This is a genomic window from Geobacter sp., from assembly GCA_009684525.1.
Classification (GTDB): Bacteria; Desulfobacterota; Desulfuromonadia; order Geobacterales; family DSM-12255; genus Geoanaerobacter.
In genome coordinates this window covers 1-57671 of record WKKR01000001.1, presented here as the reverse complement: position 1 = coordinate 57671, position 57671 = coordinate 1, and the positions used below count along the sequence as shown (strand labels likewise).

Annotated in this window: 48 protein-coding genes and 1 tRNA gene; 18 read left to right on the top strand and 31 right to left on the bottom strand. The window is 54.8% G+C overall.

Translation table 11 applies throughout. The annotated features are described in order from the left end of the window. Nucleotides 1-17: 17 nt before the first annotated feature. From tsaE to GJT30_00215, 7 genes are all read right to left on the bottom strand, one after another. Nucleotides 18-488 (bottom strand): tRNA (adenosine(37)-N6)-threonylcarbamoyltransferase complex ATPase subunit type 1 TsaE, encoded by a 471-nt coding sequence (gene tsaE, locus GJT30_00245; protein MSM38049.1) that lies wholly within the window; start codon nucleotides 486-488, stop codon nucleotides 18-20. After that, complete coding sequence (locus tag GJT30_00240; protein ID MSM38048.1) at nucleotides 485-946, bottom strand: CBS domain-containing protein; 462 nt, start codon at nucleotides 944-946, stop codon at nucleotides 485-487. The genes tsaE and GJT30_00240 overlap by 4 nt, the downstream gene beginning before the upstream one ends. Before the next feature lie 39 nt (nucleotides 947-985). Then, nucleotides 986-2554: an NAD(P)H-hydrate dehydratase gene (locus tag GJT30_00235; GenBank protein MSM38047.1), complete on the bottom strand. Its 1569-nt coding sequence runs from the start codon at nucleotides 2552-2554 to the stop codon at nucleotides 986-988. Between the two features lie 19 nt (nucleotides 2555-2573). Beyond that, a complete protein-coding gene (gene prsR / locus GJT30_00230; GenBank protein ID MSM38046.1) occupies nucleotides 2574-3941 on the bottom strand; it encodes a PEP-CTERM-box response regulator transcription factor in 1368 nt (455 codons plus the stop codon). A gap of 106 nt (nucleotides 3942-4047) precedes the next feature. After that, nucleotides 4048-6105 (bottom strand): PEP-CTERM system histidine kinase PrsK, encoded by a 2058-nt coding sequence (gene prsK, locus GJT30_00225; GenBank protein MSM38045.1) that lies wholly within the window; start codon nucleotides 6103-6105, stop codon nucleotides 4048-4050. Between the two features lie 36 nt (nucleotides 6106-6141). Then, a complete protein-coding gene (locus GJT30_00220; protein ID MSM38044.1) occupies nucleotides 6142-7164 on the bottom strand; it encodes an NAD-dependent epimerase/dehydratase family protein in 1023 nt (340 codons plus the stop codon). Nucleotides 7165-7215: 51 nt separating this feature from the next. Next, nucleotides 7216-8499, bottom strand: a complete 1284-nt coding sequence (locus GJT30_00215; GenBank protein MSM38043.1) for a nucleotide sugar dehydrogenase — start codon at nucleotides 8497-8499, stop codon at nucleotides 7216-7218. 517 nt (nucleotides 8500-9016) lie between these two features. Between GJT30_00215 and GJT30_00210 the strand changes: the two genes are divergently transcribed. Both GJT30_00210 and pta read left to right on the top strand, forming a co-directional pair. After that, complete coding sequence (locus GJT30_00210) at nucleotides 9017-11128, top strand: bacteriohemerythrin (protein MSM38042.1); 2112 nt, start codon at nucleotides 9017-9019, stop codon at nucleotides 11126-11128. A gap of 206 nt (nucleotides 11129-11334) precedes the next feature. After that, a complete protein-coding gene (pta, locus tag GJT30_00205) occupies nucleotides 11335-12336 on the top strand; it encodes a phosphate acetyltransferase (GenBank protein ID MSM38041.1) in 1002 nt (333 codons plus the stop codon). A gap of 106 nt (nucleotides 12337-12442) precedes the next feature. On the opposite strand, the gene GJT30_00200 is transcribed toward pta, so the two are convergent. After that, complete coding sequence (locus tag GJT30_00200; GenBank protein ID MSM38040.1) at nucleotides 12443-13711, bottom strand: acetate/propionate family kinase; 1269 nt, start codon at nucleotides 13709-13711, stop codon at nucleotides 12443-12445. Between the two features lie 259 nt (nucleotides 13712-13970). Here GJT30_00200 and GJT30_00195 point away from each other — a divergent pair, with 259 nt between their 5' ends. Then, nucleotides 13971-14141: a 4Fe-4S dicluster domain-containing protein gene (locus tag GJT30_00195; protein MSM38039.1), complete on the top strand. Its 171-nt coding sequence runs from the start codon at nucleotides 13971-13973 to the stop codon at nucleotides 14139-14141. Nucleotides 14142-14222: 81 nt separating this feature from the next. Here the strand turns inward: GJT30_00195 and GJT30_00190 are convergent, their stop codons facing one another. Both GJT30_00190 and hpt read right to left on the bottom strand, forming a co-directional pair. Continuing rightward, nucleotides 14223-15857, bottom strand: a complete 1635-nt coding sequence (locus GJT30_00190) for a DUF3426 domain-containing protein (protein MSM38038.1) — start codon at nucleotides 15855-15857, stop codon at nucleotides 14223-14225. Further along, nucleotides 15838-16386: a hypoxanthine phosphoribosyltransferase gene (hpt, locus tag GJT30_00185; protein MSM38037.1), complete on the bottom strand. Its 549-nt coding sequence runs from the start codon at nucleotides 16384-16386 to the stop codon at nucleotides 15838-15840. The genes GJT30_00190 and hpt overlap by 20 nt, the downstream gene beginning before the upstream one ends. A 157-nt stretch (nucleotides 16387-16543) precedes the next feature. On the opposite strand from hpt, the gene GJT30_00180 reads away from it, so the two are divergent. Then, on the top strand, nucleotides 16544-17224 hold the full coding sequence (locus tag GJT30_00180; protein ID MSM38036.1) for a DUF1573 domain-containing protein: 681 nt from the start codon (nucleotides 16544-16546) through the stop codon (nucleotides 17222-17224). Nucleotides 17225-17229: 5 nt separating this feature from the next. Here GJT30_00180 and GJT30_00175 read toward each other — a convergent pair whose 3' ends face one another. Then, on the bottom strand, nucleotides 17230-18081 hold the full coding sequence (locus GJT30_00175; protein ID MSM38035.1) for an MBL fold metallo-hydrolase: 852 nt from the start codon (nucleotides 18079-18081) through the stop codon (nucleotides 17230-17232). A gap of 152 nt (nucleotides 18082-18233) precedes the next feature. Here GJT30_00175 and GJT30_00170 point away from each other — a divergent pair. After that, nucleotides 18234-18310 (top strand) — tRNA-Arg (locus GJT30_00170). Between the two features lie 80 nt (nucleotides 18311-18390). On the opposite strand, the gene GJT30_00165 is transcribed toward GJT30_00170, so the two are convergent. From GJT30_00165 to GJT30_00150, 4 genes are all read right to left on the bottom strand, one after another. Beyond that, a complete protein-coding gene (locus GJT30_00165) occupies nucleotides 18391-18684 on the bottom strand; it encodes a cytochrome C (protein ID MSM38034.1) in 294 nt (97 codons plus the stop codon). A 248-nt stretch (nucleotides 18685-18932) separates the two neighbouring features. After that, complete coding sequence (locus tag GJT30_00160; protein ID MSM38033.1) at nucleotides 18933-19508, bottom strand: methylated-DNA--[protein]-cysteine S-methyltransferase; 576 nt, start codon at nucleotides 19506-19508, stop codon at nucleotides 18933-18935. Then, nucleotides 19505-21082: a murein biosynthesis integral membrane protein MurJ gene (gene murJ, locus GJT30_00155; protein MSM38032.1), complete on the bottom strand. Its 1578-nt coding sequence runs from the start codon at nucleotides 21080-21082 to the stop codon at nucleotides 19505-19507. Before murJ ends, GJT30_00160 begins: the two co-directional genes overlap by 4 nt. Before the next feature lie 72 nt (nucleotides 21083-21154). Continuing rightward, nucleotides 21155-23029 (bottom strand): DUF255 domain-containing protein, encoded by a 1875-nt coding sequence (locus GJT30_00150; GenBank protein ID MSM38031.1) that lies wholly within the window; start codon nucleotides 23027-23029, stop codon nucleotides 21155-21157. Nucleotides 23030-23188: 159 nt separating this feature from the next. Here GJT30_00150 and GJT30_00145 point away from each other — a divergent pair, with 159 nt between their 5' ends. Together GJT30_00145 and GJT30_00140 are read left to right on the top strand one after the other, a co-directional pair. Next, entirely contained in the window at nucleotides 23189-23455 is a 267-nt protein-coding gene (locus GJT30_00145) for a hypothetical protein (protein MSM38030.1), read from the top strand. A gap of 25 nt (nucleotides 23456-23480) precedes the next feature. Next, a complete protein-coding gene (locus GJT30_00140; protein MSM38029.1) occupies nucleotides 23481-24158 on the top strand; it encodes a DUF3047 domain-containing protein in 678 nt (225 codons plus the stop codon). Between the two features lie 43 nt (nucleotides 24159-24201). Here GJT30_00140 and GJT30_00135 read toward each other — a convergent pair whose 3' ends face one another. Then, on the bottom strand, nucleotides 24202-24549 hold the full coding sequence (locus tag GJT30_00135; protein MSM38028.1) for a YtxH domain-containing protein: 348 nt from the start codon (nucleotides 24547-24549) through the stop codon (nucleotides 24202-24204). 151 nt (nucleotides 24550-24700) lie between these two features. Here GJT30_00135 and GJT30_00130 point away from each other — a divergent pair, with 151 nt between their 5' ends. Next, a complete protein-coding gene (locus tag GJT30_00130) occupies nucleotides 24701-25825 on the top strand; it encodes a SidA/IucD/PvdA family monooxygenase (protein ID MSM38027.1) in 1125 nt (374 codons plus the stop codon). 8 nt (nucleotides 25826-25833) lie between these two features. Here the strand turns inward: GJT30_00130 and GJT30_00125 are convergent, their stop codons facing one another. Further along, nucleotides 25834-26631, bottom strand: coding sequence for a tetratricopeptide repeat protein (locus tag GJT30_00125; protein MSM38026.1), 798 nt, complete (start codon nucleotides 26629-26631; stop codon nucleotides 25834-25836). A 211-nt stretch (nucleotides 26632-26842) separates the two neighbouring features. On the opposite strand from GJT30_00125, the gene ptsP reads away from it, so the two are divergent. From ptsP to GJT30_00080, 9 genes are all read left to right on the top strand, one after another. Beyond that, nucleotides 26843-29197, top strand: coding sequence for a phosphoenolpyruvate--protein phosphotransferase (ptsP, locus tag GJT30_00120; protein MSM38025.1), 2355 nt, complete (start codon nucleotides 26843-26845; stop codon nucleotides 29195-29197). Between the two features lie 263 nt (nucleotides 29198-29460). Then, the gene (locus tag GJT30_00115) at nucleotides 29461-32946 is read left to right on the top strand and encodes a PAS domain S-box protein (GenBank protein MSM38024.1); all 3486 of its coding nucleotides are present in this window, start codon (nucleotides 29461-29463) and stop codon (nucleotides 32944-32946) included. Continuing rightward, on the top strand, nucleotides 32943-33764 hold the full coding sequence (locus tag GJT30_00110) for a response regulator (protein ID MSM38023.1): 822 nt from the start codon (nucleotides 32943-32945) through the stop codon (nucleotides 33762-33764). The genes GJT30_00115 and GJT30_00110 overlap by 4 nt, the downstream gene beginning before the upstream one ends. Beyond that, the gene (locus GJT30_00105; GenBank protein MSM38022.1) at nucleotides 33761-34720 is read left to right on the top strand and encodes a response regulator; all 960 of its coding nucleotides are present in this window, start codon (nucleotides 33761-33763) and stop codon (nucleotides 34718-34720) included. Before GJT30_00110 ends, GJT30_00105 begins: the two co-directional genes overlap by 4 nt. Before the next feature lie 10 nt (nucleotides 34721-34730). Next, nucleotides 34731-36068, top strand: a complete 1338-nt coding sequence (locus GJT30_00100; protein MSM38021.1) for an HD domain-containing protein — start codon at nucleotides 34731-34733, stop codon at nucleotides 36066-36068. Beyond that, nucleotides 36061-36717 carry a GTPase gene (locus GJT30_00095; protein ID MSM38020.1) on the top strand — a complete coding sequence of 219 codons (657 nt, stop codon included), beginning with the start codon at nucleotides 36061-36063 and terminating at the stop codon, nucleotides 36715-36717. Before GJT30_00100 ends, GJT30_00095 begins: the two co-directional genes overlap by 8 nt. A gap of 38 nt (nucleotides 36718-36755) precedes the next feature. Continuing rightward, nucleotides 36756-38042: a histidine kinase gene (locus GJT30_00090; GenBank protein ID MSM38019.1), complete on the top strand. Its 1287-nt coding sequence runs from the start codon at nucleotides 36756-36758 to the stop codon at nucleotides 38040-38042. A 5-nt stretch (nucleotides 38043-38047) separates the two neighbouring features. Continuing rightward, nucleotides 38048-40489, top strand: a complete 2442-nt coding sequence (locus GJT30_00085) for a response regulator (GenBank protein ID MSM38018.1) — start codon at nucleotides 38048-38050, stop codon at nucleotides 40487-40489. After that, on the top strand, nucleotides 40486-41055 hold the full coding sequence (locus GJT30_00080; GenBank protein ID MSM38017.1) for a response regulator: 570 nt from the start codon (nucleotides 40486-40488) through the stop codon (nucleotides 41053-41055). Before GJT30_00085 ends, GJT30_00080 begins: the two co-directional genes overlap by 4 nt. A 95-nt stretch (nucleotides 41056-41150) precedes the next feature. Here the strand turns inward: GJT30_00080 and GJT30_00075 are convergent, their stop codons facing one another. Continuing rightward, on the bottom strand, nucleotides 41151-42431 hold the full coding sequence (locus GJT30_00075) for a ketose-bisphosphate aldolase (GenBank protein MSM38016.1): 1281 nt from the start codon (nucleotides 42429-42431) through the stop codon (nucleotides 41151-41153). Between the two features lie 155 nt (nucleotides 42432-42586). Next, on the bottom strand, nucleotides 42587-44374 hold the full coding sequence (locus tag GJT30_00070; GenBank protein MSM38015.1) for an outer membrane beta-barrel domain-containing protein: 1788 nt from the start codon (nucleotides 44372-44374) through the stop codon (nucleotides 42587-42589). On the opposite strand from GJT30_00070, the gene mnmH reads away from it, so the two are divergent. Further along, nucleotides 44265-45293: a tRNA 2-selenouridine(34) synthase MnmH gene (gene mnmH, locus GJT30_00065; GenBank protein ID MSM38014.1), complete on the top strand. Its 1029-nt coding sequence runs from the start codon at nucleotides 44265-44267 to the stop codon at nucleotides 45291-45293. The genes GJT30_00070 and mnmH overlap by 110 nt on opposite strands. Before the next feature lie 30 nt (nucleotides 45294-45323). Here the strand turns inward: mnmH and GJT30_00060 are convergent, their stop codons facing one another. The 12 genes from GJT30_00060 to GJT30_00005 form a co-directional block, all read right to left on the bottom strand. Beyond that, nucleotides 45324-45923, bottom strand: coding sequence for a DUF479 domain-containing protein (locus GJT30_00060; GenBank protein ID MSM38013.1), 600 nt, complete (start codon nucleotides 45921-45923; stop codon nucleotides 45324-45326). Nucleotides 45924-45935: 12 nt separating this feature from the next. Beyond that, nucleotides 45936-46376, bottom strand: a complete 441-nt coding sequence (locus GJT30_00055; GenBank protein ID MSM38012.1) for a hypothetical protein — start codon at nucleotides 46374-46376, stop codon at nucleotides 45936-45938. Nucleotides 46377-46472: 96 nt separating this feature from the next. Then, on the bottom strand, nucleotides 46473-47366 hold the full coding sequence (locus GJT30_00050; protein MSM38011.1) for a DUF2156 domain-containing protein: 894 nt from the start codon (nucleotides 47364-47366) through the stop codon (nucleotides 46473-46475). A gap of 32 nt (nucleotides 47367-47398) precedes the next feature. Next, entirely contained in the window at nucleotides 47399-47848 is a 450-nt protein-coding gene (locus GJT30_00045; protein MSM38010.1) for a DUF4149 domain-containing protein, read from the bottom strand. Continuing rightward, nucleotides 47845-48720 (bottom strand): NAD(+) diphosphatase, encoded by an 876-nt coding sequence (nudC, locus tag GJT30_00040; protein ID MSM38009.1) that lies wholly within the window; start codon nucleotides 48718-48720, stop codon nucleotides 47845-47847. Before nudC ends, GJT30_00045 begins: the two co-directional genes overlap by 4 nt. A gap of 254 nt (nucleotides 48721-48974) precedes the next feature. After that, a complete protein-coding gene (locus GJT30_00035; protein MSM38008.1) occupies nucleotides 48975-49475 on the bottom strand; it encodes a chemotaxis protein CheW in 501 nt (166 codons plus the stop codon). Between the two features lie 183 nt (nucleotides 49476-49658). Further along, a complete protein-coding gene (locus tag GJT30_00030; GenBank protein ID MSM38007.1) occupies nucleotides 49659-51290 on the bottom strand; it encodes a HAMP domain-containing protein in 1632 nt (543 codons plus the stop codon). Nucleotides 51291-51459: 169 nt separating this feature from the next. Then, nucleotides 51460-52095 carry a response regulator gene (locus GJT30_00025; GenBank protein ID MSM38006.1) on the bottom strand — a complete coding sequence of 212 codons (636 nt, stop codon included), beginning with the start codon at nucleotides 52093-52095 and terminating at the stop codon, nucleotides 51460-51462. Continuing rightward, nucleotides 52073-52759, bottom strand: a complete 687-nt coding sequence (locus tag GJT30_00020) for a hypothetical protein (GenBank protein MSM38005.1) — start codon at nucleotides 52757-52759, stop codon at nucleotides 52073-52075. Before GJT30_00020 ends, GJT30_00025 begins: the two co-directional genes overlap by 23 nt. 601 nt (nucleotides 52760-53360) lie before the next feature. Next, nucleotides 53361-55007: a HAMP domain-containing protein gene (locus GJT30_00015; GenBank protein MSM38004.1), complete on the bottom strand. Its 1647-nt coding sequence runs from the start codon at nucleotides 55005-55007 to the stop codon at nucleotides 53361-53363. Nucleotides 55008-55376: 369 nt separating this feature from the next. Then, a complete protein-coding gene (locus GJT30_00010; protein MSM38003.1) occupies nucleotides 55377-57023 on the bottom strand; it encodes a HAMP domain-containing protein in 1647 nt (548 codons plus the stop codon). A gap of 371 nt (nucleotides 57024-57394) precedes the next feature. Continuing rightward, nucleotides 57395-57671, bottom strand: a 277-nt coding sequence (locus GJT30_00005) for a methyl-accepting chemotaxis protein (protein ID MSM38002.1), incomplete at its 5' end; no start/stop codon positions are given.

Sequence of the window (57671 nt, the reverse complement as noted above, 5' to 3'; positions counted from 1 at the left end):
GCAGGTCAAACAATTTTCTATTGGCAAACAGCGAGCAGATCCCGCATGAGCATTTCGGCTCTCACACCGGCAGCAGAAAAGACCAGTCTGCGCCTGTCGTCGCCGCTATGGAAAAAGCTGATAGAAAGGTGTTCAGAAGGCAGAATATCTCCCAAACGCTCGGCCCATTCCACCAGACAGACGCCGTCGCCGCTGAAATACTCGGCAAAACCGAGGTCATCCACCTGCTCTGCACCGGAAAGACGATAGAGATCGAAGTGATAGAGGTGGATACGTCCGGTATAGATATTGAGAAGGGTATAGGTAGGACTTGTTACGGGATCATCGTCCGTTACACCGAGACCTGCGGCAACCCCCTTGACAAAATGGGTCTTGCCCGCACCCAGATCGCCGATGAGCGCGATGAAATCCCCAGCTACTAGCATTTGCCCCAAAGCTGCACCGAGTGCGTGCGTATCCTCGGCGCTCAGCGTTACCAGTTCCGTCACACTTCACCCTCTGCAATCATGGTTCTGATCAGGTCAATGCGTGCAACGATCCCGATGAGCTTGCCATTTTCGACAACCGGCACGGCATTGTAGCGGTTTGCACTCATGATATCGGCAATGGTGCTGATCGGCATTCCCGGGCCGGCAGTCTCCACCTTGGCAGTGAAAATGTCAGCAACGGTTTTGCCGGTCATCTTCTTCAGTTGCTCTTCCAGCTTTCGCTCGCTCTCCAGATAAAAGACCCCGTCGAACAGGGAGATAACCGTGGGGATATGGAGATTGCGGTCCTGCTCGATCAGATCGGTTTCGGTAACCATCCCGACCAGTTTCCCTTCTCCATCCACAACCGGCAGACTGCTGATGCGGTGCTGTACGAACAATTCTGCCAGCTCCTTGATTGTTGTCTCCCTGGTTACCGTGATAACCTGGCTGGTCATGATATCGGCTGCTGTCAACATGAGCATCTCCCCTCGGCACGTGTGCCATGCCGTTTTCGTTTAAATGGCGTAACTTGAAACGACTTGCTGCAAATCCTTAAATGCATAAGGAATCTTCTCCACAACATCCATGGCGATAATCCCAACTTCCCCCTTTTCGCGTGCCACAAGATCTCCTGCATGACCATGGATAAAAACACCGAGCTGGCATGCAATGAACGGCTCATAGCGCTGCCCCAGCAGAGAGGCGATAAGTCCGGTGAGGACATCCCCCATCCCCCCGGATGCCATGCCCGGATTGCCGCTGCCATTGATGGAGACTCTGCCGTCGGGCGCAGCAATGACGGTGCGCGCCCCTTTGAGCACCACCATCACATGAAAGCGCCTGGCGCAGGCCACTGCGCTGGCAATTCTGTCCGTCTCCACCTCTGCAACCGTGACCCCGGTCAGGCGTGCCATCTCCCCCGGATGAGGCGTGATCACGACCAACTGCGAGGAGGTACCCAGGAGAACCGATGTGTCGGATGAGATGCAGTTCAACCCGTCGGCATCGATGACAAGGGGGAGAGTGACGGACTGCACCAGTTGGTGGACCAGCAGCGTCGTATCCGTGCACCAGGAGAGCCCCGGACCGAGAGCCACGACATCTTTACCCTGCGAAGCCGCAATGATCGCCTCTGCAGCATCCCCGCCCAGATAACCCCTGCCATGATCAACAAGGGGGAGCGTCATGGCCTCGGTGGTTTTCACCTCCAGAATGGCATTGAGACTTCCCGGTATCCCCAGAGTCACCAACCCCGAACCGCTCCTTACCGCACTTGCCGCTGTCATGGCCGCAGCACCGGTATGCCCGGTGGAACCGGCAATGATGAGGCAGTGACCAAAGGTCCCCTTGTGGGAATCGCGTTTCCGAGGCCTTACCAAGTCTTTGGCATGGTGCAGATCGACGAACTCGAAACCCGGTGCCCGTGCCGTAATCTCGACAGGGATGCCGATATCAACAACCCGAATCTCGCCGGCATACTCTGCGCCAGGATAGAGGATATGCCCCAACTTTGCGCAGGCAAAGGTCACGGTCACATCTGCGCAAACCGCTTTGCCGAGAATTTTTCCGGAAGTACCATGAATTCCAGACGGGATGTCCACTGCCACAACCGGTACCTGCGCAGCGTTCATCGCTTCAATGGCCCTCAGGTAAACCCCGGTCACCGGTTGCTTTAGGCCGGTGCCAAAGAGTGCATCAATGAGCACTCCATACCCGGACCAATCGCCCGGATGGCTGTTGAAAGATTCCTCGTCGGAACAGAACGAAACCGTAACTGAGGCCGGTAGTCGCTGCAGGTTTATTGCTGCATCGCCGCCAATATCTTCTTTTTGGGCGAGAACCATGACATCGATCTGCCAGCCATGCCCATGCAACAGCCGGGCAATTACATACCCATCACCGCCGTTATTCCCCTTACCGGCAACTACGAGAGCCTTTCGCGACGCATGTGCGGCAAACAGGGCCATAACCGTTTCAGCGCAGTGCTGACCGGCTCGCTCCATGAGATCCACTCCCGGAATGTCAAAGGAATGGATCGCTTCAGCATCGATTTGCTGCATCACTTCAGCCGAGACCACCTTCATGTCAGATACGTCTCCATACTCATGTCGGCAAGTTGTACTTCTTGATCAGATCATAGAGGGTCGGCCGGCTGACCCCCAGCTCTTCTGCTGCCTTGGCTATATGGCCGCCATTGGATGAAAGCGCACATCTGATCATCTCGATCTCCAGTCGCTCACGGGCTGCACGCAGGGTCTGAGCTTCGTTATCCCCACCACATGGCAAGCCTGGCAGTGCGGAAAAACCCAGATCATCAGGTTCGATGAGCAGGGCAGCCGCCATCAGGACAGCACGTTGAACCTTGTTTTCAAGTTCACGCACATTGCCCGGCCACGGATAGCGCCGGAGCGCTTCCAATGCCCCAGGAGAAAACCCTCTGACCTTCTTTCGGAATTCATCGCTGAAACGGCGCAAGAAAAGTGTCGCCAGCAGGATGATGTCTTCTCCCCTGCTACGCAGGGGAGGCATGGAAATCGTCACCACACTGATGCGGTAGTAGAGATCCTCGCGAAACTGGCCATCAGCCATGGCTTTCGTAATGTCGATATTGGTTGCTGCGATTATACGGGCATCAACCGCAATATCTTCCCGACCGCCCACCCGTTGAATAAGCTTTTCCTGCAGGAATCTGAGGAGTTTCACCTGTAGCGAGACGGGAAGCTCGCCGATTTCATCAAGGAAAAGGGTCCCTTTATGGGCAAATTCCACTTTTCCCTGCACCTTGGCAAGCGCACCGGTAAACGCACCCTTTTCATGTCCGAACAGTTCAGCCTCCAGCATGGTGTCAGGGATTGCCCCACAATTAATTGGTATGAAGGGAGCATCCTTACGCAGACTGGCAGAATGAATTGCACGAGCCACCAGCTCCTTCCCGGTCCCACTCTCGCCTGAGATCAAAACAGCCACATCCGATGCTGCAACTTTGCGGATTGTGGCAAAAACGTGCTGCATCTCCGGGCACTGGCCGATAATGCCGGCATATTCTCCCACACGCCCTTTGAGCTCTCCTTGAAGCCGCTTATTTTCTGCTTCCAGCATCTGGAGATAACAGGCCCGGTTGATAATGACACGCAATTCATCCAGGTTGACTGGCTTCTGGATGAAGTCATAGGCCCCCATGTCAACGGCCCGCAATGCATTGACCCGCTCTTCGTTGCCACTGATGACGATAACCTTTACAAATGGATCAATATTGAGCATCTCCGCAAGACAGCGGAACCCTTCCTCTGAGGTTTCGACCTGGGGTGGCAGTCCCAGGTCGAGTGTAACGACCATGGGACGGTGCTTCGCAAAGAGCGACAGGGCTTCACCGGCATCGGCAGCAAGGAGGATCTGGTAATCCTTGCCAAGCCCCCACTTGAGCTGCTTCCTGATTTCATCATTGTCGTCAACAATCAGCAGTTTTTCCATATCACGTCCTGACCATGTCCAAGGGTATCGATAACAATGTGTATGAATATTCGCCCAACTATCGGGATATGTGCTCAAGCATCCATACGTTGAAATGCCTGGGATGCTACGACTGGATCTCTCGCGTTGGAATCCATACGGTAAAAACAGAACCGCTGCCCAGCTCGCTTTCGACCTCTATCCTGCCATGATGCGCCTCAACAATCTGGCGGGAATGATAGAGTCCGATGCCCAACCCCTTGCTCTTGGTTGTCTTAAATGGAGAATAGAGATGTTCCCGAATGAATCCTGCTGTCATACCGCAGCCACTGTCCGCAACTTTGATGAACGCATGTTCATCCCCACCGACTTCCACGGAAACAGGTCCATTTCCTTCTGTAGCATCAAGTGCATTGATGACAAGGTTCTCAATGACTTTGGCAAATTCCAGCGGGTCAATACATGCCTCAACGTTGATGCCACTAACTGTTATACCACCGCTCTTGAGCGAGGCAACCGTCTCCTTTACCAGTTCAAGCAAGTTTTCACGGCGGACGTGCAGTTCGTGACGATCCGGGACCTCTTTCAACTTTGCTATAAGGGATTTCATCCTGGTGACCGTATTGGTGAGAGCCTCCAGAAGATCCTTTTGAAATTCAGGTTCGCCAATATAGTCGTGAGCGTTGGCGGTGAGCAGGGAAAGACTGTAGACGAGGTTCTTCAGATCATGCATGATGAAAGTCGTCACCTTCCCCACCGCCTCCATCTCTCTTACCTCAGCAAGTTGTTCGGAAAGCTGCGCACTGGTCAATGCAACTGCGGCCTGGCGGGCCAGCGTTTTCATCAGGTCGTAATCTTCGTAGGTGTAATCCTCGTCGGCGATCAAGGGGCGCATCAAGGCTATGAACCCTATCATCTCCAGTCCCGAAAATACCGGGATAACAAAAGTTATTCGTGACTCCGCAAACAGGGAGCGGTTGGCATCCAGAACCTCTGCCTCAAAATAGGCGGCATTGAACACCCATTGCCGTTCGATCATATAGCGAACCAATGGATTGCCCGATGAGAGCGTTACCTGAGTAGGATCAGCCTGGTAACTGCTCTTGTTGTAATAGATATCCTGTTCGCCGGAATAGAGAAACAGGAGTGCCCCACCCATGCCAAAGGTATCACAGAAGCGGGAGAGAATTGCCTTTTCCAGATCTTCCCTGTTTCTCACTGCAGCCAGTTGACTGGTAAATTCCAACCACTGTTGTCGGTAATCGAATTTGTTCTCAAAAAAGTTTTTGTTGATGAAAACCTTGATTTTGCGTTTCATCTGCTCGGAAAGCAGCAAGGCAACAAGAAAGACACAGCCAAGAAAGAGAACCGACAGGAAAACAACCTGTTGTGAAGCCTCGCCAAAATGCTGCAGCCCCTCGCCCAAGAGGCCGAGTACAATCAGGTAACCGCCGATAATGGCCAGCACCAGCGATCTGAAGGCGAATTCCTTGGAAATCGTGATCCGTACTGCATTCGACCGTTTGAGGAATGAATAGCCGAACAACCCTGCAGCCACCAGGAGAGCCAATGACCGCAGGGGGGTGAGATTCATGTTTATGGAACGATAGAGAAGCCCCTGGCTGTAATAAAACACAAAGAGACTCAGGATGCTTCCGGCCCCCATGAGTGTAAGTTTGAGATTCCACTGATCCGGACGAAGCGCCGAACGAAATGTCGTCTCCAGATTGACCAGCGCCACAATGAAATACACGAACAGGGCTATATAGAAGATAAACCCGGTATTACCGAGAAAGAGCATCTGTTCAGTCGAAAAGTCCGGAGAATAAAACAGATTTTCCGGTGCAGCCGCGAAGACCGTTACAAGGAAGAGAGGAGAGAAACAGAGCAATACTTTGGCAATACGGGGAAACGTTTTCCAGGAATACTGCCGACCAAAGGTCAGACTGAACAACAGGAAAACCGGGGCAAGCAGAGCTTCGCAGAGGAGAGCCGCCCGTTTCCAGATCAACAGATCCGCAGAATGGGAAATGGCAAGAGTGTCAAAGGCTTCGAGAAGTGCACAAAGGATAAGGAGTGCACCCAGCACTATCGTCGCGAGGCTACGCTCCCGCCTGCTCAAGACAAAAACGGAGACCGCGACCACTAAAACAGTTGCCGACCAGGAGAGAATTGTCTGGATCATACCCTCATTAATATCGACGGGAACTCGTAACCTTCCTCACACGCCATAATAGCTGCGATACCAGGCAACGAAACGCCGGATCCCTTCGTCAATCGGTGTAGCAGGCCTGAATCCAACATCAGTGGCAAGAGCTTCCACATCTGCAAACGTTGCTGGTACGTCACCCGGTTGCAGAGGAAGAAAGTTTTTCTCGGCCTTCTTGCCGAGACACTCCTCAAGAAGGTTTATGAACTGGAGCAGTTCAACCGGATTGTTGTTTCCGATATTGTAAATGCGGTATGGTGCAAAGCTCGTCCCCGGATCGGGTCGTTCGCCACTCCACGCTCCATTGGGCTGAGGCAGGTGAAACATGACCCGGAACACCCCCTCGACGATATCATCGACGAAGGTGAAATCACGCTGCATCCGACCGTTATTGAACACATCAATCGGCTTATCCGCGAGAATCGCCCGGGTAAAGAGGAAGAGCGCCATGTCGGGACGCCCCCACGGACCATACACCGTAAAGAATCGCAGCCCGGTCGTTGGCAGCCCATAGAGTGCGGAATAGGTATGGGCCATCAGTTCGTTGGCCTTTTTCGTGGCGGCATAGAGCGATACAGGGTGATCGACATTATGATGCACCGAGAAAGGCATCAGGGTATTCGCCCCATAGACCGAACTGGAGGAGGCGTAGACCAGATGCCTGACCTGATTGTGCCGGCATCCCTCCAGAATGTTCATGAACCCCTGAATATTACTGTCGATATATGCATGGGGGTTCACCAACGAGTAGCGAACACCTGCCTGGGCTGCAAGGTTCACGACGATCTCGAACCGTTCTTCGGCAAAGAGACCAGCAATCGCCGCACGATCAGCCAGTTCTCCCTTGACAAACCTGAAACCGTCGCGCGCCTCCAACATTTTCAGACGACTCAACTTCAGGTTGACATCATAATAGTCGTTGAGATTGTCCAGCCCGACAACGGTATGCCCTGCATCAAGAAGTCTGTTCGCCAGATGGAACCCGATAAATCCGGCAGCACCGGTGACCAGAATCTTGTTTGCTGTTTCACCCATTGTTGTTTCGCCTTTCAATGCAGATTTGTATTATGTTGTTACGGATACACCTCACAACCGCCAAACACGAAATCCTGCCGCTGACATGGCATCCCGGTCATAGATCCCCTTGACATCGACCAGTACGGGATTATCAACGGCAAGCACTCTGAAATCTTCGATCCCCCAGGAACAGTAGAGTGCATGGGATACCGCCACCACAAAGGCAGCAGCAGGTTGCAACTCCTCAAGCGAACAGAGTGACACGCCATATTCGTGACGAGCTTCATCACTGTCCGCTAAGGGATCGTGGACCTGCACCGCAATGCCATAATCCTCAAGCTCCCGAATGATATCGATGACCTTTGAGTTACGGAGATCCGGGCAATTCTCCTTGAAAGTCAGGCCCAGCACCGTTACTCTGCTCCCCAGAATATTGTGCCGCGCATGAATCATCTCCTTCACGGTCCGCTGGGCAATGAATTTCCCCATACTGTCGTTGATCCGGCGACCTGCCAGGATCACTTGGGGAATATAACCGATTCGTTCAGCCTTATGGGTGAGATAATAGGGATCAACCCCGATGCAGTGACCACCGACCAGACCCGGTTTGAACTTGAGGAAGTTCCACTTGGTTCCGGCAGCTTCAAGCACATCGCTGGTGTCTATCCCCATCCGATCGAAGATGAGTGCCAACTCGTTCATGAGAGCAATATTGAGGTCCCGCTGGGTATTTTCAATGACCTTTGCAGCCTCTGCCACCTTGACGCTGGAAGCCCTATGCACCCCTGCGGTAACGACCGATTCGTAAACAGCCGCAACAATTTCAAGGGCCTCGGCATCGCAACCGGAAACCACTTTCTTTATCCGGGTGAAGGTATGCTCTTTGTCCCCGGGGTTTATCCTTTCCGGACTGTAGCCCACCTTGAAATCCGCACCGAATTTGAGCCCGGAAACCCGTTCGAGAATCGGCACACACTCTTCCTCGGTCACCCCCGGATAGACCGTCGATTCATAGACGACGATGTCACCCGGTTTCAGGGCACGACCGACGGATTCCGATGCCCGAAACATGAGTGTGAGATCAGGCTGGTTGGCATCGTTGACCGGTGTCGGAACAGCAACAATATGGAAATCTGCCTTCTTCAGATCATCAATGCTGTCCGTAAAAAGGATGTCCGCCTCTTGCAATTCAGCGCATTCCACCTCCCCGGTCCGGTCAAACCCCTCACGCAACTCCCTGATGCGCACGGAATTGATATCAAATCCCACAGTCGTGCGCGACTTGCCGAATGCAACGGCAACCGGTAATCCCACATAACCGAGACCCACCACAGAAACACACCTGTTGAACACATTGCCTCCACGAACCACGTGATCAGCCCCAGAAAGCCTTTTGAAGCCCCAAGGTACTATACAGAAATGTATGCAATTTGCAACCGTAGGGGCTTGCTCCCTTCGAGCTGATTGCAATTCCAGATGCCTTCCACACAAGTACCGAAATAACGGTGTAGACCTGCAGATGGCGTCATTCCCTTTGCAATTTATCTTTAAAATCTGCTCAGGCTGACACGATGACCTGCCGATATGGCTCTACATAGCGGACAATCAACCAGGATGAAGAGTCAGGGTGCCGTCCCGGACATGTAGAAGCAAGGATTCTACGGCCTCAGCACTCCATTCTGGTGAAGTATAATTTTTCTCAGGATTTCGGCTCGTTATGCACATCTATCGCCGCCATTCATCCGAAGTAACTGTAAATTCAATTACTTCAACAATGACCCGCTAAAGGTCTCCGGGAATTTCCCGATTACTAATCATAAATACCAGTTACATACATTTCATAATACATCCCGGATAAGGAGCATCACCCATGGCAATCAAGAGTTACAGACACTGGCCGGTCAGATTGAAGATCATGACAATCCCGGTACTCAGCTTCATCGTCATACTTTTCGGAGTCGAACTGTTCATCCTGCCGTTCGTGGAACAGCAACTCATGGAGCAACGGCGCAATGCGGTAAAACAATCGGTTGAGGTCGCTTATGGCATTTTAGAAGATCGAGCCAAACTGGCGAAAGATGGCAAGATTACCCTTGAAGATGCACAGAATCAGACGATCGAAACAATAAGGACCCTGCGCTACAATGGTAAGGAGTATTTCTGGATCAATGATCTAGGCAAGCCGGTCCCTAAAATGATCATGCACCCCACGGTACCGACTCTTGACGGCAAAGTGCTCGACGACACCAAATTCAACAAGGCCACAAGCTTGCAGGAAGGCTTAGACGGCCCTGTCAGGAAACTTGACAACAAAAACCTGTTTGTTTCTTTCAATGAATCAGTCGGAAAATCAGGTCAAGGCTTGGTAACTTATGAGTGGCCAAAACCAAAATCTGGAGGGGGTGTAACATCTGAACTCTATACAAAACTCTCGTATGTAAAAAAATACGAGCCGTGGGGATGGGTTATTGGTAGTGGAGTTTATGTCGATGACGTGCAGAAGGATGCCGCTCAACTTCGACTCCCAGTGTATGCTGCTGCCCTTCTCTTCTCCTGCCTGATTCTCATTCTTGCCTACACCGTTGGGAGTGGCATCAGACGCGCATTCAAGGAAATCATTGAGCGTCTGGTCGAAATGTCCAGTGGCGACACGGATCTTACCCAACGACTGGAAGTCACACGTGAAGATGAATCCGGCGAAATGATAAAGTCTTTCAATCTATTCCTGGATAATCTACAGAAAATTATCTCCATGGTCATGCAGAATGCCACCCAAGTTGCCCACGCAGCAGTCGACATGAAGATCCGATCCCATGAAATGGCTCAAGGGTCCGAACGGGTCGCCATGGACGCCCTTACCGTTGCAACTGCGAGTGAAGAAATGTCAGCGACATCCAATGACATCGCCAGCAGTTGTGTCAGGGCTGTTGAATCGTCACAGCAGACATCCGGCCTGGCGCAGGATGGTTCAGGGGTCGTAAACAATACTATCGCCGTCATGGACCGCATTGCCGAACAGGTGCGTGCGTCAGCAGCTACCGTTGGTCTCCTGGGAGAAAAATCGAACCAAATTGGGACGATTGTCGGCACGATCCAGGATATTGCCGATCAGACCAACCTGCTGGCACTGAACGCAGCCATCGAGGCGGCACGGGCCGGCGAACAGGGACGCGGCTTTGCCGTGGTTGCCGACGAGGTTAGGGCCTTGGCCGAGCGAACCACAAAGGCAACCCGCGAGATCAGCGACATGATTAAGTCGATCCAGAGTGAGACCAACGGTGCGGTTGAGGCGATGAACCAGGGAGTAAAAGAAGTCCACGACGGCACGTCAGAGGCTGCAAAATCCGGCGCAGCATTGCAGCAGATCCTCTCGCAGGTTGATGAAGTCACTCAGCAGATCAACCAGATAGCAACTGCTGCAGAAGAGCAGACCGCCACGACCGGTGAGATCAGTTCAAACATCAGCAGGATTACCGATTCGGCCAAGACCTCCTCGATATATGCACAGGATACGGCCAAAGCCGCCGAAGACCTGAACCAACTGGCAGAGGCTCTCATCAGCGCTGTTGACAGATTCCGGACTATTGTTAAGTGGAATGATCGGATGAGCATCAACGTGAGACAGTTCGACGATCAGCACAAGCAGCTTGTCGCCATGATTCAGAAACTGAATGAAGCCATGAAAAATGGTGAAGGAAACAAAGTCATCAGCGATATCCTCAACGGACTGGTTGCCTATGCCGAATCGCACCTGACGCAGGAGGAAAGGTTCCTTCAACAGCAGAATTACCCGGAATATGTGGCACACAAGCAGATCCATGACGACCTGCGGAAGAAACTGGGCGAACTGATCCATGAATATGAACAAGGCCGTGCCGTACCTGCTGCCATCATGTCGTTCCTGAGCGACTGGCTGGTGACCCATATCATGAAAGTTGACAAGAAATACGGCGAGTTTTGCCAGAAGAAAGGGGTCAAATAACAGGACGTTCCCTTACGACAATTTCCAATATCAGCTTAAGGGCCGCTTCATGCGGCCCTTTTCATTCCCTATCCGTATACCTCAATCCCCACGCTGGACATTTTTTTCATGAGAATCTAGGGGATCATTTTCTATTGACCCCCACCCGGACTGTACGCTATAAATGCCAAAATTTTGTTTTATATTTCTCTGGAGGTGAAACGAGTATGTCGCTTGTCGAACAAATCAAGGCAAAAGCGAAAAGTAACCTGAAAACCGTCGTACTGCCCGAGAGCTATGACGAGCGTATGTTGTTCGCAGCCCAGCAGGTTATGGAACAGGGTTTGGCAAGGGTTGTGATCCTCGGCAATCTTGACGAAGTCAAAAGTGCCGCGGCCGCAAAGGGAGTAAACCTGTCCGGCGTTGAGATTATCGACCCCATGACCGCACCTAAACTGCCCGCGTACATAGACGATCTAGTTGAGCTACGCAAAAGCAAGGGGTTGACGCGGGAAGACGCAGAAAAGCTCCTGACGGCCAAGGACAATCTCTATTTTGCCGGCATGATGGTCAGAAAAGGGGATGCTGATGGTGAAGTTGCCGGTGCAACCGGCACTACTGGAGACGTATTACGGGCGGCTTTCCAGACAGTAGGCACAGCACCGGGCATCAAAACTGTCTCTTCTTTTTTCCTGATGATAACCAAGACCCCCTCGTTTGGAGAAAACGGTATCCTTCTCTTTGCCGACTGTGCAGTCAATCCCAATCCCGATGCCCAGGCACTTGGTGAAATCGCAGTCGCAACAGCACGCAATTGCAAATCATTTCTGGATGTGCCGGGACGCGTTGCCATGCTCTCATTCTCTACCAAAGGAAGCGCTTCCCACCCAGATGCCGATAAGGTTTTAAAGGCACTGGAGATAGCAAAGGGTATTGACCCCTCTCTGCAGATCGACGGTGAACTTCAGGCGGACGCGGCACTGCTCCCCAAGGTAGGCGAGAAGAAAGCCCCTGGCAGTGCCGTAGCAGGCAAAGCTAACGTCCTCATTTTCCCGGATCTCGATGCAGGCAACATCGCTTACAAATTGGTGGAGCGCGTTGCTGGTGCAGAAGCTCTGGGACCCATCATCCAAGGTCTGGCAAAGCCGGTCAATGATCTTTCCCGCGGCTGCTCGGTTGAAGATATCGTCAACGTCGTGGCAATTACGGCAGTTCAATCCCAGGGATAACCAGCCAAAACCACCTGGACGCAAAAAGGCCGATGGGAAGCTCCCATCGGCCTTTTTGTATCCTATAAAAAATTGCCGCCCAGAGAGGCAACTCGACTCAAACTGGCTATTTTCTCACAAAATCCTTACTGGCAAATGAATATGTGAAATTCATGTGGTCGGTGTAGGTACCTGCAAGGATAGCAGCCACATCCTCGGTAAAGACCAGTTCCTCATCAGTGGGGATAACAAAGACCTTGATCGGTGAGTCGTCCGTGGTGATAAGACTCTCCCGCTTACGCGTCATTGCACCCTTGTTCCGCTCCTTGTCCAGGCAGATCCCAAGGTGTTCAAGCCCCTCTATGGCTCGTTCGCGGATTGGCCATCCCATCTCTCCAACCCCGGCGGTAAATACGACCGCATCAAGTCTGCCAACAGCCGCCATGTACGAACCAATATATTTTTTGAGTCGGTACGCCTCGATATCCAAAGCAATCCTGCAGAGACGGTCGCCATTGTTGGCATGTTCGATCACATCCCGTCGATCTGTGAAGCGCCCGCCGGTAACCCCAAGGACACCGCTTTTCTTATTGAGAATACTGTCGATCTCTTTCGCCGACAGATTTTCCTTCTGCATCATGAATGCCGGGATCGCAGGGTCGATGTCCCCGCACCGAGTCCCCATGACGGCACCTTCGAGTGGTGTAAGCCCCATGCTCGTGTCCACCGAAACCCCGTTTTTGATGGCACAGTGAGAAACGCCGTTGCCGATGTGCATGGTAATAATATTGCAGTCGCAGGGTGGTTTGTTGAGAAGTACCGATGCCCGCTTCGAGACATACAGATGGGAAGTCCCGTGGAAACCGTAACGCCGCACACCGTATTTCTCGTACCAGTCATAGGGAAGCGGATAGAGATAGGCATGTTCCGGCATGGTCTGGTGGAATGCTGTATCGAATATCGCTACGTGAGGGACCTTTGGCAACAGCGCTTGCGCTGCCTCGATGCCGGCAATATTGGGAGGGTTGTGCAGCGGAGCAAGATGCTGAACCTCTTTGACCGCATTCAGCACCTCCTCGTCGATCATTACTGAACGGGTAAACATTTCGCCACCGTGAACCACCCGGTGGCCAACTGCCGATATCTGGTTGATATCCTTGAGAACGCCATGGCTTGGATCGAGAAGGGTCTTTATGATGAGATCAATCGCAACCTGATGATCGGGACATTCCGAATCCTCACGATACGTCTCTCTTCCAGGGACTTCATGCAGGATGAACGAATCTCCAATGATGACCCGCTCAACCATTCCCTTGGCGACAACCTCTTTCCTTTCCCAATCAAAAAGCTGATATTTCACCGATGAACTGCCACAGTTCAGGGCCAGAATATCCATGCGCTCCTCCTAAAATAATGTCAATATGCAAAATCGAACGGAAAAGTTGAGAATTTTCCGTCATGTTAAAAATATCACCCAAATACTTTAAAATAAATAAAACTGTTTTTTATAATACCTGAGAGGCAACCCCAATTCAAGAAAATTTCTGTAAACAGTCTCGCAGCGTAGAAACCTTTCTTCTGGACTTTTGTAAACACGTGTGCTAGCGTACCGGCCAAATTTGAACTACATCTTATTAAAGAAGGAGGTGACTATCTTGGCTCATGTAATTTCCAACGATTGCACCAACTGCGGCGCTTGCGTCGACTCCTGCCCCGTGAACGCCATCAATGCTGGCGACAGCAAGCACAATATCGACGCGGATACCTGCATCGATTGTGGCGCATGTGTTGACACCTGCCCGGTGAGTGCTATTTCCGCAGCGTAATCCACTTTTACGCACACAACACAGAAAGGCCGACGGTATCCCTGTCGGCCTTTCTTTTTCCCTGCATGGCAGTTGCATGAACTAGGGCCCCGCAACCGTCGAACCAACGACCTCCAACCCAAATTCTCCCGCATTCTTGGGCACATTCGCAAACACAATTACAAACGGAATTGCCTTTCCAGGCTGCACCCCGAGATTTGCCAGCGAGTCCCCGAACTGGTTGTTCATGATTGTCTCTAACTTGGCAAAGGGAAGCGTGGTCAACTGCTCCCGAGTGAGGAGATTGCCACAATAAGCTGTTTTGGTCATGATAGGCTGTCCCTTTTGTGCTGCATAGAGACTTGCCTTGACTTGTATGGAGGCACGCGGTTTTGCGTAGGCATTCACTGCTTCCCCTCTGACTACGAAGATATCGCCGATAACCTTGTTACTTAAAAACTCTCCCGTTGTATTCCGGAGGGTTATACTTCCCTCTTCGGCACTGTTCAGCCCGGCCCATTTGGCAAAAGTCGCGATCCCGAGTTTATTGAAGGCAGCAGGACCCTCGTTGAGCATGTAAAAACCCACTCCGGCAAGAACGATAATAAACAGGACGGAAACAACCGTAATGGCCGCAGGGAACAAGGAACTCCCCTTGCGCCGTGACGCTATGCTCAGTGGCGGCAGCTCTTCTTCCGGATGAGCGGCCGACACATCAGCCACTGGTGGAGGTCCGGCCTCCGACTGAGTCGTGTAGTCTTTATCCTCTGCCACAGTGACAATCGGAGGTTGCGACTGAAACCGCTGCACGGCAGCAGATACAAAATCTTTCTCTTCTTCGGCTTTGCTCGTATCCCATGTAATTCCAGCCGCAGGCGGGGGCATCTCCATTTCGCCTACGCCAGCTTCAACAGGTTCAGCCGTTTCTTCGGCAAAGCGGGGCTCTTCCCCTCTCTGCTCATCCTCAGACTCGAAAGAAAACTCGCCAGCAGACTCCTCCTGTGGTGTGACATCAGGCTCAGTCCGGGCCGTCATTGCAACTGAAGGTTCGGCATCACTCTCCCAGGAGTTGAACTGCACTTGCGATGTTAGGTCATCTGCGTTGTCATCAAATGCAGGGGAAGTCTCCGGCCAAGGCTCAGAGGCAAAGCTGACCTCTTCTCCAACAGCCCCAGGTTGACCTTCCACGACAGTATCCTGGGTACTCCCAGGCAAATGCGCATCTGAGGACGATTCTTCGTCAACTGTTGCGCCATTGTCAAACCAGTCAGGCAGTTCGGAGGCAACCGGCCCCGCTTCTGCCGATTCCATGTGCATGGCGCTCGAATCTATCGCGCCCACGTGCGGAGCGTCAACGTTTTCCCGCGATGCAGGATCAAAGTCCGATAACCAGTCATCCTCTCGGGAAACGGCCGGCACTTCGCTCGTAACCGGGGTTTCGGGCACGTCTTCTTGTTTGTGCTCCAGGGAGAAGTCCGAAACCGCTTCCTGATCGGGAGAGCCGGCACCAGAAGTCGGAGCTGCAGGCTTCTGATTGCCTGAAATCGAAGAAGCCGCTCCCAGACCGCTCAACAATGCATCAAAGTCCGGCTCTTCGGTCACCTGTTCCTGACGCTCTTTTTTCACGACGAACACGAACCGGCATTTTGAGCAACGCACCTTGACTCCCTGTTCGCCGACCTTCGCATCATCAAGCCTGAACCGTGTTGCGCACTGCTCACACTGGACGATCATCATGCCCCCCGTTACTGGTTTCAGTCATAACTTCGTAAATATCGGGCAATTCTCTGCATCGCCCGTCAATATCCAATCCATACCCGACAAGAAAGCCACTACTGCATGCCAACCCTGCGTAATCTGGCACAATCCGGCACTGCCGCTGCTCCTGTTTGTCAATCAGGCTGCAAATCCTCAGATCACTCACGCCTCGTGAGCAAAGATGCTTTACCAGCGATTGCAGGGACAGACCGGTATCGACGATATCCTCCACAACCAACACGCTTCGACCGTTAAGTGGAAGGGAAAGATCTTTGAGAAGTGATACCGTACCGGTCGAGCGTGTCCCCTGGTAACTTGCCAGTTGTACCGTATCGATCTCCAGGGGGATACTCAACCTCCGGATCAGATCGGCGGCAAAGAAGAGTGCCCCTGTGAGGACCACTACCACTACCAGCTCACGGCCTTGATAATCGCTGTTTATCTCGGCGGCAAGTCGCTCGACCTCTGCCAGTATGCGCTCACGAGGATAGAGCAACCGCAGTGGCAAGTCAGTCAAGCCTTTGCACGTATGCTCCATGACCAAAATCCCCTAAGTCTCTATAACAGAAAGGGTTAACTGTGTCAAATCATTATGGCCTTAATATCATGGCTGTGATATAGTGGCTTGCGCGATATTAATCCAGCCCCTGCGTAAGGAGTAAGACATGAAATTCTGTGGACTCATCGCCTGCTGCTTTTTCCTGATCAGCGGAACCGCCAGTGCAGCGCCGCAGATTATGGTCGAGCAGCCATTGTACAACTTCGGCACTCTTGTTCAGGGGAAAAAACTCGACCATACCTTTGTCATAAAGAATATCGGCGATACACCGCTGAAAATAAACCATATTCGTCCGGCATGCGGTTGCACTGCGGCCAATGCCAGTGTTCCCGTTATGCTGCCTGGCAAAACGTCTGAGATCAAGATATCGTTCAACTCGGCAAACTTTTACGGGACAGTGACCAAAACCGTGGCAGTGGAGACGAACGACCCGAAAACTCCCACCTCCACGCTCACCTTGACCGGCACCATTACCGAAGAAGTGGCTGTGCTTCCTAAGCAGCTCAATCTGGGGCAAGTCCGGGCCAATCAGCCCAAAACCATCACTATAAGTGTGGAAAACCGCGGCAGCAAACCGTTGAAACTTGTCTCCCTCAGGTCACCCATGCCCCAGGTATCGCTCAGATCTGATAAAACATCACTGAGGAGTGGAGAATCGGCCACCGTTACGGTCATTGTCACTCCACGCCAGGAAGACCGGATGTTAAGCGGCTATCTCTCCATTACAACGGACAGTACGAGCAAGCCAGAAGTGATGATACCGATCTACGGCTCACTGGCACGCTAACGTAGTCATTGCTCCTTGAGCTCGCTATAGGCCCGCTCCAGGTTGACATCGAAAAAATTCTTGTATCCCGGCAGGTTTTTATACTGGGGTAACGAAAACTCTTTTTTGGTCCTGGCAAGAGAATGACCGAGTTCGATATGGCGCAGAACCTCGGTCAAAAAGTCCTGCAGAAAGACCTTGAACCGGCTGATCCCCGCTGTATCTGTCACTCCCCCCACACCCGGAATCACGACTTTCGCGTCGAGAGACTCTAGCATCTCGACCCCCATGACCCACTCCCGCATGTTGCCGGTACCCATGTACCCCACGGCACCATTGAAGACCAGGTCCGAGGTAAAGAGCACACCTTCCGCAGGCACGTAGACAAAGATATCCCCTTTGCTGTGCCCCTGATCGATGCTGTTCAGGATTATGGATATATTCTCCCTCTGCAAGGTTACCCCCTTGTCGAAAAAGGTAACCGGGTTCTTGACCTGGCGATACTCGCTTTTTAACGCAAGCCAGGTCTGCCAGGAAGTAATGATTTCCGCATTGGGGGGAAGGTCGAGATCGATGTAGTTATACCCGCTGTGATGATGCGTCAGGATAATCTCGCGCACCGGATTGGGGGTGATCCTCGCTATTTCCGCTATCAACTCCCGCACACCTTCCAGCACGAAATGAGACCCCGCAAGGATCACATAATTGCCTGTCACAATAAACATGGCATTGCTGGCGGTCTTTCCTTTCGGTAGAGCAATAGCGGCATAGATGGAATCCGAGACTTTGTGAATCTCGTAATTTTTCATCGTTTCCGCACAGTTACCCCACCCAGAGAGCATCAGCACCAGTACGACAGTCAATACAAAACGCTGCATGTAAATTCCATGCCTCCATTCTCCGGCCCGGAACCGGCTCACTGTGCATCTTACCAGAGATGTAGAAGAAATAACAGGTTATCGTCCCGGCCCGGCAAAAATGGAGAATTGCCCTTGAGTTCCACGCTGAAATGGTGTAGGAATGTTGACGTGGGCGGTTAGCTCAGATGGATAGAGCGCAGGCCTCCGAAGCCTGAGGTCGTGGGTTCGACTCCCATGCCGCCCGCCAGATTTGCGAAGAGGTTAGGCCCATGGAGAGCCTAACCTCTTTTAGTTTTACGTTCACCCTTCGTATTGCACAGTCGCGGATCAATCGTAGATAATCATGTCGCCGGACTTGTTGGGGTGACAAACATTGCATTTCCCGGTAACGGAAAACGCCCGTTTCCCATTGTGACATGCCCCGCAGTGCTTCCCTGCAGCAATGGTCTGCATGGTGATTTTGGCAGCTCCGAATTTTTTCTCCGGGAAAATATCCTTATTATGGCAATCTTTGCATTTGATCCCACGATTGAGGTGCTTGTCGCCATGGAACAACGCCATGTCGTTTGCCGTTGCCCCCTGGTACAGAAGATCCTTCATGGATGCGGCGAAAGCACTCATCGCTGCCGATGAACAGACCAGAATCAGCACCACGATTACAAAACGTGTCCTCATGATCAACCTCCTTTTTCATACAGCAGTCTTGAATAGAATGGCAATGTGCGGAAAACTTTCCACAGACTATACCATATATTAAGATATTCCGCTGTGGGCCATTATTAAACCCTGGTCCATGAAAAAGGTTTGCTGATTCCGGCACCTGTCGCATGCGGCAATGACGCAGGCTCAGGTACCAGACCTGCCCCCTGTCAAGGATCGCTCTGGCGAATTATCTCCGCCACCCTCTCCCGCCTGTCGAGGAGAACCCCCTCTTGCCTCAGCAGCCATGCCTTGGTCTCAATCCCCCCTGGTCCGGAATATCCTGTCAGCTTCCCGGAAGCCCCGACGACCCGGTGACAGGGGATGATTATCGGCAGCGGATTGGCAGCCATTGCCGTGCCGACTCCCCGGGCAGCGCCGGCGCTTCCGATTGCCTGAGCTACATCGCCATAGGTACGGACTGAGCCATAGGGGATGGTTGCCACCACGGCATAGACCAATTTCTGGAACGGGGTGAAACCGCTCTGATCCAAAGGGAGCTGGAACGGTATCCGCTGCCCGGCAAAATAGGCCGCGAGCAACACCGCCGCTTCCTTCTCCAGACCGTTCCCCTCCCGGGCATCCGGCCACTCAGAAACAATTCTGCTCGTCAGCTCCTCTTTCCCCGATCGCTCAAAGGGGAGCATGACCTCGACCAGTCTGTTATCGCTGGCAAGGACCGCCCCCCAGCCAAGAACAGTGTGATACACGGCATATCGCCCATTTTGTACGCAACGTCTTCTCATCCGTTTCTCCTTCGCGCCATTTTCTGCCGGACCAGCGTTATTCCGTCCCTGACCTCTTCACTGCGCAGCATCCATGATGCCCCCAGATAGATGCCTGCACAGACAGCCACGGTGCCCCCCATGAGAAAAGCCTTTGCCAGGCGCCCCTCCAACAGCGACCAATCGGCCAGCCCCATGGCCCAATAGGCAGCACCCCCTACCGGGACTGACGCCACAAGCGCCTTTATCCCGGCAATCAGGATCTTCCTCCCGCCAAAAGGACCGATCTTCCTGCGCAGAAACAGCAACAGGAGCAGCAGGTTGGCTCCCGCTGCCAGGGTCGAAGCCAGTGCCAACCCTCCGTGCAACAGAGGGCGCATCAGGAGGAGACTAAAGACTACATTGAGGATGAAGGCGATGAAAGCGGTGAAGACCGGGGTTCTGGTGTCCTTGAGGGCATAAAAGGCAGGGACAAGCACCCGCATCAAGGCTACCAGAGAAAGCCCCAGTGAATAGAATATCAACGCCTCTGCGCATTTCTGAGCCTTGTCGAAGCCGAATTCTCCCCCCATGAACAGCAGGCTGAAAATGGGAGTGGAGCAAACCACCAGACCTGCCATGGCGGGAATGGTCACGAAGATGATGAGCCGCAGGCCAAAGGTGAGTGACTCCTTGAGGTCATCAATCTCGCCGGCGGCAGCCTGCCGGGACATGGAGGGGAGCACTGCCTGGGCCACGGATACGGTAAAGATCCCCTGGGGGAACTCGAAGAGTCGCTGGGCATAATAGAGATAGGAGACGCTCCCTTGGGGAAGCAGCGACGCCAGGATATTCCCCACGGTGATATTCAGGTAGTAGATCCCGACACCAAAGATTGACGGCCCCATCAGCAGGGCTATTTTCCTGACTGCCGGGTGTCTGAATGAAAACGAAGGTTTGAATAAAAAACCCCGTTGGCAAAGAACTGGCAACTGCAACAGCAATTGCAGCACCCCTCCCAGCAGAACACCGACAGCGAGAGCAGTAATCGGCACAGCAAAGTAATCGTGTAGCAGCCAGGCCGACAGAATCATCGCCAGATTGAGAAACACCGTCGAAATGGCCGGGGTGAAAAAATGTCGTATCGTATTCAGAATGCCCATGCAGAGGGCCAATAGACTGATAAAAAAGAGATAAGGAAACATCAGCCGGTTGAGCAAAACGGTCAACTCGAATTTTGCCGGCACGGTTCGAAACCCAGGGAACATGAGCCCGACGATCTGGGGGGATAACAGGATGCCTGCCACGGTTACGCCTGCCATGACAATGGTCAGGAGGGTAAAGCAGATATTTGCCAGCTCTCGAGCGGCATCCTCGCCGTCGCGGGTGAGACACTCGGAAAAGGTCGGAACAAAAGCAGAGGTCAGCGCCCCTTCAGCAAAGAAACGGCGGAGCATGTTGGGGATCTGAAATGCAGCAAAGAAGGCGTCCGTGGCAAAACCGGCGCCGAACAGGCGGGATACCACCATGTCCCGCACCATACCCATGATCCGCGACAAAATGGTTGCAAAGCCGAGTACCCCGGCAGCTCGGGCAATGTTCCTCTTTTCCGACATGGACTCCCCTGTATCTGGTGGTGCCAGCTATGTACCACAGAACACCGGCAACACGGAACCATTTTCACTCTCTCAGCCGGGAGCGGTATCGGGGAGCCCGTTCATGAGCAAATAGATGGCCGAAATCGGCTGGTGCGCCACTTGGCAGAGACTGTCCGTAACGATGGCCCGGCTCCGGCGTAAGTAGCTCTCCTCTCCGCAGAGGGTGCCAAGCTGGCGCAGAATCATGACCGCCACGGCTGTACCGGAAGGGATGACCCCATCATGGAGCGAAGAACGGCTAACGAGCAGCTCCTCCCCAGCGCTGTCTAAGAGCCGACCGGTACCGGCACTCCCAAACAAGGCAAGCATTCTGTCCGCTACCGAGCGTGCGGCGGCGAGCCAGTCACTTCCTCCGGTTGCTCGGTAAAGCTCAAGCAGCCCCCACCCGAAAAATGCATAATCTTCCAGGAATCCAGGAACCGACACCCGGCCCGCGAACCAGCTCCGCATGAGCCAGCCTTCGCCATCGGTCAGGTGGGTACGGACAAAAGCGACCGCGTCTTCCGCTGCATGGAGGTACGTCTGGTTGCCAGTGACGGCGTAACCGTTGGCCAAAGCAGCAATGGACAACCCGTTCCATGCCGTGAGCACCTTTTCGTCCCTGAGTGGCTGTATCCTCGCAGATCGGGCGTTCAACAACTTCTGTCGCCACCGATCCACGGCAGCAGCCAGTGCATCCGGAGTCATCCCCCATTGCCTGGCCATGTCAGGGAGTGAGCGGGAAAGATGCAGGATGGACTCCCCTTCAAAATCCCCCTCACTTGAGACGTCGAACAAGCGACAGCACTGCTCGGCCTCTTCCCCTACCGCGGCTGTCACTGAGGCAGGGGTCCAGAGGTAGCAGGCACCTTCCCGCCCTTCGCTGTCGGCATCAAGGGCGCACGCATAGCCGCCATCCGGCAGGGCAAGATCCCGCAGGACAAACGCCAGGATCTCCTCGGCCACGGCGACAAAAAATGTATTGTCCATATCCTTGCCGGCTTCAAGGTAGACCAGGGCCATCAGTGCTTGGTCATAGAGCATCTTTTCAAAGTGCGGCACCAACCACTGCCGGTCCACACTGTAACGGTGAAATCCGAATCCGATCTGGTCGTAGATACCGCCAAATCGCATCTGGTAGAGGGTTGTCGAAACCATCTCCTGCAGCGAAACATCCCCCGTAGTCCGCCACCGTTGCAGCAGAAAGAGGTGGTAGAGCGGCATGGGGAATTTGGGCGCCGTGCCGAATCCTCCGTTCTCCGTATCGTACAGCCGCGTCAGCTGAGCAGTCGCCTGATCCGCAAGCTGCTGCGGTTCTGCCTGCCCATCTGCAACCTCCGGAGCTTCTCGCAGCCCATCCATCACCACCGTGCAATGCTGCTCCAGCCGTGACCGCTCAGTACGCCACAGGTCGTTGATACGGGACAGGACATCCAGCAGCCCCGGCATTCCGTGACGCCGCAACTTCGACAGGTAGGTGGCAGCATAGAAGGGCCTTTTGTCCGGCAGCATCACGATGGTGAGAGGCCAGCCGCCGCCACCGGTCATGAGCTGCGCAACCGCCATGTATTGATCGTCGATATCGGGCCGCTCCTCACGATCCACCTTGATGGCAATGAAATGACGATTGAGGAATGCGGCAACCTCATTGTCGGCAAAGGACTCGTGGGCCATGACATGACACCAGTGACAGGTGGCATACCCGATGGATAGAAAGACCGGTTTATCCTCCCGCAAGGCGCGGGCAAATGCCTCCTCCCCCCACGGGTACCAGTCCACCGGGTTTTCAGCATGCTGGAGCAGATAGGGGCTGGCGGAAAAGATCAGCCTGTTGTAGAGTTCACCGCCATCTGTCGGCAGTTGCTCGCGGTCGACCGCCAAAAGTTGCCGGATCACCATGTTGCCGTCACGGGTGTCGCTGGACATTGTGCACCTCCGGAAAGGATGCCGGTGAAGTGGATAAAATCGTTGACAATACCGCCCAAAGTATACTAATGATTAGTATCTAATAGTATCCGATCCCATGCCGACTTTCTTCAGATAGATACGGAGTAGGCAGTGAACCTGGTCTCGGGAGACCGCTTGATGAAAAAGGGACTTTTGCTGGCAGTTGCACTTATCGCCAATACGGCTGTTGCAGCTTACGCCATGAAGTTTGCCGCCTACAACGGTGATGTCTACTTCGATCACCGGCTTCACCGTCTCATCTTCAATTGTAGCGAATGCCACGACGGCCCTCCGCAACACTTCGATCTCGATCACGAATCAGGACACAAGCTCTGCATTGGCTGCCACAAACGGGTAAGCGCCGGCCCGGCCCGCCATTGCAGCGATTGCCACATTGTGTCCTAACCCCCTTTACGAGGCATCCCCCCACATGCGCCTACGCTTGGTCGCCATCACTGCTGCCATCTGTCTGATCCTCATTCCCCTTGCCATCCTCGCCGCAGGACCGCTCCATGTGGGCAGTTTCAGTACCGGTGATCTCTCGGGCTGGTCTGACAAACCCTTCAAGGGCAAGACCGACTATTCCCTCGTTGAGGATAGCGGCCACACCGTTCTCAAGGCGCACAGCTCAAAGGCAGCATCCGGCCTTATTAAAAAGGTCTCCGTCGATCCCAGGCGCTTCCCCCTGCTCCGCTGGTCGTGGAAGGTTGAAAAAATCATTCAGAAGGAAGATATCGCCAAGAAAGGGGGAGACGACTTTGCCGCCCGTGTTTACGTGGTATTCCCCCGGACCTTTTTCTGGCGCATGCGGGCCATAAATTATGTCTGGTCGGCAAAAATGACAAAGGGCTCGTTTGCGCCGAGCCCCTATACCAAAAACGCCATGATTGTCGCGGTTGAATCGGGAAGCGATAAAGTCGGCAGCTGGGTGAATGAAGAGCGGAATATCCTGGATGACTATCGGAAGCTGTTCGGCGAAGAACCGCCGGAGATTGGCGCCGTTGCGGTCATGACCGACACAGACGATACCCGGGAAGACATCACTGCCTACTACGGGGATATCTTCCTGGAAGACAATCCAGCACCAAAAACTGCCCGCACTCAATGAAAAGAGGGTAAAGACCTGGACAGCCCAACCCTCCCACCAGCTGTCAGCCGATCAACTTGGACAGACGATTCTTTTGCTTCTCCAGTTTGTGCTGGCCATCTTCGATGGCGTGCAGGAGATCCTTTTTGGCATCGTGGGCCAGGTCCTTCCCCTTGTCCAGAATCTCCGAAGCCTTTTCGCCAACCGCTTCCACCATGTCAGAGACGCTGTCGCTGAAATCATCCACCAGGTCGCCGGCACGACGCTTTACCCTGCGGCTGTAACGGGCAATGTCCTGGCGAGTTTTCTTGCCCGACTGTGGAGCATAGAGCAGAGCCGCTCCGGCACCGATGATCCCACCTGCAACCAGCATCATGGCACCTACCATTATTGTTTTATCTTTGTCGTTCATTGCATATCCTCCCTGTTGATTTGATTACAATTGTACCGGAAAAATTGCCGATGCAAAGCGTTTCGGTATTTTTCTCGCTTGCCGGAACACTGACAAACCGGGCCTGATCTGCTATAGTCACGGCAAAACCTCGAAGCAAGGAGCTTTCCCAATGCGCACCATCTACGATGTCGTGATCATCGGCGGCGGACCGGCCGGTATCGCCACCGCGTATCTCTGCCAGAAGCACGGGCTTACGTATCTATTGCTGGAATCGGGCAAAAGCATTTTCCAGGGGATCGCCAACACCTATCCGGCAGGCAAGAACGTATACCCCTCTAAACCGAAGGAGGCCCCGGAACCATTCCTGGTGGAAGAGCTGCGCCCTCCTGACAAACCGGTAACCGTGGAGAAGTACATCCAGTACGTGCAGCACTTTGCCCAGCATGAAAACCTGCGGGTCGAAGTCGATACCCAGTTCGAGGACGTCCGCGAAGAACGCGACATCCTCGTCATCCACACATCCAAGGGGCTTTTCAGGGCTCGCAAAGTCGTGCTTGCCTTTGGGAGCAGCATCCCCAAGGAGCTTTCGGTGTATGGCGATGCCAAGATGGTTGCCAAGACCGTGGAAGACCCGACCAAATATGTGGGAGTCCGGACCCTGGTCATCGGCGGCGGCAACACCGCTGCCGATGTCATCATTTCCATACTCAAGGAAAAGCGGCAGCTAAACGACAACCAGCCGGTCTATTGGGCCCACATCTCGGAGAAGTTCGATGTGAACAAGGAAACAGCGCAACGGCTCGGGGAGGAGATCCTGCTGGGAGGGAACATCCGCCTGCTGCCCGGCGCGACACCGCGAATCGGCGAAGTCGATGACGAAGGGGTGGACCGCCTGGTCATCCGTATCAACGAGTTCAAGCAGCCCGACGGAATCGAGATCTACCATGCCATGAGCTTCCCCATGAAGCACGTCATTGCCTGCATCGGCTCGCAGGGACCGATCCCGATCTTCGACAAACTGGGGGTGCAGACCATTGCCTGCGCCGAAGGGGTCTGCCAGATTGCCAAAGAAGGAGACCGGCTGGTGCTCCTGACCGCAGAGTTCGAGTCCACACGCAAGGGGGTCTATGTCATCGGCGGTGCAATCTCGCCGTCCTACATGAAGATCAGCAGCGGCTCCATCCAGGAGGAGCGGCATCCAAACCTGATCTATACCGCACTGAACGACGCCTACCACGTAACCGAAGCTATCCGGAAGAAACTGGGGCGTTCAGAAGCAGGCACAAAGCCCTGAAATACCGGTCAGGAACCGGCAGCCTCCGCCTTGAGCCCATCCAGAACCGCCCTTACCTCGGTGACCATCTCCGCAGCCTGGGGCGATGTCTCATAGCGGAGATAAAGCTCCAGGTAACGAATGGCGTCGCCTACCCGCTCCTCGTCCATGCACAGGCTGCCAAGAGTAAGATATGAGAGGGTAAATTCGGGATCGAGCCGCACCGACTCCAGACACTCCTTTTCAGCCTGCTCGAACTCTTCCAGGTCGTAGTAGAGCTCTCCCAGGTTGAAGTGAGCCGCGGCATCATCCGGGTCCAATTCGATACCTTTCTGGAAGGCGGCAATGGCCTTTTCACGCTCACCCAGACCGTACCAGGCATCACCAAGCGCATTGTAGGCAAAGACATTCTCGGGATCGATACCGAGCGCGGTCTGATAGGCAGCAATCGCCTCTTCGGCACGCTCCTGATTGGCATGGACCAGACCGATGCTGACAAAGGCGTCAGCATTGTGCGGATCGAGTTCGGAAACCTTTCGGTAGAGTTTCAGAGCCTCCTTGTGATCGCCACGCTCGAAGTAGATATCCCCGAGCGACAAGAGGGCATCGCTGTCTTCAGGCGCCAGGGCAAGCCCCTTTTCATAGGCGACAACGGCTTCGGGGAGCTTGCCCAAACCGGTAAGTGCCTCGCCGAGATAGAAAAATCCTTCCGGACGGCTCGGCGCCAGTTCGGTGCAGTGACTGAAGACCTCCGCGGCTGCTTCATGGTTGCCCACCTCGGCCAGCGAGATCCCCTTTGCCAGATGCTCTTCGAATGAAGTGCTCATATTCCCTCCCATCAAGACGTATTCGTGCAAGAGATGCCAAGCATATCAGCTGATTGCCTCAGCAATCGGCCGAGACTGGCGGAACTATACCAGAAAGACGTTCCCAATGCCAGCAGACCCGGCTCAATGATGAAAAAAGTCGTAAGAAACGGTTCACATTTCCCGGAGATCCTTTATACTACCAACAAGAAAATTTTCATGGGAAACTGCAATGGCGCACGATCACGAAACCATTGGCCTGCGTACGCTTGAGGACATCAGCGGGCTGATTCTCCACTCACACGATCTGCAGGAAACCCTGGACAACATCGTCAACCTGGTGGCAAAACGGACTGGTTCAGATGTCTGTTCTATCTATCTCCTGGAAAACGATGGCGAAACCCTCACCCTCCAGGCCACCAAGGGGCTGTCAAAAAGTTCGGTCGGCAAGATCACCATGAAGACCTCAGAAGGGCTCACCGGCCTCGTCATCGAACAACGGGGCGTGGTGAACATAGAGAACGCTCCGGGACATCCGCGCTTTAAATACTTCCGGGAGACCCGTGAAGAAAAATTTGCCTCTTTTCTCGGCCTGCCGCTCTTCGAGCGAAAGACCCCGGTCGGCGTCATTGTCATCCAGACCAGAGAAGCACGGGTCTTCACCCCCCATGAAATAAGTACCCTGGCCACCATTGCCTACCAGATCTCCAGCATCGTCATCAATGCAAAGCTGCTCGACTCGATCCGTAGCAAAGAAGAAGAGCGAGCCTACTTCGAACGCGAACTGGCCAGGGCAAAGCAGCAGGGGCTCTTCGACGCAGACGGGCAACCTCTGGAACAGAGGAAAAAAGGGAAGCATCAATCATTCTCTTTGACCGGTTCCGCTGCTTCGCCCGGATTCTGCCTGGGAAAGCTGTTCATCATCAACCAGCGCGGCCTGAAGGCCGGCACGCTGCATACCAAGATCCTCCCCCGCCAGGAGGAACGCAAACGGTTTCTGGTAGCCATCGAAAAGGCGAAGATCCAGACCCTGTACATGGAAAAGCGAGTTGCCTCCAACCTCTCAAAAGAGGATGCAGCCATCTTTCACACCCACCTCATGATCCTTGAAGATCGTGGGTTCATCGGCCGGGTCATGGAGGAAATCGACAGCGATTGCGGGGCCATACAAGCAGTGCAGAAGGTAGTGGACCACTATGTCGCGGTCTTTGGCCAGATGGAGGACCCGTATCTGCGCGAACGGTCGGCTGACATGGTGGATATCGGGCGGAGGATCTCCGATTCCCTGCAAGGGAACGGCACGACCAGGTCCCGTCTCCGCGACAAGAGGATCATCGTTGCCGAAGATATCCTGCCGTCCGACATGGCAACGCTCAACCACGAAAAGATACTCGGAATTATCACCGAAAAAGGGGACGTGAACTCGCATGCCGCGATCATGGCCCGTTCGCTCGGTATCCCCGCCGTGCTCGGGATCGAAGGGTTGTTGCACAAGGTGGGCCCTCGCGACGAGGTGATCATCGACGGCACTTCGGGGCACATCTACGTCAATGCCGAAAAAAGGGTCCGGACCGAATACGAGCGGCTGCACAACGATTTCAGCCAGCGACAACGGGAACTGGAAGAGTTGCGCGACCTGCCCGCCATCACCACTGACGGATTCAAGGTGAATCTCAAGGCCAATATCGGCCTACTGTCGGACATTCGGGTCGCTCTTGCCAACGGTGCCGAAGGCGTTGGCCTCTACCGGACCGAATTCCCCTACATGGCGCGCAAATCATTCCCCAACCGCAATGAGCAGTACTCGATCTACCGCAAGATACTGGAAGGATTTGCCGGGCTGCCGGTAAACATCCGGACGCTCGACATCGGCGGCGACAAAGGGCTCCCCTATTTTGCCTACCCCAAGGAAGACAATCCCTTCATGGGTTGGCGCTCCATCAGGGTCTCCCTGGAACGCCAGGACATCTTCCGCGAACAGCTCGCAGCGGTGCTGATGGCCTCGGTGCACGGCAATGTAAGCCTGATGTTCCCCATGATCTCGGGGGTCGACGAGGTCCGCCAGGTCAAGGATATCCTTGCCCAGGTGCGTGCCGACCTCGACCGGGAAGGGTGCCCCATCGCTCCGGAGCTGCGGCTCGGGATCATGATCGAAATCCCCGCCGCAGTGCAGATCGCCCACATCCTCATCAAAGAAGTGGATTACTTCAGCATCGGCACTAACGACCTCATCCAGTACACCCTTGCCGCCGACCGCAACAACCCCAAGGTAAAGCAATACTACGATGCCTACCATCCGGCAGTGCTGCATTCCATCAAGCGGATCGCCGATGTCGCTGCCAGCGAGGGGAAACCGGTCTCCCTCTGTGGCGAGATGGCCGCAACTCCCCTCAGTGCCATCATCCTGCTCGGGTTGGGGATCAGCGACTTCAGCCTCTCTGCGCCCGCTATCCCGGTGGTCAAGCAGGCACTCCGCTCCGTCTCGTTCGCCACAGCCCGTACCATAGCCTCGGACATCCTGTTCATGGAGAGCGCAAGCAGTATCAAAAGCTACCTGGAAGAGGTCAGAAACGAATTACGGCTCTGACTGAGTCCGTTGACTAATCCCGCCGGTCCCTGAATCGCTTCCATATACCCATCCCGACCTTGAACACCACCCATCGGACCGCCGTCAGCAACGACGGGAAGGACCGCGACGGTTCGACAAACACTGTTCAATAATTCTCAACAACAGCACTGAAAATGCCGATATACATGTATATCAGATGCCACGGTTCGAGGGGAACGGATCTGCTTCTCCCGGAACATTACCAATATACAACGTCTTTCACCATTACCGAGATTGTCACCATGCGAAATGCGCGGATCAGAACCAAGCTGACGGCTGTCGTCTCCCTGCTGATGATTGCTCTCATGTCCATCCTTGCCATTGCCGGCTATGCCTACTTTGCCCGAGTATTCAAACAGGAGTCGGCAAAACACCACTTTGCCATGCTCAGCCTGGCTGCCGGCGAGCTCGATGCCCAGTTGCGCCGTAGCCAGGAAATCCTGGAGATGATCTCCCAAAGCCTTGCCTCGGTGCAACTGACCGATCTTCCCGCCGTGCAGGGCCTCCTGGACAGCGAAACCGATGCGAGGACCTACTTCGACGGCGGTTTTCTGCTTCTGGATGCCAATGGCCGGATTATCACCGAGAGCCCGGTTCATCCGGAACATCGGGGACATGACCATCTGCATCGAAAATTCGTGCAAAAGACCCTTGAAACAGGCAAACCAGTCATTTCCGAGCCGTACATCTCCGAAGCCCCCCCTTACGAGCCGACGATCACCTTTACGACGCCGATCCGCGACCGTTCGGGAAAGCTGTTGGGACTTCTTGCCGGACGTCACCTGCTCATGCGGGACAATTATCTCTCCGAGCTATCCCGGATTACCATCGGTAAGACCGGCTATCTGTATCTTGTCGACTCGAACAGGGTAATTGTCATGCACCCCGTCAAGAAACGGGTCATGGAACAGGTTGCCCCCGGCATGAACAAAGGGCTGGACCGTGCCCTCCAGGGGTTCGAGGGAACCCTGGAAAACGTCAATTCCAAGGGCGTGCCTGGCATCACCTCGTTCAAACGGCTGGGATCGGCCCAATGGGTCATTGGCAGTCACTATCCGCTCAGCGAGGCGTACGCCCCCATAGACCAGGCCCGTATCATTTTCATCCTGGTGGTAGCACTGGTACTCGGGGTGATGCTGCTGGCACTCTGGCTCACGGCGTGGCGTATTTCGGCTCCGCTGATAACACTGGCCCAGCATGTTCGCACCCTCCCCTCACTGGAAAACGATCAGCGCTCGATCAACCTGCAGACCGGAGACGAAATCGGGGAATTGGCTGAGGCATTCAACGACATGGTGGATCAGCTAGCCAAACGGGACACGGAGATCGCCCGCAACCAGAATATCTACCGGATCATCACCAAATTCACCAATGAAATAGCACTGTTGATAAGTACAACCGGCGAGATACTCTACATTTCACCTAACTGCGAGACCATGCTGGGATACCGTGAGGACGAGTTCCTCGCAGAACCGCAACTGCTTGACCAGATCGTTCATCCTGATGATCAGCAACGCTGGCTGGACCACCGCCTCAATACAACCTGTAAAGGCGACTGCCATCCGCTCGATCTCCGCCTGCTCCCCAAAACGGGAGGCATCATCTGGGTAAACCACGTCTGTTTCGAGGCGACCAACGACCAGGGGGAGGTCATCGGCATCAGGGGGAACTTCCGCGACATCACCCGTCGCATAAAGCTTGAACATCTCCTCGACGAACAGGTGCGGTTCAGTGAGAATCTTCTCGAAAGCACCACCACACCGCTCTTCGTCATAGACAACCACCACCGGGTCATCGTCTGGAATCGTGCCTGTGCTGATTTGACCGGAAAAAGTTCCGCCGAGATGATCGGCACTTCGCATCATTGGAAGGCATTTTACCCCGAAGAGCGTCCCACCGTGGCTGACCTGGTTCTCGACGGCCTGGAAGACGTGATCAACTCCTTTTATACCACTTATGAAACCCGGCACGACCTCCCTGGCGTTCTTCGGGCAGAGGGTTGGTATTACGGCATGAACGGGAAGGATCGCTACCTGTTCTTCGATGCCGCACCGGTCCATGATGCCAGCGGCAAGGTCGTTGCTGCCGTGGAGACACTGCACGACATCACCGACCGAAAACGGGCCGAGGAATCGCTCCGTCTCTTCTCCCAGGCAGTGGAACAGAGCGGCAGCAGCATCGTCATTACCGACCCGATGGGAACGATCCAGTATGTCAACGAAAGGTTCTGCGAAGTAACCGGTTATACGCGTGAAGAAGCCATAGGAAACAATCCTCGGGTGCTCAAGTCGGGAGAGCAACCGGCGGAACTCTATTCCGAACTCTGGCAAACCATCAATGCCGGTCACAAATGGCACGGCGAGCTGCATAACAAACGGAAAGACGGCACCCTGTTCTGGGAGCTGGTGACCATTTCACCTATTATGGACGACTCCGGCATCATCACCCATTACCTGGCAGTGAAAGAGGACATCACCCATCGCAAGGAGGCAGAACGGAAACTCCTCAAACACCAGGCAGAGCTCCAGTTGAAACACGAACAGCTTTCACATCTCTATACCCAGGTCGAGCGGGGCAAACGCGAATGGGAACAGACACTGGACTGCATCGACGACATTGTCATGCTTGTAGGAGATGATGGGATTATCAGGCGCTGCAATCAGGCGCTGTTGGAATTTACGAACCGCGATTACCAGTCGGTGATCAGCAGTGAGTGGCGCGAGCTCTTTACCGACGTCGGTCTCGATGTCGACCTGTTGATCGGGAAATCGGGAGAACTGTACCACCAGCAGTCAGGGCGCTGGTTCACCGTCAGGATTTACCCCTATGCAGAAGACAAGGGTGCCGTGATCTCGCTCCACGACCTGACCGCCATCAAGCTTGTTTCCGACGAACTGGCCAAGGCCTATGAGGAACTGAAAACCACCCATCTGCAGCTGCTGCAGCAGGAAAAGATGGCGTCCATCGGCCAACTGGCGGCCGGGGTGGCCCACGAGATCAACAACCCCATGGGTTTCATCTCCAGCAACCTGGGGACCATGGCCAAATACTCCGAACGGCTCAAAGGGTTCATTGTCACACAGGACGAGGCGCTCAACAGCATTGGTTCCCCAGAACTGACCGCTTCCCTGGCAGATGCCCGCAAACGGTACAAGATCGATTACCTGCTGGAGGACATCCCCAAGCTGATCGCCGAATCCAGCGACGGTGCCGAACGGGTCCGCACCATCGTTCAGAACCTGAAGAGCTTCTCGCGCATCGACGATGCCGAGTTAAAACAGGTAGATATCAACGAATGCCTGGAGAGCACCATCAGCATCGCCTGGAACGAGTTGAAATACAAGGTGACCCTGCAGAAGGAGTACGGCGAACTGCCTTTGGTGAGCTGCTATCCACAGCAACTCAACCAGGTCTTCCTGAATCTGTTGGTAAACGGAGCCCATGCCATCGAAAAACAGGGTGAAATCACCGTCAAGACCTGGCTGGACGGCAAGCATGCCTGCGTCTCCATCAGCGATACCGGCTGCGGGATTCCCGAAGAGATACGGTCCCGGATCTTCGAGCCATTCTTTACCACCAAGGAGGTGGGTAAAGGAACCGGACTCGGGCTTTCCATCAGTTATGAAATCATCCAGCGACACAACGGCACCATCGAGGTGGCGAGCGAGGTGGGCACAGGCACAACCTTCACCGTCAGGTTGCCGGTCAACGGAGGCAAAGCATCATGAGCGACCAAGTGAAGATTCTCTGCGTGGATGACGAACGGAACGTCCTGAGGGCGCTGGAAAGGATATTTCTGGACGACGACTATCTGATCCTGACCGCCGGCTCAGGCCAGGAAGGGATGGATATCCTCGAAGCAGAACCGGACATCCAGGTCGTCATCTCCGACTACCGGATGCCGGGCATGAACGGGGTCGATTTCCTGCGTGAGGTCTATTCTCGCCACCCTGACACCATCCGCATCGTTCTCTCCGGCTACGCAGACACTGCCTCAGTGGTTGCGGCAATTAATGAAGGGCAGATATACAAGTTTGTCCCCAAGCCATGGAACGACGATGAACTGCGCATGACCATCGCCAAGGCGATCGAAACCTTTACCCTGCACCGCAAGAACCTTGAGCTTACCGAAGAGTTGCGCAGAAAGAATGAAGAACTCTCCTCGCTCAACGACTCCCTGGAAAGGCTGGTCGCCGAACGGACTCTCGAACTGATCCTGCAGAACCGCGCGCTGCAGCACACCCGCAACATCCTTCAACACCTGCCGGTGGGTGTACTGGCGCTGGTCTCGGATGGCATCGTGGTGCAGGTCAATCTTGAGGCTGCAAACATCCTGAAATCCGATAGTGAAGAAATCCTCGGCAAAAAGATCGAAACGGTGCTGCCCCCCGCACTCTGTGATTTCGTTGCAACGGTACTCGTCCAAAAGAACAGCTGTACAACCATCGACTGCAACGGTGAATCACTCTGTGTCAAGGGAACCTGCATGATAGAAGACGAACAGGAGGGGCTCATCCTCTGCCTCAATCGGGAGTGCCGGAAATGAGCGAAACCATTCTGTTCGTCGACGATGAGCAAAACATCCTCAGTGCCTTGCAACGGGTATTCGTCGACAGCAATCTCCAGATACTGACCACCAGCAACCCGTTGCAGGCAATCGACATATGCCGATCCAAACCGGTGGCAGTCGTCGTATCGGACAACATGATGCCAGAGATGAGGGGGGTCGAGCTGCTCGCCGAGTTGAAAAAGGTCTCTCCTCAAACGGTAAAGATTCTCATGACCGCCTATGCCGATCTCCCCACCGCCCTGCAGGCGATCAACAGCGGCGAGGTCTACCGGTTCATCGTCAAACCATGGCAAGAGCAGGAACTGGTGAAGGCGATCAGCGAAGGCATCGCCCGCTCACGCATTCTTGCCGCCCTGGGACGGGAAAACGAGGCGATTCTCCGCTCTCTGGCCCAGACCATCGAACTCAAGGATCATTACACCAGGGGGCACTGCGATCGGGTTGCGGGTTACGCACTCACCATTGCCGGAAAGCTCGACCTGCCCGAACCGCTCGTCAGGGAGATCCGCCACGGCAGCTGGCTCCATGACTGCGGCAAGATCGGGGTGCCTGAGACGATACTCAACTCCAGCGGCAAACTCAGTGACCAGGAGTTTGCAACCATCCGCCTCCATCCCGACTGGGGAGCATCTGTTGCCGAGCAGGCCAGTCTGCCAGTCACCGTTATCAACATCATCCGCTTTCACCACGAACGCTATGACGGCAATGGCTACCCACTTGGGCTGCAGGGGGAAGATATCCCCCTGGAAGCCAGAATTGTGGCGGTTGCCGATGTCTTCGACGCCCTGACAACCGATCGTCCCTATAAACAGGCCTTTACGTTCGATCAGGCACGAAAGATCATGCTCGAAATGAAAGGAACAAGCCTCGATCCACGTCTGGTCGAGCTGTTTCTCATCGCTTTAGACCCCATTGCCCAGCATGAAGGGTGAGGAGAAAATCATGACTACAGGAACAATACAAACAATCAGCAAGATCCTTCTGGTTGATGACGAAGAAAACATCACCCGGGCGATTACCCGGCTGTTGATGGAAGAGGAAGATCTGGATATCCTGACCGCCTCCTCGGGAGACGATGGGCTGGACCTTCTCCGCAGGCATCCCGATGTGGCCCTGATCCTCTCGGACCAGCGGATGCCAGGCATGAGCGGAGCGGAGTTTCTGCAGCTGTCGCAAGCCATCGCCCCCGAAGCGATCCGCATGGTGCTGACGGGCTATGCGGACATCAACTTGGTTATCGACGCCATCAACAAGGGGGGCGCGGCGCGCTACATCACCAAGCCCTGGGATGACGGCATGCTGGTGCAGACCATCCGCGACGGGGTGAAACAGTTCCAGCTGCTCCGGGAAAATCAACGACTGTCCGCACTAGTCCAGCAACAGAACGATGAACTCAAGGAATGGAACACCAATCTGAAGCAGAAGGTGATGGAGCATACCGTCACCATCCGCAAACAGAACGAGGACCTCGCGGAAAAAAACCGCCTGATCGGGGAAAGCTTCAAGGGGATCATCGCGGCCTTCTCGCGGCTGGTCGAACTCTGCGGCAGGAGTTCGCAGAGCCACTCCAGGAATGTCGCAACAATGGCGGTAGGGATCGCAAAGGACCTGGGACTTTCCGATAAAGAGCAGGAGATGATCCAGACCGCGGCCCTTTTGCACGACATCGGCGAAATCGGCATCCCCACTGCCATCCTCGAAATGAAGATGAGTGCCATGAGTCCCGAGGAGAAACGGGTTTACCTGCAGCATGCCGTCAGGGGGCAGACAGCCATAGACGCCGTTGAAGGGCTTCGTGAAGTCGGGGTGCTGATCCGCCATCACCACGAACATTTCGATGGGAGCGGCTTCCCCGAAGGGATTGCCGGAGAAGCCATCCCTCTCGGTGCAAGGATCATCGCCATCGCCGATTTCATCGACCGGGAAATGGCCAACCAGAGCGGCGAAATCGCCCTCAACATGACCCTTTCAAAGGTTCTCAACCAGCAGGGACACCAGCTCGACCCAACCCTCGTCAAGCATGCCAAACGTTATGCCCGCTATCAGTATTTCGCACCCACCGGCAAGCAGAGAGATGACGTCGAACGCGAATATCAGGTCAGCGAATTGATATCCGGGCTGCAACTGACCAGGAATTTCCAGAGCGGCACCGGTCTGCTTCTCCTGTCAAAGGGAACGGTGCTCGACTGGCACAAGATTGATGCCATCAAGCGCTACTACCAGATAGACCCTCCCCAGGGGGGAATCTTCGCCATGACCGCGAGGCAGGACGGTGATTGAATATAACGAACAGCAGCAACGGATGGTCCTGAAGCTGGTCTATTACGGTCCGGCGCTTTCAGGTAAAACAACCAACCTGCTCCAGCTTCATGAGCAGTTGAGCCGTGAAGGTCGTGGCGACCTTATGGTGCTTGATACCACCAATGACCGGACCATCTTTTTCGACCTGCTCCCCTTTTTCCTGACCACGCCAAGCGGCCTGAAGATCAAGGTGAAGGTCTACACCGTACCGGGCCAGGTGCGACATGACGCGACACGCAAGGCGGTTCTGCAACGGGCCGATGGCGTTGCCTTCATTGCCGATTCGCAACAGGCGGAAACCGCCAACAATGCCAACAGTTTCGCAAGCCTGGAAGACAATCTCGCCCTGGTGGGATTGAACATCGATGCACTGCCGCTGGTAATCCAGTTCAACAAACGGGACCTGGCCAACATCGTTCCGGAGGACGATATCAGGAAAACCTGGGAAGCAACCGGTTTCCCGGTGGTAATGGCATCCGCTCTCCAGGGATGGGGTGTGGTGGAAACCTTCGCCGCACTGGCTGGCCTTCTCTTTGACAGAGTCGACGGCCGTTACCGGCTGGTTGCAGAACATGGTCTGACAAAAGCAGATTTCGTACGCAACCTCACCTCGGTGGTCACTGACTGATGGATGACCTTTATAGGCCACGAAAAGATGGAGGAGATATGCAGGACGAGGCCTTGTCATACGTGGTCGGCGAGGAGAAAGGGTTATGCGAACTCCTTCTCGACAGCGAAGTACAGCCGCTTCTCGAAGGGATGCTCGTCGCGGGTGCCACCTCTGCAGCAATCACAGACCAGGATGGCGATGAACTCTGGGTTGCGCGTGATCCGGCTCGGCTCGGCAAAGAGATCGTCAGTCTTCCGATCAGTCTCGAAGGCGAGACTGTGGGAGCCCTCCGAATCGGCGGTCCTGATGAAACCGCACAAACCCTCATCTGCATTGCCCAACTGCTCGGTGTTGCCATTGATACGCTGCTGCGCACAAACCTCAAGCGGATGCTGACCACTGAAATACACACCAGCGTCGTGAACAGCTCCTACGACGAACTGATCGAGGCCAACCGGCAGTTGACCGAATCCGAGATGCGTTACCGGAAACTTGCCGAAAGCCTGGAACAGAAGGTCAAGGAGCGGAGTGCCGAATTGAAAAAGGCCCACGCCCACCTTCTTCAGCAAGAAAAGATGGCTGCGGTGGGACAGCTCGCTTCAGGTATTGCCCATGAAATCAACAACCCGCTCGGCTTCATCACCAGCAATCTCCATACCCTGCAAAAGTACGTATCCCGCCTTATTACCATGTTGGAGTATCAGAAGACGCTTTTCGGAATAAAAATGGATGACGAGGCAAAGATGCAGCACGCAGATCACAAGTGGCAGGAATTGAAGCTCAACTCGATACTGACCGATGTGGGGGACCTGCTTCAGGAGAGCCTCAACGGCGCTGAACGGGTCACCAGGATCGTCGCCGACCTCAAAGGGTTCTCCCATGTGGACGAACTCGGCGCAGTGCCTGTCGACATCAATGCGGAACTGGAACGAACCCTGAGTGTCCTCACCCATGAACTGGGAACCCATGCGACCATAGTGCGGGAATTCCAGCCGCTACCGCTGCTCCCGTGCATGCCTGCGACCCTTGGACAGGTCTTTCTCAACATCATCATGAACGCTATCCAGGCCAAACCGTCGGGGCTGAAACTGACCCTCTCAACTGCCTGGGACGGCGAACGGATCAGAATCAGCATCGCTGACAACGGCCCCGGCATTCCCCACGATATCAGGGCAAAGATCTTCGAACCGTTCTTCACCACCCGTGAAGTAGGGAGCGGCACCGGTATGGGGCTGGCAGTGGTATACGACACGGTGCTCAGGCTCGGAGGGATGGTCGCCGTTACCGACAGTGCAGCCGGCGGAGCCGACTTCACCATTACGATCCCGATCAGGAGGGATTGATCCCTATGGCAAAGTACTCTGAACTGTTCAGAGCAGAAAATACAGTACCGGCGAACGAGACGCCTTCGGCAGTTACCGAGCGGAACGGCCAGCAGTTCACCATCCTCTTTGTTGACGATGAAGAAAACGTCCTGTCGGCCATGAGGCGAATCTTCCTTGAGGAAGATTACACGATCCTGACTGCAACCAGCGCCGACAAGGCCCTGGTCGTCATGGAACGGGAGCAGGTCCACTTGTTGGTCTCCGATCACCGGATGCCCGGCATGACCGGCGCCGAACTGCTCAAGGAGGTAAAGAACCGCTGGCCCGAAACCATCAGGATCATGCTGACCGGTCATGCCGATGTCAACTCCATCATGGGAGCGGTCAAGGAAGGGGCGGTCTACAAGTTCATCACCAAACCGTGGAACGACGAAGATCTCCGCCTGACAGTCAGCCTCGCCCTCCAACAGTATGTCCTGATGCAGGAAAACCGGCGACTGAGGGAGCTGGCACGGACCCAGCAGATCAAGATCAAGAACTTCTCCAACCTTTTCGATGAGAATCGCGGCATGTTGGGGAGCATCCTGGTAAAATCCGGAGTGATCCGCCAGGAAGAGCTAGAACACGCCTCAAGAGAACTCGAAAAAGGGGAATTCCTGAGCGACGCGCTGGTAAGGCTCGGTATGACCAGCGAAGCAAAGATCATCAAGACGTTGCAAGGAAATCTGAATATCGAGTATGTCGATCTCCGCGAATACGCCATTAACACAGCTACTGCCCATTTCCTTCCCCGCGACCTCTGCGAACGGAACCGGATGCTGCCGATCCGGCTGGATGGCCGCCAGCTCACCCTGGCCATGGCCGACCCATCCGACATCTACAAGCTCGACAACATTGCCATGATGACCGGCTTCAAGGTTATCCCCCTCCTGGCCTCAAGCAGCGAGATCATGGCCACCATCAAGCGGATCTATGGCGAATCGGAACGGTTGAATGAACTGGAAGACTTCAGCGACCTCGAGCCGCTGGACGAGATCGATATCGTCATCGACGATGAAGAAAAGGATATCAGCATCCAGGAGCTGATCGGCTCCTCCGAAGTTCCACCCGTAATCAGGATCGTCAATGCCATCATCTCCGAGGCGGTCCGTTACCGGGCCAGCGACATACACCTTGAGGCAAAAACCAAGTACACCCTGGTACGCTTCCGGATCGACGGCCTTTTGCACAACAAGATCAAGATCCCCGTCGATCTTCATCCTGCCATTGTTTCGCGCATCAAGATCCTCGCCAAGATGGATATTTCCGAGCGCCGGAAACCGCAGGACGGCCGGATCACCGTCAAGGCTGGAACGAGGGTCGTAGATATGCGGGTCTCCTCCATGCCGACCCTGAATGGCGAGAAGATTGTGCTGCGGATTCTCGACAAGAGTGCCTCCATTAAAAACCTGCAGGAGTTGGGGGTGCTCCCCGACGACATGAGGAAGATCGCCACCATGGTGAAAAAGCCGCAGGGGGTCATCATCACCACCGGCCCCACCGGCAGCGGCAAAACCACCATGCTCTATTCCATACTCGCAGCAATGCTGGAAAGCAGCAAAAACTTCGAGACCATCGAAGAGCCGATCGAGTATTTCGTGGAAGAGGCCAATCAGGTTGCGGTGCGTGAAAAAATCGGCCTCTCCTTCGACCAGATCCTGCGGGCGACCCTGCGCCAGGATCCGGATGTCATTCTCGTTGGCGAAATCCGTGACTATGACACCGCAGACGTGGCGTTCAAGGCGTCGCTCACCGGCCACATGGTCCTCTCCACCCTCCATACCAACAGTTCCATCGCTTCCATCACCCGCCTTATCGATATGGGGGTCAAACCATACATCATTGCCTCAGCACTCGAAGGGCTCATCGCCCAACGCCTGGTCAGGCGGATCTGCACCGACTGTGCAGAGCCAATCCCCCCTAACCCTGAAATCATGGCTTTGCTGCACGTACCGCCGGGGCTTCTGGGTGCAACGGTCATGCAGGGCAAGGGATGCGAACAGTGCAACAACTCGGGCTACAGGGGAAGAACTGGGATTTTTGAGCTGTTCATCATGAACGAGGACTTCAGACAGTTCATCGGCACCAGCTACAAGGAGTCGGATCTGCTTGAGATGGCCCGCGCCAACGGGATGCGGACCCTGATCGAGGACGGGATCGAAAAGGTGCGCCAGGGGCTGACAACGCTACAGGAGCTGCTGAGGGTCATCGGGCCGCAACTGGCCTATGAACGGAGCTGCGACAACTGCAAGCGGCAGATCGATGCCAAGTTTCTGTTCTGTCCGCACTGCGGCACGTTCCGCGAACATTTCTGTCGGACTTGCCGGCTCCCTCTTGAAGAGTCCTGGCAAAACTGTCCCTTCTGCGGCAAAGCGAAAGAATCGCACGAATATCCCAGTGACAATGCAACGAGGAGAAGACCATGAACGCAACGATCCTGATTGTCGACGACGAGCCCCATGTCATCGCCGCCTTGAAGAGGGCACTCTCCGATGAACCGTTCGAGGTGATCGGTGCCGCAAGTGGTGAAGAGGCGCTTGGGATCATGGCCGGACACCGTATCAAGGTGGTCATCTCCGACGAATGCATGCCAGGAATGGATGGCGCCGAATTTCTCGGGCTGGTGCGGCAACGCCACCCGACCACCATCCGTTTCCTTTTGACCGGCCATGCCAGCGTAGAGGCAACCATGCGGGCAGTGAACAGCGGCGAGATCTATCGCTTTTTCACCAAACCCTGGAATGATGTAGAACTGAAACTGGCGATACGTAGCGCCCTGGAAAAGTTCGACCTGGAAGAGGAAAACCGTCGGCTGCTCAAAACCGTGAAGCGTCAATCCAGCGAGTTGCGTGCCCTGGAGGTTCATTACCCCGGTATCAGCGAGGTAAAGCGGGACGCTAAGGGTGCCCTTGTTCTGCCCGAAGTGAGCGACGAAGAGATCTCCCGTATCATTGCCCAATGCAATGATGATCCGAGTCGGTCCGGTAACTGATACTTCGAAAACATTGGATGGGAAGTTGGAATATGGAGCTAAACAGAAACGGGGGCCAAAAGCCCCCGTCATCTATTCAATAGTACGACACCAGCCTAGTCGTCGAAGTTGCCTGCCGCTCCCTTGTCACTTGAGATGTTCTTGGCCTTTTCGATAATCTTGGCCTCGGTCCATTCGGCCGGGTCCTCGATACGGCTCCCCTTCGGTCCCACATCATGGGAACCTGCCTTCAGGATCGCCTCAATGGCCAGAGGCGCTGTATCGCGGGCATTCAAGACCTCGACCAGCATCTTGTAGGCAAAATCCTCCACCCGCTTGGCCATCCGCTCGCGAATCTCCTTCGGCTGCGCCAGCAGCTTGTTTTCAAACGGAAGGTTCAGGCTCTTGTAGTCACCCTTTTTCCACCCCTTGTCAGTGGCATAGGCCACCATCTCGGCCCAGAGCTCCTCGCTGACACCCTCGCCCTTCACCTTGATGAAATTGCCGTTAGCATCAAGCTGAGCATTACCGTAGTCATTCACCTCCAGCCCCCAGGAGATCATCTGCAGGGCCGTTGCAACGTTGGCCTTGGTGGTGGCGGTCTGGTTGGCGATCTCACGCAGCCGCTCCGAACTGTTTCCCGAGGTGCCGTGCTGGGCACCGTTTACCTTGTACGGAACCAGCGCCTTGTGGATCTGCGCGGTGAGCCCAACCTGGATGCCGGCATCGCTCGCTTCGAGGCCGTGAGTAGTGCCATTGTTGAGAGCGATCCAGTCGGGGAAGATGTCGTGGGCATTCAGACCTCGGATCAGGAAGAGCGCCTCGTCCACGGTGGAGAGACCGGAATTACCCTTGATCTCGCCTACTTCTGTCTCAAGGCCTGCCCACCTGGGAATGAATGGGTTGATGGCAAGGTTTGCCAGAAGATTCTGATCGTCAGGGAGATGAGAAGCATCAATGGCTATTGAGGTGATGCCTGCTTCGAACATGGTGGGTATCTCCACCTTGGCCGCAGCAAGATCCTTGTCGTTCTTGATGCCGTAATGATCGGCATGGATGGCGACGGGAACGGTTATGCCGAGTTCATTACAGAGTGCATCGACAATGCGGGCCATGTTCCAGTAGTTCACCGGGCAGTAAGCCTTCTGCCCCCCTTCTGACTTGGCGATCTCGATGATGATCGGCGCATTTGCCCGCTGGGCAGCCATGAGCGCACCGCGGATGACGAAGTAGTTCCTGCCGTTGGCAGCCATGGTTATGGCTTTCCCCTTGGCCGACATTGCCCGGTCGATTACCTTGCCACTGACAATCAGGGCCTTTGAATTGGGAAAGAGCTGTCTGATGTTGGGGGGCCGACCAACCTGGAGGGCCTTCTCGAAATCTGCAGAGTACGCCATGTCACATCTCCCTTTTCATGAAATAACATTCGATAGTCAAATCAAAGAGTTTATACCACGGGTAACCGCCAAAATCAAGGTTACGGCCCTAATTCTCCATAAAAAAAGGGCCGCACCATTGACGGAGCGGCCCTTTGGGGATCACGATGCGAATGCTATTTTTTCTTCGCAGGGATGACGCAATCGAACGTAGCAAGGATGCGGCGGTTTTTCTGCCGACCCGCGGCTGTCTTGTTGTCGGCGATGGGCTTGGTCAATCCGAAACCTTTTGCAGAGAGACGCCCCTTCGCGATGCCATATTTCTCGATCAGATAGGTCATGACCGCATCGGCGCGACGCTGCGACAACTTCAGGTTGTAGTCGGCGCCACCCACGTTGTCGGTATGGCCTTCGATTGTGCCCGTGGCTTCGGGGTAAGTCTTGAGGAACTCGGCAACCTTGCCGATCTCGGCATGGTACTTCTTCTTGATATCTGCCTTGGCTGTGTCGAATTCGACTTCCAGCTTGATGCAGAGCTGCTCCGTAACCGTCACCTTGGCGTTGCTGGTTGCCTTCCCGCCTGCACCGCTGCAGGTCAAGGTGTAGTCGGCGCTCCCTTCGGGAGAAACCTTCTGGGTTCCCTGCAGCTGGACAGTGCCGAGATCGGGCTGGATATCGGCAGCAGTCGCGTTCTGACAGGCCCATTCAATCGTGCTGGAGCCGCCTTTGGTGATTGCAGCGGGGATAGCCGTCAGAGTGGCCACGGGAGCAGCCGGCTGGGTTACGCCTACGCTAGCTGCGCTGGTTGCCGAACCTGTCGCACTGCTACAGGTAAGGATATAGTCGGTGTTGTCTGCAGGGCTCAGGGTCCTGCTCCCCTGGGGAGGAACCTTTCCGATGCCGGGCTGGATGTCGGCAGAATCGGAATTCTTGCATGCCCAGGTGATGGTGACCGCTTCCCCCTTAGTCACAGAGCCGGGAGAGACAGCAAGACTGGCTTCAGGAGCAGGCGGAGCAGGCTTCGGCGCAGGTGGGGGTACCGGGGCTACAACAGGCGCCGGCTTGGGTTCTACCACCGGGGCCGGGGCCGGCTTTGCCCCCCCGAACAGGAACGAGATACCGACACTGTATTCCACATTGTGGAGGGTCTGATTATTGACCTGGCCGAGCAGATCGTCCTTGAAAATGAGATGGCGAACATCACCACGGAAGGCTACTTCGTCGGTAAGGAAGTACTTCACCCCGGCGCCGTAGTTGAATGCGCCCCTGGTTCTCATCTTGTCGAAAGCCTCGTACTCGGCAGATCTCCCACCAAAGCCTGCAGCAATGAATGGCACGAGCTGGCTGTCCGGGATGAAATGATAGAGCACATCGAGATTGTAGTTGTATACCCTCAGGTTACTGTCGTTTTTCGTCCCGTCACTGCTAGTGAAGCCGAATGCACCCTCGGCACCCAGGTTTTTGGTGAAGTTGTAGCCGGCACGGAGACCCACAGTGGGGCTCATCTCCTGGTGCTCGACTCCGTCGAAAATGTAGCCGCCGAAAAACGGAGACACCGAGAAAACACCGGCCTGGTTCCCGGCCCAAGCAGATCCGGCAACAGTCAACAGAGCAGCTGCTGCCAAACAGACGATGCGTCTTTTCATACATCCTCCTTTCATTAACGAAAAATCACCCCTGCATTGCCTAGTCTTATACCACAGCGTGATGGCCTGGCAAGACAAAATTCCCTCGATCGCTGTCGAGCCGGTGCCAGTGTGGGAATTACACCAGTGCTCATGGTTGCAGCAGGTGTAACCTTGCATTCGTAGCCTCGCTGCACTATTATATGATGTTTTTCCGGGAGAAAGCGACATGCCCCAAACCCTTTCATTTTCAGAACAGCTCCTCGACAGCCACTGCGTGGTGGACGTCCGCACCCCTCTGGAATACGCCGAGGACCACCTGCCCGGCGCGATCAACATACCACTTCTGTCCAATGAAGAACGGGTCGAGATCGGCACCCTCTACAAGCAGGCCGGCCCTCAACCGGCACGTATCCGCGGGCTGGAACTGACTGCCGGGCGTTTTCCAGGCATGGTTGCAGACATAGCCTCTGCCGCAACCGGTCGCCCGATCCTGGTCTACTGCTGGCGCGGCGGGCTACGCAGCAAAACCGTCGCCACCATACTTGAACTGACCGGGCACCCGGTGGCTCAACTCACCGGAGGCTACAAGGCCTTCCGCAATCATGTCGTGGCCTATTTCACGCCATTCTCCCCTCCTGCACCCCTGGTGGTGATCCACGGCATGACCGGCATCGGAAAAACCGACTTCATTCTCCGGCTGGCCCCTGATCGCTTCAGCACCATCGACCTGGAGGGGATTGCCTGCCATCGCGGATCGGCATTCGGCGAACTTGGCCTGTCCCAGGACCATCTCACGCAAAAGGGCTTTGAAACCCTTCTCTGGGACACCTTTCGCCGCATGCCCGCTGGCAGGCCGATCATCATCGAGGGCGAAAGCCGCCGTATCGGCAAGGTTTCGCTGCCAGGAGACCTTTACGAGGTTATGCGCGCCTCCACCAAGGTCTGGTGTTCCGCCTCCCTGGAGACGCGGGTGCAACGGCTCATCGATGAATATGGGAAAACGGAATACCGTGAAGCAATGGCAGAAGCCCTGGCACGGATTGCCAAAAAACTGGGCGGTGACAGCTACCGCGAATTACTGGATCATCTGAAAAACTGGGAGATGGAACCGTTCATGGCAGGTCTGGTGGAACGGTACTATGACAAGGTTTACTACAAGACCCGTGACTGGAAAGAAGAGTTTTCGCTGTCACTGGAAGATTACGACCGTGCCGCCAAGGAACTGGACGAACAACTCTCCAGCCGCGGGATCTGAAAGGCATTGGTTTTTGTTCTACAACGGCCTTCACCCCGCCACATCAGGACCGACATGTCTACATACCTCCGGGTATGCCAGCAGAGCTGGGAAAAAACGACTAAAATCTTCATGCAGCCCAGCATAGTGCTTCCGTAGCTCGTCTCCACCCATGGCAAGCGGATTTGCCCTTTTCAACCGCATACCCATCCGCTGCAACGCCAACTCGACCCCCTCGATCTCACGATAGGACGGGAGCCATTCGATGAAGAGAGCCGGAAGAATCCGTTCGAGCCGCCCAGGAAGTACCTGCCGATGCTCCCTGAGGACCCGGCAGGCGCATTCAATGTAGTCGGACAGGGGAAGGCTGGCATAGACATCCCACTCCCGGGCCAGGAAGTGATCGTAGAAAAGGTCCACCATCACCCCGCGGTACAGTCCGCAGGGATCGCTGAGGCGGCGTTTGCTGCAGCGGAAATATTCATTCGCTGCGGCAAAGGAATCGATACTTCGATGCAGTTGCACCCCCTCCATGATCCCTGCCGGATATTGACCCGGCAGGAGCCGCCCCTTGATAAAATCCCCCATCAGATTGCCAACCATGACTTCTTCCCTGCTGCCAGACAACAGGAGATGCGCGAGGAAATTGATGGCAGCCTCCCTTTAGTGGCCCTTCAACGTTGCGGAAAGGCCCTCTATGAGCTGCGTCCGCTGCTTGGCAGAGAGACGCGCCTCAGGATGGGCAAAGCGATAGGCAAAAGGAGGCATATCCCCCTCGGTGATCTCCTTGGCGATCTCTTCGGGACGTTCTCCCTCGCGGGTCCCTCCCTGCCAGTCGGAAAAATTCAGCTTCTCGCGCCCTTCCTGCACGTCATGAGCGATCAACCACGAAACAGGCGCATACCGTGCATACCACGGCCAGATGGTTTCAAAACTATGGCAGTTGAAGCAGGCCCGCCGGGCAAGTTCACGGGTATCCGGAGAGTCCCACTGGGGCTCTGCCACCACCGAAGGATTGTTATGGTCGCGGCCATAGGGGACTGCCTGCATCAGGGCAAGTCCGACTACAGCAGTCAGCGTGACATACAATGTGCTTTTTTTCATACGTTCATTCCTTTCCGCACAAATGAGTTATCTTTGGCACCAGACCGTGCGGAGTACCGGACGCAACCCTGCCCTGTTCTGCTGGCTGGATCTTAGTCAGAGAATGCGCCATGCCCTGAACTTGCGCACCAGTTTCACCGGATGATAGGAGAGTTTGGCGGTCCGCAAACCCGGTTCTCCAAGGTCCTGCTCCCGATTGACATAGAGACAGTCGGTAAAAAGCTTACTATTGAACTGCTGGTCCACCAGTTGAGAAATCCCTTCCATGAACGGATCGGACTTCTCGAAGTGGCAGACCGACGTCTCGCGGTTGAGCCGTTCCCCCAGGGCAAAGGCAGCGACTGCACCCTCGACGAGAACCGTCACCCCCTCAAGCCCCAGAACAGCTGCAAGCTGTAGCCCCTCTGCCGTTGCCGATGCTTCGAGGACTGCCGAACGGTTGTCGTCGCTGCCGCGGACCCGCTGCCATTCGGCAAGCAACCTGAGTGCACCGTCCAGATGTGTTGGCCGGAATATTTCGACCGTAAAGTCGTGGCGGCTGGCAAAGTAGTTCAGCCGGTTCTTTTTCTTGTGGAAACGATTGCCGGACAGCTCGGCCAGTTCACTCCGCAGATAGAGATAGTCAAAAGCATCCCGGTCTTCCAACACCTTAAGGCCAGTGTCGGCAAGGTAGCGGCTCACAAACGGCTCATCTGCTCCGTAGAGAATGAGGCCGCTCCCAAACAGGATATCCAGGGCAGCTGCGACATCACCTGAGAGCGGCGGCAAAAAATAGGCATCTCCGTCATACCCTTTTCCCAGCACTACCAATGCATCAGCTAGCAGAGTAAGCCGATAGTCGTGGGCCTGGCGGAAGAGAAAAAGCCCGGCAAAGGTCAACTCTGACACTGCCGGCTGTAGCTCCGCAAAAAGCGGATCAAGCCTTTCCTTGTCTGCAAGCTCCATTGGGCGGCTGGCAGGGTACTGCGGAATGGGGGAAGCAGAGTTCATGAAGAGAGTATAGCGGTTGAAGTGCTGGTTGGCTACAGCAGCACCACGAGGATCGCACCCGCCCCGAACACCGACAGGTTGCAGACTGCGGAGATGCCATGCAGGCGGGAAAATTCCCGGCGCAGGGGATGGTCCTTCGGCGTGGTCTGGAAGGAAGGAATCTCCTTTTTCAGGGCAGCGGCCTTCGGTTCGATGTAGAAGGCCTGAAATGAGGTTGCCGCCAGCATGACCGCCAAAAGTACTAGGGCAGCGATGAAATGCCGTGTCGCGCCACGCTGCAGAAGCAAACAGATCAGCGCAACAGCACCACAGACAAGACCCCAACGGAAATAACCGGGGAAGAGATAACCAACGATCCGGCCGGCAACGTCTCGATTCTCATTGCTGAAGATGATCGGAGTGAGGATAAAGGTGAAGATGGCGACCCCACCCACCCAGAAGGCCAGTGAAAGGCGAAGCAGTGCGGTGATGACAGCGGTCATGGTAAATCCTCCTGGTGCTGTAATGCAAAGCGCTCTATGATCCAGCGGGCGATGCTGCGATGGGGAGGGAATCCCCCCGGCAGACTTGACGGGGAAAACCAGCGGGCATCCTCCAATTCGCTGGTGTCGACGACGATCTCACCTCCAGCGTAGTCTGCCACGAAACCAGCCATGAGCTGACTGGGAAACGGCCAGTTCTGGCTTCCCACATAGCGGACGTTACTGACGGTCACGCCGGTCTCCTCCCGCACCTCGCGGACGGCACACTCTTCCAACGATTCGCCGAAGTCGAGAAAACCGGCAACCAGGCTGTAACGCCCCTCTGGCCAGGTCGCCTTGCGGATGAGCAAAAATTCATCGTGCCGCTTCACCAGCACGATGGCACAGGGATGAATGGCGGGATACTGTTCGTGACCGCAGGCAGGGCATTGCTTTCCCCAGGTGCCGCGTACCCGGCTGGTATGGACACCGCACCGCGCACAGAGCCTGCTCAACCGCTCCCAGTGGAGGATCTGCTGGGCAAGGCCACCGATGGTGAGCAGACTGTCATCCAACCGCTCCTTGACGGCATTGAACGGCTCAACCGAGTACGGAGGCTCAACAACCGTATCCTTGCCGATGCGGAGGATTCGTAACGGCTCTCCCCGCCAGTAGCCGATGAACAGGGGCTCACGGCTCTTCGACTTCCAGCCGGCCGGCAAACGTCGCGGCAGAGAGCAGACGCCATCGATCTCTTCGACAACCAGAGAGCCGCCCATCAATACCGCATACGGTCCATCACCCTGTGGCAATTGATCCGGCAGCCCCCTTATGAATTCGTCCCCGAGCAGAGTCGCATTGAACGGCAGATTGACAGTATCGGGATAACGCATGACTCTTTCCCCCGGAAGTATGTGTATGGTTCTTTGAAAACCGTGAGGACCCATCACATTTACTGGGAGCAGTCTCTAGTCTTCAAATGAGTACGTAGGCTTCAAAAGATCATACCCCTGAAATCGTTGAACGGCAATAACGAGCTTCGCAAACTCGTCGCGGACCCGGTAAAGACGCACCTTCTGAAACATCAGAAACAGAAAGGGCGGCACAGTGGCCGCCCTTCCCATTCCCCTTCGTCGTCAGAAACCCGTCAGGCTGCGTCGGCAAGCCCTTCAAACTCATCCTGGCGAAACATCTTTTCCACGTCGAGCAGGATCAGCAGTCTGTCCGCTGCCCGGCCAACGCCCATCAGGCACTCGGAATCGAATCCCTTGATCACGTCCGGAGTAGCCGAAACCTGGTCCGCATTGAGCTTCATCACCTGCGAGACCTTGTCCACCACCAGGCCAACCGTTACCTTGCCGAACGACACCACTACGATGCGGCGGTTCTGCTCGTTGATGTTATCCGCGAAGGGCAGGTGCATCCGCTTGCGGAAATCGATGATGGGAATGATCTTGCCACGCAGGTTAATGACCCCCTCGACGTAGTCAGGGGCATTAGGCATCACCGTGATATCCACCATCCGGATGATCTCCTGCACCTTGAGTATATCGATGCAGAACTCCTCTCCGCCAACGGTAAATCCGACCATGTGAAGGGAATCGCCCGTCCCACTGCTTCGTACCTGTGTTGAAACATCGAATGCCATGTCCAACCTCCCTTAATACGTACTCCGACATATATCAGACTGTACAAAACACATTTACCTCATTTTTCGGCCAAACAGTTTAAAACTTAAGAGGAATGATCATAAATTCTCTATTCTTTCTATTAACAACCCATAAATCTTTCTTGGCAATTCTTTTGGGCCACGCGGATTCCCCTGCGAGGGTCAGGCTGCCAACTTGAATTGTCCGACAAGACGTTGCATGCTTTCTGCCAGACCTGCCAGTTGCCCCGCGGCGGTGGCCGATTCATGGGCGCCGTTGGCCGTATCCTGCACTACTTCGGTAATCTGGTGAATATTTTTGCTGATATCACCAGTTGTGGCTGTCTGCTCTTCGGCAGCTGTAGCCACCTGGTTCACCTGCATGACCACGCTGTTGATCTGAGCCAGGATCTCGGAGAGTGCCTGTCCTGATTTTGCTGCTTCATCGGTACCGTGCTCCACCTCCCGGACCCCTTCTTCCATGGCCATCACTGCACTCTTGGTCTCGGACTGGATCGCCTTGATCATCTCGCCGATTTCACGGGTCGCCGTGGTGGTCCGTTCGGCAAGAGCCCGGACCTCATCGGCAACTACGGCAAATCCACGCCCTTGCTCACCGGCCCTCGCCGCTTCGATCGCAGCGTTCAGCGCCAAAAGATTGGTCTGATCGGCAATATCCTCGATGGTACCGATAATTGCACCGATCTGATCGCTACGGGAACCGAGCCCTTCGACAGCACTCGCCGTATCCTTGACACGCCCGGCAATCTGCCCCATCACCGACACGGTAAGATTGACCACCTCTGCTCCGGCAGTAGCGGTGTTACTTGCCTGGTGGCTCCCCTCGGCCGCCATCTGGCAGTTATGAGCAATGTCGGCACTGGTGGCTGCCATCTCTTCTCCTGCTGTCGCCACTGTACCCGCCTGGGCAGCCACTTCTTCGGCACCAGTCGCAATCCTCTCTGCGCTGGCCATCAGCTGATTGGCAGCAGAGGCAACCTGGGTCGATGTCTCTGCTACCTCCTTGATGGTGGTGTGCAGGTTTTCCGCCATGTTTCGGAACGCATCGCTCAACTGGCCGATCTCGTCGCCGGAGGTATGCGTGATCTTCACGCTCAGGTCTCCGGAGGCAATCTGCGTCGACTGGGCTGTCAAGGAACGCAATGGAACCGTTATGGAGCGGCTGAGCAACAGGCCCAGCACAAAGGCAACAATCGCCCCTGTCAGAGTGAGTGCCGTAATGATCCAGCCGCTTCGTGTGCTGAGAATATGGTTCTGGTTCGCCACGGCTCCCACGCTCTTGACCAGATATGCCGACAGGCTGTCGATGGCAGCCATCTCATTATCGGCAGCTTGCCTGGCGGCGGTACCTTCCATGTAGAGTTGGGCTTCCTTATCCCTGTTTGCCCGCGCCAGTTCGACGATCTTGTCGAGATGAGGGGTATAGTTTTTTCGAGTATCAACAAAGGTGGCAAACAGTTTTTTCGACTCGTTGTCTGGCAGGCCCTTTTCCAGTTCTATTGCCGTAGCATCAATCTCTTCGCGATATTTCCTGATCAATGTTCCGTGTTCATCAACCTCTTCGCCATCCGTCGCCATGATGATATCTCTGGTGTTGACACGGAGGCGCTGGAATGCGGTGCTGATCTCCCCCACTGCTTCCAGGGGACGGACCCCCTTCTCATAAAGGGCCAGGCTGGCTTCATCGAGCTTCTTTATGTCGATGAAGCCCAACGTGCCGATTATCGCAGTAATCAACACAACCAGGAAGAAACCTCCCACAAGACGTACCCCGATTTTTACATTGCGCAACATAGACTCTCCTCCCTTTCCGCGTCTGACTTCATACACCGATCGTGCACTAGATGGCTCTTCGGAAAAGGGGAAGCTTACTGAAGACGGTGCACTGCTGAAAATACCGTCAGAAAACAGGCTGTTCTGTGTAAGCACTATCCCTACAGACCGTAGGGGCTGCAGCCGGGAGTCAATCCACAAGACCATTCCGGATAAAATAGGTGGTTATTTCGGCGTTGCTCTTCATCTGCATTTTTTCCAGGATCCGTGTCCGATACGTACTGACGGTTTTTGCACTCAGAACCAGATCCGTTGCGATCTCCGTGATGGTCTTGCCTGAAGCGATCCGACAGCCGACCTGGAACTCCCGGTCAGAAAGAGTTTCATGCCTCTCCTTGCACTGCATGCCATTTGCCAGCTCCGACACCAGCAGCTCAGACAATGTCGAGCTGACATATTTCCCTCCTTGCAAGACTCTCCTGACAGCGGCCACCAGTTCATCCGGCGCACTCCCTTTGGTCAGATACCCGGCAGCACCGGCCTTCAAGGCCCGGACTGCATACTGCTCTTCCGGGTGCATGCTGAGCATCAAGACCGGCAACTGCGGTTTTATCTGTTTGAGCTGCTTCAACACCTCTAATCCGTTTCTCCCTGGAAGGGATATGTCCATCAAAACCAGATCAAAGTTATGATCAACGACCTTTGCATATGCCTCCTGGCCGTCTTTTGCCTCATCGTGCCGGAAAACCCCATCAAAGGCATCGAGAAGAATCTGAGCCAATCCTCTTCTGACAATGGCATGATCATCTACTATCAGGATACGCATGTTGTCGGATCTCCTCTTCTTCCAGAGGGATGGTAACCGTCACCGTTGTCCCTGTTCCGTGACTCCCTGATATCCGCAGCTTACCACCCAGCATCTCTGCGCGTTCCCGCATCCCCATCAAACCATATGCACAGGGGGAATCGATTTCATGTTGCGCAATCCCTCTGCCATTGTCGCGTATCTCCAACTCCAACCCTCCCCTGGTGTGCTTCAGAGAAATGGCAACGTCCGTTGCCCGACTGTGACGGGCGACATTGGTGAGGGCCTCCTGGAAGATCCGAAATATTTCTGCGGAAAAGTCCGGAGGGAGATCGGAGTCGCTTATGTCGATTGCCTGTGTACACCGGATACCCGTCCTATTGGTAAACTGGCCGGTTTCCCAGTCAAGGGCTGCTCTCGTGCCAACGTCATCCAGATACCGGGGGCGCAAGCCTGCCGAAATCTTCTGTACCTCCTTGATTCCGGCATCGACAAGCGCCTTCATCCCCTTGATCCGCTCAGAAAGTTCTCTGTTTCCTGCTGGCAACTTCCTGTGCAGCCACGAGATCTCGAACGCAAGCCCCGTCAGCAATTGTCCCAATTCATCATGAATCTCCCGGGAGATCGCTTTTCGCTCATGCTCCCGTGCCGACTCCAGTTGTGCGCAAAGTAGCAGTTTATTCATGATTCCGCCCGTGACACGACAAGCAATGCGATGGTTGAACCTGAGATATATCGGTAAATGTTATGGCCCGCGATCACAAAAATCCCTACGTTTCAGTAAGCACTCGACGTCTTGATCATCGATTTCCTGGAACAGTTTTCAATGTCTGGCTCCATGGTCAAGCCATTCGTGGATACTGCCGGCAGCCTCCAACAATTACATATCAATAAAACAATACTGACATATAACAAACGACCATATGTAACTATGTTTATATTATTTTCATATAGTAGTAGTATTACAGCTTAAATTTATTTGTAAATAGTTGCTAATATATTTTAGTGTATACGCAATATATGGTTAAGTATCATATACTGTCTTGCTTGTTTAAACTTATTGCACATATCAATGAATCTACTTATACAAAAAAGGACAAACCTTTTCAGGATTGTCCTTATATGCAGAATCACATTACGATATATAGTGCGATATCGTTTATTGACTGAATACAAAACCGTCGCGAGACCTTCATCCCAACGGAGCTATCAAGATTTCAAAGACAGTCCGTCAATCCTCTCAATCTCAGAGAATTGTCCCCGGACCGGCAGGAGGCAGCAACGACCTACACCCTGAACTGCCCCACCAACCGCTGCAGATCTTCAGCCAGACCGGAGAGCATGTTGGCGGCAACGACCGACTCCTGAGCACCATGGGCGGTGTGCTGCACCACGTCGTTGATCTGCTGGATGTTGTTGCTGATCTCGGCAGTGGTGGCCGTCTGTTCCTCGGCTGCCGTCGCAATCTGGCTTACCTGCATGTTCACCGCATTGATCTGCTCCAGGATTGCCTGCAGCGCCTCGCCTGACTTGGACGCCTCCATGGTGCCGCTCTCGACCTCGCGCACCCCCTCATCCATGGCTGCCACCGCTGCTTTGGTCTCATTCTGGATCGCCTTGATCATCTCGCCTATCTCGCGGGTCGCCTTGGTGGTCCGCTCGGCCAGCGCCCGCACTTCGTCGGCCACCACCGCAAAGCCCCGCCCCTGCTCGCCGGCACGCGCCGCCTCGATGGCCGCGTTCAGCGCCAGGAGGTTGGTCTGGTCGGCAATGTCCTCGATAGTGCCGATGATCTCGCCGATCTGGTCGCTCCGTGCCCCCAGGCTCTCCACGGTCTTGGCCGTCTCCTGTACCCGGCCGGCAATCCGGCTCATCACCTGAACGGTGTTCTCCACCACCGCAGAACCGTCCTGGGCGGTCTGACTGGCGTGTAGTGCCCCATTGGCAGCATTGTGACAGCTGTTGGCGATATCGCCGCTGGTGGCAGACATCTCTTCGCTGGCCGTGGCAACAGTCCCTGCCTGGGCTGCCATCTCCTCGGCGCCGCTGGCCATCTCCGCCGAAGTGGAGTGGAGCTGGGTCGCAGCAGAAGCGACACGCTCACTGTTGCTCGCCACCATGGAGATTACCTCACTCAGCTTTCCGGCAGTGGCATTCACCTCTGCGGCCAACAGACCCATCTCGTCACGGCTCGTGATGTGGGAACGGGCAGCCAGGTTGCCTGCCGCCACCTCCTGCAGGGTCCCGAATACCGATTTCAACGGCCCTGATATCGAGTTGGCGATAAGCGTACCTCCCATAAGGGCCAGGATCACGATGACAATCACAGCAGCGAGCAGCAGTAACCGAGACTGCTTGTAGCTAGCAGTATCGCGCTGGAATATGCCTTCGCCCTCCTTGATATGCTGCGCGACCATCTCCGCTATTACTTCAGCCGGCTTGCCATAGATCGGAGCAACCGTACCGGTAGCGAACGCAATGACGTCGCTTGCCGAAACGGCACTCCCTCCGGAGTTCGCCTGTTTCGCCATCTGACCGAGCTTTGTCCCTTCAGCCACATACGACTCGAACCCCTTGGTAAATGCAGAGATCTGCTCGATTTCTTTCTCACTAAGCTCATTCTTACGATACGTTTCCAGTTTCTTCCGCACATTTTCGATCTGGCTGACAAAATCCTTTTCTTTTTCATCTATCTTGGCCGGATCCTTGAGCACCATCATGTAAACCAGGTCGAGGCGCATGGCCAGAAAATGGTTTTTCAGGTCCTGCAGCAGAGCCACGTCCTCAAGCCCTTGCATCAATTCACCCTCGGCCTTGTTCATCTTCTGCATGTTCATAAGGCCAACCGAGCCTACGATCACAAGAGCGACACACCCTGCCACCACCAACGCCAATATCTTGTTCCTTACTTTCAGATCTGCCCAGAATCTCATCTGCATCTCCTTTAACGTGACCTCGAGGGGTTACGTTATCAATACTGCGTCAACTCTTTGAAGGATAATAATCCGCCCCATTGCGTATGCATCATATGACCTTATGAAAAACATGCGATAGTTGACTAATCGCCGATTATTACAAACACTTTAGACAAAAATAAGGGTTTCCCTTATTACTATATTCGATAACCCTTATATCGTATTGCAGACAGATAGTTGCAGCACTTTGGCACACATTCATAGATCCGAAAACGACAAGGGGGAGCAGGTTATTGGCCTGCTCCCCCTTGAGGGTGCATCTTCAGTGCTACCGGATATACAATTCAGTTCATAATTCCCGCATCGCGCCGTTTCGTTCCGGAAGCGTCAGACCCTGAACTGCCCCACCAGCCGCTGCAGCTCTTCAGCCAGACCGGAGAGCATGTTGGCGGCAATGACCGACTCCTGGGCACCATGGGCGGTGTGCTGAACCACGTCGTTGATCTGCTGGATGTTGTTGCTGATCTCGGCAGTGGTGGCCGTCTGTTCCTCGGCTGCCGTCGCAATCTGACTTACCTGCATGTTCACCGCATTGATCTGCTCCAGGATTGCCTGCAGCGCCTCGCCTGACTTGGACGCCTCCATGGTGCCACTCTCGACCTCGCGTACCCCTTCTTCCATGGCTGCCACCGCTGCCTTGGTCTCGTTCTGGATCGCCTTGATCATCTCGCCGATCTCACGGGTCGCCTTGGTAGTCCGCTCGGCCAGCGCCCGCACCTCGTCGGCCACCACCGCAAAGCCACGCCCCTGCTCGCCGGCACGCGCCGCCTCGATGGCCGCGTTCAGCGCCAGGAGGTTGGTCTGATCCGCTATATCCTGGATAGTGCCGATGATCTCGCCGATCTGGTCGCTCCGTGCCCCCAGGCTCTCCACGGTCTTGGCCGTCTCCTGTACCCGGCCGGCAATCCGGCTCATCACCTGAACGGTATTCTCCACCACCGCAGAACCGTCCTGGGCGGTCTGACTGGCGTGCAGTGCCCCATCGGCAGCAGCATGGCAGCTGTTGGCGATATCGCCACTGGTGGCGGACATCTCTTCGCTGGCCGTGGCAACGGTGCTCGCCTGAGCCGCCATCTCCTCGGCGCCGCTGGCCATCTCCGCCGAAGTGGAGTGGAGCTGGGTCGCGGCAGAGGCGACACGCTCACTGTTGCTCGCCACCATGGAGATTACCTCCCGCAGCTTGCCACAGGTTTCGTTCACCTCTGTGGCCAGCATCCCCATCTCGTCGCGGCTGGTGATGTCGGAACGGGCCGCCAGGTTCCCCGCCGCCACTTCCTTGAGGGTCCCGAACACCGACTGCAGCGGCCTGGATACCGAATTGGCGATGAGGTTGCCGGCAAGGAGTGCACAAACCACTACCACAACAACGGAGAGCAGGAGTATTATCCTTGACTGCTTGAAATTCTTGACATCATTCTGATACAGTTCATCGGCTTCCTTGATATTGTTGGCCACCATATCGGAGATCACCGCAGCGGGCTTGACATAGATCGGTGCAACCGTATTGGTGGCAAATGCGATCACCTCATCGACCCCTGTGCCATTCCCACCGCTGTGCACCTGCTTGGCCATCTGCGCCATTTTCGTTCCTTCGACTACATAAGCCTCAAACCCCTGGATAAAGGACTTGACCTGCTCCCTTTCAACCGGAAGCAGATCGTATTTTTCATATTTGTCCAGCTTTTCCTTGACGTTTGCCACCTGTGCAGAAAAATCCTTTTCCTTCTCTTCGATCTTGGCCGGGTCCTTCAGCGCCATCATGTAAACCAGATCAAGACGCATTGTCAGGAAATGGTTTTTCATGTCCTGCAGCAAAGCCACATGTTCCAGCCCACTTTTGAGCTGTTCCTCGGCTGCGCTCATCCGCGACATGTTCAAAACCCCGAACAGACCAACTATCACGAGGCCCAGACAACCGGCAACGACGAGGAACATAATCTTTGCCTTCACCTTTAAATCAGCCCATATTCTCATATATGCCCCTCTCCTGTAGATAGTGTAATACTCCTGTTTTTTCGATATGTTCCTCTTGATACCCGACTAACCAATGCAAAACAAATCATGCAATTACTCGAACCTCCGTACATTTCCAAAGTTTTCCGACTTCATTAGTAATGTTCGGCTTATGCATACAAAACTTGAGAACATAGAGGCTACACCTTGTTCGCTACGAACTATTGTACCAGTATTGTTGACATTTTCCGAAAGCACGCAGCAGTAACCACCGAAAACGACAAGGGGGAGCAGGTTATTGGCCTGCTCCCCCTTGGGGGTGCATCTTCAGTGCTACCGGATATGCAATTCAGTTCATAATTCCCGCATCGCGCCGTTTCGTTCCGGAAGCGTCAGACCCTGAACTGCCCCACCAGCCGCTGCAGCTCTTCAGCCAGACCGGAGAGCATGTTGGCGGCAATGACCGACTCCTGGGCACCATGGGCGGTGTGCTGAACCACGTCGTTGATCTGCTGGATGTTGTTGCTGATCTCGGCAGTGGTGGCCGTCTGTTCCTCGGCTGCCGTCGCAATCTGACTTACCTGCATGTTCACCGCATTGATCTGCTCCAGGATTGCCTGCAGCGCCTCACCTGACTTGGACGCCTCCATGGTGCCACTCTCGACCTCG

Coding starts and splice junctions, on each gene's coding strand:
- GJT30_00160 (MSM38033.1), bottom strand. CDS start 19,508: ATGAGAAGACGTTGCGTACAAAATGGGCGATATGCCGTGTATCACACT.
- GJT30_00085 (MSM38018.1), top strand. CDS start 38,048: ATGGCAAAGTACTCTGAACTGTTCAGAGCAGAAAATACAGTACCGGCG.
- GJT30_00055 (MSM38012.1), bottom strand. CDS start 46,376: ATGAAAAAAAGCACATTGTATGTCACGCTGACTGCTGTAGTCGGACTT.
- GJT30_00200 (MSM38040.1), bottom strand. CDS start 13,711: ATGGATATTCTGGCCCTGAACTGTGGCAGTTCATCGGTGAAATATCAG.
- pta (MSM38041.1), top strand. CDS start 11,335: ATGTCGCTTGTCGAACAAATCAAGGCAAAAGCGAAAAGTAACCTGAAA.
- mnmH (MSM38014.1), top strand. CDS start 44,265: ATGCCCCAAACCCTTTCATTTTCAGAACAGCTCCTCGACAGCCACTGC.
- GJT30_00180 (MSM38036.1), top strand. CDS start 16,544: ATGAAATTCTGTGGACTCATCGCCTGCTGCTTTTTCCTGATCAGCGGA.
- GJT30_00130 (MSM38027.1), top strand. CDS start 24,701: ATGCGCACCATCTACGATGTCGTGATCATCGGCGGCGGACCGGCCGGT.
- GJT30_00015 (MSM38004.1), bottom strand. CDS start 55,007: ATGAGATTCTGGGCAGATCTGAAAGTAAGGAACAAGATATTGGCGTTG.
- prsR (MSM38046.1), bottom strand. CDS start 3,941: ATGGAAAAACTGCTGATTGTTGACGACAATGATGAAATCAGGAAGCAG.
- GJT30_00020 (MSM38005.1), bottom strand. CDS start 52,759: ATGAATAAACTGCTACTTTGCGCACAACTGGAGTCGGCACGGGAGCAT.
- GJT30_00235 (MSM38047.1), bottom strand. CDS start 2,554: ATGAAGGTGGTCTCGGCTGAAGTGATGCAGCAAATCGATGCTGAAGCG.
- nudC (MSM38009.1), bottom strand. CDS start 48,720: ATGCGTTATCCCGATACTGTCAATCTGCCGTTCAATGCGACTCTGCTC.
- GJT30_00010 (MSM38003.1), bottom strand. CDS start 57,023: ATGAGAATATGGGCTGATTTAAAGGTGAAGGCAAAGATTATGTTCCTC.
- GJT30_00070 (MSM38015.1), bottom strand. CDS start 44,374: ATGTTGATCGCGCCGGGCAGGTGGTCCTCGGCGTATTCCAGAGGGGTG.
- GJT30_00080 (MSM38017.1), top strand. CDS start 40,486: ATGAACGCAACGATCCTGATTGTCGACGACGAGCCCCATGTCATCGCC.
- GJT30_00140 (MSM38029.1), top strand. CDS start 23,481: ATGCGCCTACGCTTGGTCGCCATCACTGCTGCCATCTGTCTGATCCTC.
- GJT30_00100 (MSM38021.1), top strand. CDS start 34,731: ATGACTACAGGAACAATACAAACAATCAGCAAGATCCTTCTGGTTGAT.
- GJT30_00150 (MSM38031.1), bottom strand. CDS start 23,029: ATGTCCAGCGACACCCGTGACGGCAACATGGTGATCCGGCAACTTTTG.
- GJT30_00145 (MSM38030.1), top strand. CDS start 23,189: ATGAAAAAGGGACTTTTGCTGGCAGTTGCACTTATCGCCAATACGGCT.
- GJT30_00190 (MSM38038.1), bottom strand. CDS start 15,857: ATGATGATCGTCCAGTGTGAGCAGTGCGCAACACGGTTCAGGCTTGAT.
- GJT30_00175 (MSM38035.1), bottom strand. CDS start 18,081: ATGCAGCGTTTTGTATTGACTGTCGTACTGGTGCTGATGCTCTCTGGG.
- prsK (MSM38045.1), bottom strand. CDS start 6,105: ATGATCCAGACAATTCTCTCCTGGTCGGCAACTGTTTTAGTGGTCGCG.
- GJT30_00075 (MSM38016.1), bottom strand. CDS start 42,431: ATGGCGTACTCTGCAGATTTCGAGAAGGCCCTCCAGGTTGGTCGGCCC.
- GJT30_00045 (MSM38010.1), bottom strand. CDS start 47,848: ATGACCGCTGTCATCACCGCACTGCTTCGCCTTTCACTGGCCTTCTGG.
- GJT30_00025 (MSM38006.1), bottom strand. CDS start 52,095: ATGCGTATCCTGATAGTAGATGATCATGCCATTGTCAGAAGAGGATTG.
- GJT30_00210 (MSM38042.1), top strand. CDS start 9,017: ATGGCAATCAAGAGTTACAGACACTGGCCGGTCAGATTGAAGATCATG.
- GJT30_00240 (MSM38048.1), bottom strand. CDS start 946: ATGTTGACAGCAGCCGATATCATGACCAGCCAGGTTATCACGGTAACC.
- GJT30_00105 (MSM38022.1), top strand. CDS start 33,761: ATGAGCGAAACCATTCTGTTCGTCGACGATGAGCAAAACATCCTCAGT.
- GJT30_00165 (MSM38034.1), bottom strand. CDS start 18,684: ATGAGTGCTTTCGCCGCATCCATGAAGGATCTTCTGTACCAGGGGGCA.
- murJ (MSM38032.1), bottom strand. CDS start 21,082: ATGTCGGAAAAGAGGAACATTGCCCGAGCTGCCGGGGTACTCGGCTTT.
- GJT30_00090 (MSM38019.1), top strand. CDS start 36,756: ATGCAGGACGAGGCCTTGTCATACGTGGTCGGCGAGGAGAAAGGGTTA.
- GJT30_00035 (MSM38008.1), bottom strand. CDS start 49,475: ATGGCATTCGATGTTTCAACACAGGTACGAAGCAGTGGGACGGGCGAT.
- ptsP (MSM38025.1), top strand. CDS start 26,843: ATGGCGCACGATCACGAAACCATTGGCCTGCGTACGCTTGAGGACATC.
- GJT30_00030 (MSM38007.1), bottom strand. CDS start 51,290: ATGTTGCGCAATGTAAAAATCGGGGTACGTCTTGTGGGAGGTTTCTTC.
- GJT30_00135 (MSM38028.1), bottom strand. CDS start 24,549: ATGAACGACAAAGATAAAACAATAATGGTAGGTGCCATGATGCTGGTT.
- GJT30_00220 (MSM38044.1), bottom strand. CDS start 7,164: ATGGGTGAAACAGCAAACAAGATTCTGGTCACCGGTGCTGCCGGATTT.
- GJT30_00110 (MSM38023.1), top strand. CDS start 32,943: ATGAGCGACCAAGTGAAGATTCTCTGCGTGGATGACGAACGGAACGTC.
- GJT30_00115 (MSM38024.1), top strand. CDS start 29,461: ATGCGAAATGCGCGGATCAGAACCAAGCTGACGGCTGTCGTCTCCCTG.
- GJT30_00125 (MSM38026.1), bottom strand. CDS start 26,631: ATGAGCACTTCATTCGAAGAGCATCTGGCAAAGGGGATCTCGCTGGCC.
- GJT30_00050 (MSM38011.1), bottom strand. CDS start 47,366: ATGAACTCTGCTTCCCCCATTCCGCAGTACCCTGCCAGCCGCCCAATG.